The 46,888-nt window shown below is 74.1% G+C and carries 41 protein-coding genes; 20 read left to right on the forward strand and 21 right to left on the reverse strand.

The genetic code is table 11. The features are described from left to right. Positions 1-167: 167 nt before the first annotated feature. Positions 168-2,471 (reverse strand): glycosyl hydrolase family 18 protein, encoded by a 2,304-nt coding sequence (locus ACFVHV_RS23215; protein WP_380353107.1) that lies wholly within the window; start codon positions 2,469-2,471, stop codon positions 168-170. Between the two features lie 209 nt (positions 2,472-2,680). Continuing rightward, entirely contained in the window at positions 2,681-3,670 is a 990-nt protein-coding gene (locus ACFVHV_RS23220) for an ArsR/SmtB family transcription factor (RefSeq protein WP_380353109.1), read from the reverse strand. A 105-nt stretch (positions 3,671-3,775) separates the two neighbouring features. On the opposite strand from ACFVHV_RS23220, the gene ACFVHV_RS23225 reads away from it, so the two are divergent. Beyond that, positions 3,776-5,233, forward strand: coding sequence for an MFS transporter (locus ACFVHV_RS23225; protein WP_380353110.1), 1,458 nt, complete (start codon positions 3,776-3,778; stop codon positions 5,231-5,233). 21 nt (positions 5,234-5,254) lie between these two features. On the opposite strand, the gene ACFVHV_RS23230 is transcribed toward ACFVHV_RS23225, so the two are convergent. Both ACFVHV_RS23230 and ACFVHV_RS23235 read right to left on the reverse strand, forming a co-directional pair. Next, positions 5,255-5,659 (reverse strand): RidA family protein, encoded by a 405-nt coding sequence (locus ACFVHV_RS23230; protein ID WP_359911862.1) that lies wholly within the window; start codon positions 5,657-5,659, stop codon positions 5,255-5,257. 63 nt (positions 5,660-5,722) lie between these two features. After that, complete coding sequence (locus ACFVHV_RS23235; RefSeq protein ID WP_380353112.1) at positions 5,723-6,553, reverse strand: ATP-grasp domain-containing protein; 831 nt, start codon at positions 6,551-6,553, stop codon at positions 5,723-5,725. A gap of 239 nt (positions 6,554-6,792) precedes the next feature. On the opposite strand from ACFVHV_RS23235, the gene ACFVHV_RS23240 reads away from it, so the two are divergent. Further along, positions 6,793-7,566: an enoyl-CoA hydratase family protein gene (locus tag ACFVHV_RS23240; protein WP_380353113.1), complete on the forward strand. Its 774-nt coding sequence runs from the start codon at positions 6,793-6,795 to the stop codon at positions 7,564-7,566. Positions 7,567-7,675: 109 nt separating this feature from the next. On the opposite strand, the gene ACFVHV_RS23245 is transcribed toward ACFVHV_RS23240, so the two are convergent. Next, positions 7,676-8,446 (reverse strand): maleylpyruvate isomerase family mycothiol-dependent enzyme, encoded by a 771-nt coding sequence (locus ACFVHV_RS23245; RefSeq protein ID WP_380353115.1) that lies wholly within the window; start codon positions 8,444-8,446, stop codon positions 7,676-7,678. Between the two features lie 106 nt (positions 8,447-8,552). Here ACFVHV_RS23245 and ACFVHV_RS23250 point away from each other — a divergent pair, with 106 nt between their 5' ends. Continuing rightward, the gene (locus ACFVHV_RS23250) at positions 8,553-9,308 is read left to right on the forward strand and encodes a DapH/DapD/GlmU-related protein (protein WP_359911850.1); all 756 of its coding nucleotides are present in this window, start codon (positions 8,553-8,555) and stop codon (positions 9,306-9,308) included. Between the two features lie 65 nt (positions 9,309-9,373). On the opposite strand, the gene ACFVHV_RS23255 is transcribed toward ACFVHV_RS23250, so the two are convergent. Beyond that, positions 9,374-10,687, reverse strand: coding sequence for a PucR family transcriptional regulator (locus ACFVHV_RS23255; protein WP_380353116.1), 1,314 nt, complete (start codon positions 10,685-10,687; stop codon positions 9,374-9,376). A gap of 284 nt (positions 10,688-10,971) precedes the next feature. On the opposite strand from ACFVHV_RS23255, the gene ACFVHV_RS23260 reads away from it, so the two are divergent. Then, the gene (locus ACFVHV_RS23260) at positions 10,972-11,814 is read left to right on the forward strand and encodes an esterase/lipase family protein (protein ID WP_380353150.1); all 843 of its coding nucleotides are present in this window, start codon (positions 10,972-10,974) and stop codon (positions 11,812-11,814) included. 197 nt (positions 11,815-12,011) lie between these two features. Here the strand turns inward: ACFVHV_RS23260 and ACFVHV_RS23265 are convergent, their stop codons facing one another. Together ACFVHV_RS23265 and ACFVHV_RS23270 are read right to left on the reverse strand one after the other, a co-directional pair. Further along, on the reverse strand, positions 12,012-12,584 hold the full coding sequence (locus ACFVHV_RS23265) for a HutD family protein (protein ID WP_380353118.1): 573 nt from the start codon (positions 12,582-12,584) through the stop codon (positions 12,012-12,014). 94 nt (positions 12,585-12,678) lie between these two features. Then, positions 12,679-13,962 (reverse strand): MFS transporter, encoded by a 1,284-nt coding sequence (locus ACFVHV_RS23270; RefSeq protein ID WP_380353120.1) that lies wholly within the window; start codon positions 13,960-13,962, stop codon positions 12,679-12,681. A gap of 17 nt (positions 13,963-13,979) precedes the next feature. Between ACFVHV_RS23270 and ACFVHV_RS23275 the strand changes: the two genes are divergently transcribed. Next, positions 13,980-15,260, forward strand: coding sequence for an ROK family protein (locus ACFVHV_RS23275; RefSeq protein WP_380353122.1), 1,281 nt, complete (start codon positions 13,980-13,982; stop codon positions 15,258-15,260). A gap of 148 nt (positions 15,261-15,408) precedes the next feature. Then, positions 15,409-16,563, forward strand: a complete 1,155-nt coding sequence (locus tag ACFVHV_RS23280) for a PLP-dependent cysteine synthase family protein (protein WP_359911838.1) — start codon at positions 15,409-15,411, stop codon at positions 16,561-16,563. Between the two features lie 142 nt (positions 16,564-16,705). On the opposite strand, the gene ACFVHV_RS23285 is transcribed toward ACFVHV_RS23280, so the two are convergent. The 5 genes from ACFVHV_RS23285 to mscL form a co-directional block, all read right to left on the reverse strand. After that, complete coding sequence (locus tag ACFVHV_RS23285; protein ID WP_359911835.1) at positions 16,706-17,005, reverse strand: DUF6191 domain-containing protein; 300 nt, start codon at positions 17,003-17,005, stop codon at positions 16,706-16,708. 108 nt (positions 17,006-17,113) lie between these two features. Then, positions 17,114-19,621 (reverse strand): right-handed parallel beta-helix repeat-containing protein, encoded by a 2,508-nt coding sequence (locus ACFVHV_RS23290; protein WP_380353124.1) that lies wholly within the window; start codon positions 19,619-19,621, stop codon positions 17,114-17,116. Positions 19,622-19,983: 362 nt separating this feature from the next. Then, positions 19,984-20,859, reverse strand: coding sequence for an MOSC domain-containing protein (locus ACFVHV_RS23295; RefSeq protein ID WP_380353126.1), 876 nt, complete (start codon positions 20,857-20,859; stop codon positions 19,984-19,986). A 196-nt stretch (positions 20,860-21,055) separates the two neighbouring features. After that, positions 21,056-21,835, reverse strand: a complete 780-nt coding sequence (locus ACFVHV_RS23300; RefSeq protein ID WP_380353128.1) for a DUF6643 family protein — start codon at positions 21,833-21,835, stop codon at positions 21,056-21,058. Between the two features lie 460 nt (positions 21,836-22,295). Next, positions 22,296-22,742, reverse strand: coding sequence for a large conductance mechanosensitive channel protein MscL (gene mscL / locus ACFVHV_RS23305; RefSeq protein WP_380353130.1), 447 nt, complete (start codon positions 22,740-22,742; stop codon positions 22,296-22,298). Positions 22,743-23,188: 446 nt separating this feature from the next. On the opposite strand from mscL, the gene ACFVHV_RS23310 reads away from it, so the two are divergent. The 3 genes from ACFVHV_RS23310 to ACFVHV_RS23320 all read left to right on the forward strand — a co-directional run bounded on the left by ACFVHV_RS23310 (position 23,189) and on the right by ACFVHV_RS23320 (position 26,306). After that, positions 23,189-24,463: a glycosyltransferase family 4 protein gene (locus ACFVHV_RS23310; protein WP_359911824.1), complete on the forward strand. Its 1,275-nt coding sequence runs from the start codon at positions 23,189-23,191 to the stop codon at positions 24,461-24,463. A 174-nt stretch (positions 24,464-24,637) separates the two neighbouring features. Continuing rightward, entirely contained in the window at positions 24,638-25,312 is a 675-nt protein-coding gene (locus tag ACFVHV_RS23315) for a thiol:disulfide interchange protein DsbA/DsbL (protein WP_380353132.1), read from the forward strand. A 118-nt stretch (positions 25,313-25,430) separates the two neighbouring features. After that, complete coding sequence (locus ACFVHV_RS23320; protein ID WP_380353134.1) at positions 25,431-26,306, forward strand: alpha/beta fold hydrolase; 876 nt, start codon at positions 25,431-25,433, stop codon at positions 26,304-26,306. 110 nt (positions 26,307-26,416) lie between these two features. Here the strand turns inward: ACFVHV_RS23320 and ACFVHV_RS23325 are convergent, their stop codons facing one another. Further along, on the reverse strand, positions 26,417-27,163 hold the full coding sequence (locus ACFVHV_RS23325; protein WP_380353136.1) for an SAM-dependent methyltransferase: 747 nt from the start codon (positions 27,161-27,163) through the stop codon (positions 26,417-26,419). Positions 27,164-27,220: 57 nt separating this feature from the next. Continuing rightward, positions 27,221-28,408, reverse strand: a complete 1,188-nt coding sequence (locus ACFVHV_RS23330; RefSeq protein WP_359911812.1) for a glycosyltransferase — start codon at positions 28,406-28,408, stop codon at positions 27,221-27,223. A gap of 18 nt (positions 28,409-28,426) precedes the next feature. On the opposite strand from ACFVHV_RS23330, the gene ACFVHV_RS23335 reads away from it, so the two are divergent. After that, positions 28,427-29,197 carry a glutamate racemase gene (locus tag ACFVHV_RS23335; protein WP_380353138.1) on the forward strand — a complete coding sequence of 257 codons (771 nt, stop codon included), beginning with the start codon at positions 28,427-28,429 and terminating at the stop codon, positions 29,195-29,197. A gap of 1,497 nt (positions 29,198-30,694) precedes the next feature. Here ACFVHV_RS23335 and ACFVHV_RS23340 read toward each other — a convergent pair. Continuing rightward, on the reverse strand, positions 30,695-31,990 hold the full coding sequence (locus tag ACFVHV_RS23340) for a polysaccharide deacetylase family protein (RefSeq protein WP_380353140.1): 1,296 nt from the start codon (positions 31,988-31,990) through the stop codon (positions 30,695-30,697). Between the two features lie 417 nt (positions 31,991-32,407). On the opposite strand from ACFVHV_RS23340, the gene ACFVHV_RS23345 reads away from it, so the two are divergent. The 3 genes from ACFVHV_RS23345 (at position 32,408) to ACFVHV_RS23355 (ending at position 33,967) form a co-directional block, all read left to right on the forward strand. Next, complete coding sequence (locus tag ACFVHV_RS23345; RefSeq protein WP_359914598.1) at positions 32,408-32,632, forward strand: hypothetical protein; 225 nt, start codon at positions 32,408-32,410, stop codon at positions 32,630-32,632. Between the two features lie 284 nt (positions 32,633-32,916). Continuing rightward, positions 32,917-33,468 carry a sugar transferase gene (locus ACFVHV_RS23350; RefSeq protein ID WP_380353142.1) on the forward strand — a complete coding sequence of 184 codons (552 nt, stop codon included), beginning with the start codon at positions 32,917-32,919 and terminating at the stop codon, positions 33,466-33,468. Between the two features lie 10 nt (positions 33,469-33,478). Further along, positions 33,479-33,967 (forward strand): NUDIX domain-containing protein, encoded by a 489-nt coding sequence (locus ACFVHV_RS23355; protein ID WP_380353144.1) that lies wholly within the window; start codon positions 33,479-33,481, stop codon positions 33,965-33,967. 184 nt (positions 33,968-34,151) lie between these two features. Here the strand turns inward: ACFVHV_RS23355 and ACFVHV_RS23360 are convergent, their stop codons facing one another. Beyond that, entirely contained in the window at positions 34,152-34,691 is a 540-nt protein-coding gene (locus ACFVHV_RS23360) for a PTS fructose transporter subunit IIA (protein ID WP_359914607.1), read from the reverse strand. A 375-nt stretch (positions 34,692-35,066) separates the two neighbouring features. On the opposite strand from ACFVHV_RS23360, the gene ACFVHV_RS23365 reads away from it, so the two are divergent. The 4 genes from ACFVHV_RS23365 to ACFVHV_RS23380 all read left to right on the forward strand — a co-directional run bounded on the left by ACFVHV_RS23365 (position 35,067) and on the right by ACFVHV_RS23380 (position 38,287). Beyond that, complete coding sequence (locus ACFVHV_RS23365; RefSeq protein WP_359914630.1) at positions 35,067-35,294, forward strand: DUF397 domain-containing protein; 228 nt, start codon at positions 35,067-35,069, stop codon at positions 35,292-35,294. A 734-nt stretch (positions 35,295-36,028) separates the two neighbouring features. Then, positions 36,029-36,523 (forward strand): hypothetical protein, encoded by a 495-nt coding sequence (locus ACFVHV_RS23370; protein WP_030058989.1) that lies wholly within the window; start codon positions 36,029-36,031, stop codon positions 36,521-36,523. 80 nt (positions 36,524-36,603) lie between these two features. Next, the gene (locus tag ACFVHV_RS23375) at positions 36,604-36,687 is read left to right on the forward strand and encodes a putative leader peptide (RefSeq protein ID WP_350526312.1); all 84 of its coding nucleotides are present in this window, start codon (positions 36,604-36,606) and stop codon (positions 36,685-36,687) included. 430 nt (positions 36,688-37,117) lie between these two features. Beyond that, positions 37,118-38,287 (forward strand): acyl-CoA dehydrogenase family protein, encoded by a 1,170-nt coding sequence (locus ACFVHV_RS23380; RefSeq protein WP_380353145.1) that lies wholly within the window; start codon positions 37,118-37,120, stop codon positions 38,285-38,287. 183 nt (positions 38,288-38,470) lie between these two features. Here the strand turns inward: ACFVHV_RS23380 and ACFVHV_RS23385 are convergent, their stop codons facing one another. Further along, positions 38,471-39,532 carry an aminoglycoside phosphotransferase family protein gene (locus ACFVHV_RS23385; protein ID WP_380353152.1) on the reverse strand — a complete coding sequence of 354 codons (1,062 nt, stop codon included), beginning with the start codon at positions 39,530-39,532 and terminating at the stop codon, positions 38,471-38,473. A 690-nt stretch (positions 39,533-40,222) separates the two neighbouring features. On the opposite strand from ACFVHV_RS23385, the gene ACFVHV_RS23390 reads away from it, so the two are divergent. Next, positions 40,223-41,704, forward strand: a complete 1,482-nt coding sequence (locus ACFVHV_RS23390) for a hypothetical protein (RefSeq protein ID WP_380353147.1) — start codon at positions 40,223-40,225, stop codon at positions 41,702-41,704. Positions 41,705-41,765: 61 nt separating this feature from the next. On the opposite strand, the gene ACFVHV_RS23395 is transcribed toward ACFVHV_RS23390, so the two are convergent. After that, positions 41,766-42,335 (reverse strand): hypothetical protein, encoded by a 570-nt coding sequence (locus tag ACFVHV_RS23395; RefSeq protein WP_359914615.1) that lies wholly within the window; start codon positions 42,333-42,335, stop codon positions 41,766-41,768. 288 nt (positions 42,336-42,623) lie between these two features. Between ACFVHV_RS23395 and ACFVHV_RS23400 the strand changes: the two genes are divergently transcribed. Continuing rightward, complete coding sequence (locus ACFVHV_RS23400) at positions 42,624-44,135, forward strand: HEAT repeat domain-containing protein (protein ID WP_359914618.1); 1,512 nt, start codon at positions 42,624-42,626, stop codon at positions 44,133-44,135. A gap of 89 nt (positions 44,136-44,224) precedes the next feature. Here ACFVHV_RS23400 and ACFVHV_RS23405 read toward each other — a convergent pair whose 3' ends face one another. Together ACFVHV_RS23405 and ACFVHV_RS23410 are read right to left on the reverse strand one after the other, a co-directional pair. After that, complete coding sequence (locus ACFVHV_RS23405; RefSeq protein ID WP_380353153.1) at positions 44,225-45,067, reverse strand: undecaprenyl-diphosphate phosphatase; 843 nt, start codon at positions 45,065-45,067, stop codon at positions 44,225-44,227. A 253-nt stretch (positions 45,068-45,320) separates the two neighbouring features. Then, the gene (locus ACFVHV_RS23410; protein ID WP_359914624.1) at positions 45,321-46,016 is read right to left on the reverse strand and encodes a class I SAM-dependent methyltransferase; all 696 of its coding nucleotides are present in this window, start codon (positions 46,014-46,016) and stop codon (positions 45,321-45,323) included. A 144-nt stretch (positions 46,017-46,160) separates the two neighbouring features. Here ACFVHV_RS23410 and ACFVHV_RS23415 point away from each other — a divergent pair, with 144 nt between their 5' ends. Then, positions 46,161-46,736, forward strand: coding sequence for a DUF4396 domain-containing protein (locus tag ACFVHV_RS23415; protein ID WP_380353149.1), 576 nt, complete (start codon positions 46,161-46,163; stop codon positions 46,734-46,736). Positions 46,737-46,888: the final 152 nt, after the last annotated feature.

Raw genomic sequence — 46,888 nt, forward strand, 5'->3', positions numbered from 1 at the left:
GGCGGCGGCTGCCTGCGGTGTCGCGGGTTGGGGCGGCCGGGGGTCGGGGGGCCGGTCCCCCCCCCGCGGGGGGGGTCGCCGCCCGGGCCCCGTCCTGCCTGCGGCGCGGGCTGTGCGGGCCCGGGTCGCGGCGGGCGTGTGCGTGGGCCCGGGCGGCCTCGGGCGGACTACTTGAGGCCGGTGTCCAGCGCGGACATCAGGGTGCCGGACGGGGTGTCGCCGGACATCTCCCAGATCATGCCGCCGAGCAGGTTCTTCGACTTGAGGTAGGCGGTCTTCTGCGCGATCGACCACGCGTCGTCGAAGGTCCACCACTGGCCGCCGGCGCCCGTGTAGCCGTACGTCGCGACGGACTTGGGGTCGTGGTAGACCTTGAGGCCGGAGAGGCTGGTGATCAGGTTGTTGTACCCGCGGGTACCGGCCTCGTCGGAGAACTGGCCCGGTGCGGCGCCGTTCGCCGACTGCCAGGCGCCGTTCGCGCCGCCGTCCGCGACGCTCTGCCAGCCGCGCCCGTAGAACGGGAAGCCGATGGTCAGCTTGCGCGGGTTGACCCCGGCGTTCAGGTACGTCTGGACGGCCGTGTCCACGCTGAAGTGGGTGGTGTACGGGTCGTTCGGGTCCTGGTAGAGGTTGGAGGCGTGGCCGGTGCGGTTCGGCTCCCAGGAGTTGTCGCTGCCCGAGCCGTGGAAGTCGTAGCCCTGGACGTTGGCGATGTCCAGCGAGCCGAAGATCTTCGAGAGGTCCCAGCCGGCGGCGACCTTCGCCGGGTCGGCCGGGGTGAAGGCGGTGAGCAGCTTGTGCGAGCCGCCCAACGCGTCCAGCTGCTTGCGGAATTCGGCCAGCAGCAGGGTCAGGTTGCCCTTGTCGTTGGCGCTCCAGTGGTTGCCCGGGTGGCCGTCGCCGGAGCCGGGCCACTCCCAGTCGAGGTCGATGCCGTCGAAGATGCCGGCGGCCACGCCGTCGCCGCCGGCGCCGTTGTAGGCCGGCAGGTTGCCCTTGATCCAGGTGTCGATGCAGGACTTGACGAACTTCTGCCGGGACGCGTCGGTGGCGGCGGCGTCGGAGAAGTACTTGGAGTAGGTCCAGCCGCCGAGCGAGACGACCACCTTCAGGTTCGGGTACTTGGCCTTGAGCTTCTTCAACTGGTTGAAGTTGCCGCGGAGTTTGCCCCAGCCGTCGTCGGCCACGCCGTCCACCGACTGGTCGGCGCTCATCGCCCGGCCGTAGTCCGCGTCGGCGTCACCGGCGCCGGTGCCCTGGTCCGGGTCCTCCGGGTTGCCGCTGGTGCCCTTGGTGACGCCCGCCATGCAGGTCAGGTTGACCGGATCGATGTTCTCGAAGGCGTAGTTGATGACGTCGAGCTTGGCGGCGGCGCCCGAGGTGTCCAGGTTCTTGACGAAGTACTGGCGGCCGTAGATGCCCCACTGGACGAAGTAGCCGACCCGGGCGTACTTTCCGGCGCCGACCAGGTCCGAGGTGGTCACGGAGAGCGGGGCGGACGCGGGTGAGGCGTTGTCGGCGGGGTCCCGGGCCTTCACGGTGAAGGTGTAGGCGGTGGACGGCGACAGGCTGCCGACGGTCGCGCCGAGCGTGCTGCCGGTGACCGTGGCCGCCAGGGTGCTGCCCTGGTAGACGTCGTACGCGGCGACCCGGACGTTGTCGGTGGCGGCGTTCCAGGCGAGCTTCACGTCCGTCGAACTGACCGCCGTCGCCCGGAGGTTGGTCGGTGCGGTGGGCGGCGAGGTGTCGGTGGACGGGTCGAAGGTGGACGCGGTGACGGACGGGCTGAGCGGGCCGGTGTTGCCGCGGCTGTCCTTGGCCCGGACGGTCAGGGTGTACGAGGTGGCCGGGGTGAGGCCGGTGACCAGGACGCCGGTGGACGGGCCGGAGGCGAGCACGGTGCCGCCGCTCAGCACGTCGTAGCCGACGACCGGGAAGTCCCCGCCGGTGGCGGCCGGCCAGCTCAGCGCGAGCGTGTGCGCGGTGGACTCGGTCACCGTCGGGGTGCCCGGCGCGGAAGGCGGGACGTCCGCGGAGCCGTCGCACTTGTCGCCGTTGATACGGCAGTTGAGCGGGGTGGAGACCGGCCCGTTGCCCACGAACCAGAAGCTGTACGGCTCGGTGGTGCCGTGGGCGTTGACGGTGGAGTTGTAGAACGCCGCCGTGGCGGTGACGTGCCGGCCGTTGACGGTGGCGGTGCCGTTGTAGCTGTTGCCGATGGTGACGCCGGCCGGGAGGTCGAACTCCAGGGTCCAGCCGCTCACCGCGGTGGCGTTGTCGTTGTGGACGATGTAGGTGCCCTGCCACCAGGAGCCGTTGTCGGCGGTGGTGAAGGTGGCGGTGAGCTTTCCGGCGGCGTTCGCCGGGGCGGCCAGCGCGGTGAGCGCGGCGAGGGGAAGGAGCAGGACGGAGAGCAGTGCCAGCAGTCTGCTGCGCACGCGCGGGCGCCCGGCCCGGGATCGAGCGGACATGGTTCTCCCTGTGGCTGTGGGGGTTGAACAGGGTGACGTAGAACCTGGGTTGATCCATTGATCCGTGTGCGATCGATGCCTGTGCCGTGGGGAGGCGAAGGCATGGGAACTGTAGGAGGACTGGACCAATGCGTCAACAGGTCTGTACCACTGATGGGCTTCCCGTCCCCGGCTTCGCCCCAGCCTCCGTCAGTTCGGTCCCGCCTCCGTCAGTTCGCCCCCGCCCCCGTCAGCTCGTCCCCGAGCGGGCTGCGCCGGTACAGCACCGAGCGGCCGTGCCGCGCCCGGGTGACCAGGCCGGTGGCGGCGAGGACGGAAAGGTGCTGGCTGACCGCGCCCGGGGTGACGCCGAGGCGGAAGGCGAGGTCGGTCGTGGAGGCGGGCTCGGCGAGCAGCGCGAGCAGCCGAGCCTTCGGCGCGCCGACCAGCGCTGCCACGGCCTGCGGCGGCACCGGCGTGCCCCGGCCGGCCAGCCCGGCCTGTCCGCGTGCCGGGTAACTGATCTGCGGCGCACGGTCATTGCTGATCATCGTGATCGCGCCGCGGACGAAGAAGGTCGGACAGAGCACCAGGCCGCGCCCGTCCACGGGCGTCTCCACGTCCCCGTCCGTCCAGTTCCGGCTGATCGACAGGACGCCGTTCTCCCAGTGGAGCCGGTGGTCCAGGTCGGCGAAGAGGGCCGCCGCGCCGTGTTGGGCGAGCAGCCGGGCGCGGTAGACCAGGTCGGCCTCCAGAACGGCGCGGGCCTGCGGCCACCAGGAGGGGGCGAGGCACACCTCCCAGTATTCCTCCAGCGTGTCGGCGATCCGCGCCAACAGCCGTTCCGGGCGGGCGAGTCCGGCGGCGAGTGCGGCGGGCAGCGGTTGGCCGTGCGAGAGGAACGTCTGCTCCAGTTCGGCGCGCAACTGCTCCGGCGGGAACGCCCGGACGGTCGCGATCTCGGAGCGGAACTCGGGGGAGGGGGAGGTGGGGCGCGGCGTCAGGAAGTCGGGGACGAAGCGGTTCTCGGCGACGAGCGAGAGCAGAAGACGGGAGTCCAGCCGTTCGAAGGCGGGCCTGAGCTGCTCGAAGGCCCTGGTCTGGAGGTGGTAGACGCCCGGGTGGGTCCACATCCGCAGGCTGAGCGCCGCCTCGTGGATCGGGGAGACGGCGAACCAGGTGGTGGCGAGGTCGGCCAGGCGGAGCGTGAACCGGTGCACGGGGCATCCTTCTGCGGGGATCGGCCGGGGCAGGCAGTCCGGCTTCGGATTCAGCCAGAGCCTAAAGGAGTACTGGTCCGCTCCGGCGCGCGGTGGGATCCATGCATGACCACCTCGACGGCGGAGTCCTCCGCACCTTCCCCTGCCGTGCCCGAAGACCGGGCTGCGCCTGCGACCCCCCGTGCCACCGGGGTCGTCGCCGCGCTGCGACGCCGGCTGCACCCCGACCCGACGGTCCGTCGGCTGGCGGGGATCACCCTGGTCAACACGGTGGGCAACGGCCTCTCCCTCTCCGTCGCGGTGCTGTTCTTCACCCGGGTGCTCGGCCTGAGCGCCGCCCAGCTGGGCCTCGGGATGACCGCCGCCGGACTGTGCGGGGTCGTCGCGAGCGTGCCGGCCGGCCGGGCCGCCGACCGCTGGGGTGCGCGGCGGGTGCTGGTGGTGCTGGTGTCGGTGCAGGCGATCGGCACCGCCGGGTACGCGCTGGTGCACAGCTACCCGGCGTTCGTCGCGCTGGCCTGCCTGGTCTCCGCCGTCGACCGCGGCTCCGCCGCCACCCGGAACGCGCTCTACGCCGAGGTGCTGCCCGCCGACCGCCGGGTGGCGGGCCGGGCCCACCTGCGGGTGGTGACCAACGTCGGGATCTGCCTGGGAACGGCCATCGGCGCGATCGCGCTCCAACTGGACACCCGGCCGGTGTACCTGACGGCGATCCTGGCCGACGCCGCCTCCTACGTGGCCGTCGCCGTGCTGTTCCACCGCCTCGACATCCCGCAGCGCCCGTCGGCGACCGGAGCCTCGGCGCCCGGAGCGGCAGTGCCGGAGCCCTCGGAGCCATCCGAGCCGTCCGAGCCGTCGGAGTCCGGGGCGGCAGTGTCCGAGCCGTCCGCGAAGACCGCAGTCGCGAACCCGTCGGACCCCTCGGGCCGGGGCGTCAAGCAGGGCCGGCGGCCGAACCCGGCGCTGCGGGACGGCCCGTTCCTGGCCGTGACGGTGCTGAACGCACTGCTCTGCCTGCAGTTCGCCGTCCTTGAGGTCGGCATACCGCTCTGGATCGTCCAGGAGACCGACGCGCCGCGGATCACCGTTGCGGGCACCCTGATCGTCAACACCCTGCTGGTGATCACCCTGCAGGTGCGGGCCACCCGGGGCACCGAGGAACGGACGGGGGCCGCCCGGGCCTGCGGGCGCGCCGGAGTGCTGCTGGCCGCCTCCTGCCTGGTCGTCTCGCTGGCGCACGGCCTGCCCGCGGGCTTCGCGGCCGTGGTGGTGCTCGGCGGGGTCGCGCTGCAGTCGCTCGGCGAGGTCGTCGCGCAGGCGGGCGGCTGGGCGCTCAGCTACGACCTCGCGGGCGAGCGCGATCACGGTGCCTACCAGGGCGTCTTCAACGCGGGGACGGCGGCGGCACTGATGGCCGGCCCGGCGCTGGTCGGCACCCTGGTCATCGGGTACGGCATGGTCGGTTGGGTCGTCCTGGGCACGGTGCTGGCCGCGGCGGGCCTGGCGATGCGCCCCGCCGTCCGGTGGGCCGGGCGGCGGGACGCGAGCCCCGGCGCGGTGTGAGACGCGCCGGCCGCGGGCCGGCTACTCGGGGACGATCGCCATCGCCTCGATCTCGATCAGCACCTCGGGCTTGAACAGGGCGGCCACCTGCATCGCGGAGGAGGCCGGCAGCGGAAGGGAGCCGAAGTGCTCGTCGCGGGCCTCGCGGACGGCCGAGAGGTGGGCGATGTCCGTCAGGAAGTAGGTGAGCTTCACGACGTGCTCGAACCCGGCCCCGGCGGCGGCCAGGCAACGCCGCAGGTTCTCGAAGACCTGCCGCGCCTGCGCCTTCGGATCGCCCTCGCCGACCAGGTTCCGCTGCTCGTCGAAGGCGACCTGGCCGGACACCTGGACCATCCGGCCGCTGCCGGTGACGACCTGGGTGTAGCCGGTGCCGGGCGCGACTCCGGGGGGCTCGGTGATGTGGGTGAGGTGAGAGGTGGTCATGGCGCGGATCCTGATCCACGATCCGCCGGAGTCGCAAGCCCCGGCCCCGACGGCCGACCGGCCTCAGCGCACCACATCGGGCAGTTCGCGCAGGAACGGGCGGTCGGTGGAGGGGAGTTGGGCGGCCGGTCCGCCCGAGCGCAGCACCACGTCGAGGACGGCGTCCGGATCGGCGGCGTAACCACCGCTGGCCCACGCCGCGTTGGCCTCCACCACGGCCCAACGGCCGTCCTCCGTACGCCCGACGTCCACCACGGTGGCACTGGGCAGCGGTGCGTCCGACGCCGACGCGGCCAGCACGTCGGCGGTGAAGGCGAGCACCTCGGCGGCCTCCCCGCCGGGTGCACCGTCGGGAGCCCCGGCGGTCTCCAGCGGCGCGACGGACAGGTGACCGTCCACGGCGTAGCGCGAGCCGGCCCGCACCGCGCCGTCCAGGACGAACAGCCGGTACTCGACGCCGAACCGAACGACCTCGCTCACCAGCACCGGCGTGTCACCGTCCAGCAGTTCGGGCCCCGGCAGCGTCCCGCCGTCGGGGTGGACCCGGGCGGCGAACAGCTTGTCCGCCGGCGGCTTGACGAAGGCCGGGCGGCGCAGCCGGCGCGCCTCGGCCAGGGTGCCGAAGGAGACCCGGCGTCCGGTCAGCGCGAGCGGCAGCCGGGTCAGCCAGTCGGCGGCGGGCTCCAGCAGGCCGAGGCCGAGCTCCCGTCCGACGGCGTCGCCGAACAGCGGTCCGCCGTACACGTGCACCGCCGAGCCGCGCAGCCCGGGCGGCGCCTGCCAGGACGTCGCGGTGCACGCCCGCAGGCCACGGCGTCCGGCGGCGGTGCGGAGCTGGAGGCCCGTCTCGTTGATGCGAGGCGCGAGCAGCAGGACGGGATCGGCGGTGGTCATGGCGACGATGCTGCCCCCGGTGCGGGGCCCGCCACCACCGGATTTCGGCGGGGAGGAGCGGCCGGGAGCCGGTACCGGCCGGCCGGTCCGCTCCGGCCGAGGGGCGGGTGGGCTCTGGCCGAGGGGCGGGTGGGCATGCCAGAGTCGTGCCGCGTCGTCCGGGGCACCTCCCGGACCGCACCCGCAGTTCCGACCCACCCGCAGTCCGACCCACCCTCAGCCGGAAAGCAGGCCCGCCGATGACCAGCGCAGCGCCCCTCGTCCACGTCAGCACCGCCGACGCCGTCACCACGCTCACCCTCGACTCGCCGCACAACCGCAACGCGCTCTCCACCCGGCTGATGGCCGAGCTGCACGCCGGGCTGGCCTCCGCCGCGGCCGACCCGGAGGTCCGCGCGGTGGTGCTCGGACACACCGGCAAGGTGTTCTGCGCGGGTGCCGACCTCTCCGAGGCGACCGGCGCGGACCCGACGGTCGGCCCGCGCGGACTGGTCGAGCTCCAGCGGGCGATCGTGGACTGCGCGAAGCCGGTGATCGCCGTCATCGACGGGCACGTCCGGGCCGGCGGGCTCGGTCTGGTCGGCGCGGCCGACCTCGCCGTCGCCGGACCGGCCTCGACCTTCGCCTTCACCGAGGTGCGACTCGGCCTCGCGCCCGCCGTCATCTCGCTGCCGCTGCGCCCGAAGCTGGAGCCGCGCGCCGCCTCCCGCTACTACCTCACCGGCGAGGTCTTCGACGCCGCCGAGGCCGCCCGGATCGGGCTGATCACCAGCGCCACCGACTCCGCCGAGTCCACCGGCGTGGTGCTGAAGGGCCTGCTGGACGCGCTGCGCCTGGGCTCCCCGCAGGGCCTGGCGGAGTCGAAGCGACTGGCCAACGCCGAGGTGGTGCGCTCCTTCGAGCGGGACTCGGACGAGCTGGTGGAGCTGTCGGCGCGGCTCTTCGGCTCGGAGGAGGCGCAGGAGGGGATGCGGTCGTTCCTGGAGAAGCGGCCCGCGCGCTGGGTGCGCTGACGGCGGGGTTCCCCGGGCGACGGGCCCGCTCGCCCGGGGACACCGGCACACGCGACCGCCCGGGGGCGGTGCCGCCCCCGGGCGTCGCGAACGCCCGCGCGCGGCGGCGTCACGACCAGCGGACCGCCGCCGCGTCGCTCCACAGGGCGAGCAGGTCCTGATCGCCGATCGCCTTGGTCTCCGTGGCCTGCTCGGCGGACAGCCGGTTCCACAGCAGCGGGTAGAGCTCGTGGGCAGGGCCGGTGAGGGTCAGGTCGGCCGGCTCGGAGCTCTCGCCGGTGGTGACGACCGGCGGCTCCTGGGTGATGGTCAGTCGCCAGGAGCCGGCCCCGTCGGTGGCCCGGACCTGGAGGGTGCGCGGCCGGTCGCTGCGCAGCGCGGAGCGGCTGCGGGTCATGAAGCCGCTGACGAGTTCGTCGATGCCGTCCAGGGCGAGGGCGGTGTCCACGACCTGACCGGGCGTCCCGGCGGCGGAGTCGGCGTCATGGCGGTGGATGGAGGTCTCGTGCGCCTGGCGCCGGGCCCAGAACGCCAGCGGGCGGGACGAGGGCAGGAAGGTCCAGCACTCCAGGTCGGCGGGCGCGGCGGTGAGCACGTCCACCAGGGCGGCGTGGCCCTCGCGGTACCAGTCGAGCAGTGCGGCGTCCGAGGGCATCGGCCCGACGGTGGCCTGCGCGTCCGCCTCGTCCGGCCGGGCCCGCAGGCCCTGGGAGGGAATGGCGGCGGCCCAGCGGTGGACGGAGCCGATGTGCCGCAGCAGGTCCGTCAGCCGCCACTCCGGGCAGGTCGGTACGGGGGCGGACAGCTCGGTGCGGGCTGCGGCCTCGGCGAGCCGGGTGCCTTCGAGGCGCAGCGCGTCGATGTGCTCGGTGATCTCCATGGGACGGAGTCTTCCACCGCGATCGGCCGCCGGTCGCGGACTTCGGACATTTCCTCGGACGCCTCCCGGCGATCGGGCGGACGCTACGGGCCGGTAACGTGAGCGCATGCCGATAACCCGTTCCCTCGTCTCAGCCGTCCGGACCGGTGGCCGCCGCGCCGCCGGACGCCTGGTCCACCGGGGCTGGCGCTGGGTGCAGCGGACCGGCGCGGTCACCAACCGCAACCCCGGCCCGTACCGGTTCGGCGAGCTGGGGGACGGCACGACGCTCAGCTTCCCGCTCGGGGCGGTGTTCAACGAGCAGTGGATCACCATCGGGCCGTTCTCGATCATCGGCGAGCGGGTCACCATCAGCGCCGGGTTCCTGCCCGGGCTCGACCTCGGGCCGGAGCCGATCGTGCGGATCGGCGGGGGCTGTGTGATCGGCCGGGACAGCCACATCGTCGGCCACCAGTCGATCGTCATCGGCGACGACGTGTGGACCGGGCCGGGCGTGTACATCAGCGACCAGGCGCACGAGTACCGGGACACCGAGCTGCCGATCGGCAAGCAGTGGCCGCGCAACGAACCGGTGGAGATCGGCGCGGGCAGCTGGATCGGCACCGGTTCGGTGATCCTGCCGGGGGCGCGGATCGGCCGCAACGTGGTGGTCGCGGCGGGGGCCGTGGTGCGTGGCGAGGTGCCCGACCACAGCGTGGTCGCCGGGGCGCCGGCCAAGGTGGTGCGCCGCTGGACCGAGGACGAGGGCTGGCAGCCGCCGCTGCGCCACGACGCTCCGCAGCCGGTGCCGGACGGCGTGACCGCGGAGCAGCTGCGCGCTCTGGTCGGCTGGGACCTGCGACTGCCGGGGGAGTCAGGCTGACGTCGCCCGCGAAGGGGCCGGCGCCCTTCGCCGGTGCGGCGCCTTGAACTCGCGAGCAGCGTGAACTACCCCGCGAGGGAGGCCTGTTCGGCGGTGCGGGCGGCGATGGCGGCGGTGATCCGCGGGACGTCGGCGGGGCGCGTCGGATCCAGACCGGTCAGCGCGGCGATCCGGCGCAGCCGGTAGTCGACGGTGTTCGGGTGCAGGTGCAGGGCGCTCGCGGTGTGCCGGCGGTTCAGGCCCCCGGCCAGGTGGGTGCGCAGGGTGATGAGCAACTCCCCGCTGTCGGCCAGCGGTTCGAGCAGTGCGGCGAGCCGGGAGCGGGCCTGGCCGGGCCGGGTGAGCTGGTACTCCAGCAGGACGTCGTCCAACCGGTGCAGGCCCGGAGGCCGGCCGAACGCCCGGGCCACGTCCAGGACTTCGTGGGCGAGGGCGGCCGCGCCGGGCACCTCGGCGGGGGCCGCGGAGACCGCCCCGGCCAGTACCGGGGCGTCGGCCGCGCGGGCCGCCGCGGCGAGGGTGGCGGCGAGCAGCGGCCAGGGTGCCTCGTCGGGATCGTCCCCGTCCGGACCGGGTGACGGCCCGAACGGGACGAGCACCAGGCCGCCCGTGGGGGTGAGTGCGGTGAGTGCCGACTGCCGGGTGCGGTGGTCCAGTTCGGCCTCGAAGCGGCGGAGTTTGCGGCGGGCGGCGATGCCCGGGTCGATGCCGGGGGAGTGTTCGTCGGGGTGGTCGGCGACGGACAGGCAGAGCACGGCGTACCCCGTGGGCAGCCGGAGCCCGGCGCGGTCGGCGGCCCCGTCGGCGGGGGTGCCCGCGAGGAGCGCACCGAGCAGGGAGTGCCGGGTGGCGCCGCGCCGGTCGGTGGTCGGGTGCCGTCCGTCGAGGTAGCCCGCCCCGGCGGCGGTGGCGGCCCGGCGGAGCTGGTCGAGCAGCAGCCGGTTGAGAACGAGCAGGTCGCCGGCGTCGCCGTCCCGGGCGTGCCGGGTCACGAACTCCCAGCAGACCTCCAGGCCGAGGTGGTGGGCGAGCAGCACGGCGTCCAGCGGCAGGCCTTCCTCGGCGCGCCGGGCGGCGGCCTCCCGGACGGCGGTGAACTCCTCGGCGGGGGCGGGGGCCCCGGTCCGTACGGTGTGGGCGAGGGCGCGGATGCGGCGTTCGGTGTCCCGGGTCAGCTCGCCGGTGAGTTGCTCGCGGGGCATCCGGCGGTAGGCCGGCACCCGCTCCACCAGGGCGGCGACCACGGTCTCGGCCAGCTCCCGCGCGCCGCCGAGTAGTCGCTGGTCGGCCGGGAGCCCGCCGATCGCCGGGACGCGCCAGTCCGGCGGCCGGTCGGAGGTGTTCGGGGGCGGGCAGTGGGGTGCGTTGTGACCGGTCACAGAGAACACCGTCCAGGTCTGGGGAACGCCCAAGGGCCGGGCCGGAGGGGCGACCGCATGATGGAGCCCTCGGGTTACCTGTTGGTAACAAACTTCCGCCGTGGAGGCAACAGTTGAGAACCCCACTTCTCCGCTTCCCCGCAACTCCCCTGCGCGGCAGGGCCGGTGGCGCGCTGGGCGTCCTGCTGCTGGCGGGGGCGCTGCTGGTCGGGGCGACGGCGTCGCCGGCGGGCGCCGCCACGTCCCCTTCGGCGCCGGCTGCTGCCGCCACGTCGCCTTCGGCGCTGGCTGCCGCCGCCGTGACCGCTACGCCTGACGGCTCCGCCGAACTGCCGCCCGACGGTGACACGGTGGCCTCACCGCCCGGCGCCAACGACTGGACCTGCCGGCCGAGCACCGCGCACCCCGACCCGGTCGTCCTGGTGCACGGCACCTTCGCCAACCGCTACGAGAACTGGCTGGCGCTCTCCCCGCTGCTGAAGAGCCTCGGGTACTGCGTCTTCGCCCTCGACTACGGGACCATCCCCGGCATCACCTCCAGCGGCAGCGGCCTGCTGCTGCCGATCGGCGGCCTCGGGCCGGTCCCGGAGTCGGCGGCCCAACTCGCCCGGTTCGTGGACCTGGTGCGGAACGCGACCGGTGCCGCCAAGGTCGACATCGTCGGGCACTCCCAGGGCGGCATGATGCCGAACTACTACCTCAAGTTCCTCGGCGGCGCGTCCAAGGTCGGCAGGATGGTCGGGCTGGCACCGTCCAACCACGGCACGACGCTCGACGGGATCACCAACCTGGTGCCGTACTTCCCGGGCGTCGCGGACCTGATCTTCACGGTCTGCCAGGCCTGCCGGGACCAGGCGGTGGGTTCCGACTTCAACAAGGTGATGGCCACCCGGCCGGACACCGTGCCGGGAGTGAGCTACACCGTGGTCTCGACGGTCCTCGACGAGGTCGTCACCCCGTGGCGGACCCAGTTCCTGAGCGGCCCGGGCGTCGACAACGAGGTGGTGCAGGGGCACTGCCCGGTCTCGCTGGTGGAACACGTCGGGATCGCGTTCTCGCCGACGGCGCTGCACCTGGTGACCAACGCCCTGGACCCGGCGCACGCCACGCCGGTGTTCTGCGGGTGAGTCCGACGGCGGGCCGGTGACGGCGCTCCTGCCTCCGGGTGTTCCGGGCGGCGGGAGCGCCGTTCCGTGTGGGTGTGTGGGTGCGCCGGTGCGCCGGTGTGCGGGTGCGGGGGGTGCGGGGGGTGCGGGGCTGCGGGGGTGCGCGGGTACGGCGGCTGCCGGCGTGTCGGCCCGTCCGCCCGCCGGCCTGCCCGCTGTCAGGGCGTGGTGCGGAAGCCGACGACGGCGGTGGTGCCGTTCGGGTGCAGCGCGTACGTGCCCGGGGCGTGGAGCAACACGGCGTCGTAGCGGGTGAGTTCGACACCGTCGACGGCGGCCGTGCCGGCGAGGCAGACCAGGAGGCCGGTGCCTGCGACCGGGACGTCGACCGAGGAGGCCGTGGTGGCCAGCTCCACCGTGGCCTCGACCCGCCCGCGGCGCGTCATCACGTTGAAGTCCACCACCGGGCCGGCCAGCAGGCGGCAGTCGGTGGTGGCGTCGCCGGAGAAGGCGAACGGCCGGAACGGCGCGTCGACCAGCCGCTCGGTGCCGTCGACGGTGAGTGCCATGCCGGGGCCCTCGACCAGGGTGATCACCCGGTCGATCCCGGGGAACGGGGAGAACGGCCCGGCCGAGGCGACGTCCGCGAGGCTGACCCGCCAGTCGAAGGCGTCCAGCCCGGCGCCGGCGGGGAACCCGGCGACCTCCCTGGTCACGCCGCCGCCGTTGAGCCACGTCGTCGCCGGGCGCTCGCTCGCCCGCAGTACCTGGAAGCCTTCGCTGCTCGTCATGGGCCCGCATCCTGTCACATGGCGGACAGCGGGTGACGGATGACAGATTTCATCATCTGTCATCTGTCATCTGTCATCCGTCAGCTGTCGGTTGTCACCTGTCGGCTGTCACCCGCCGCCCGACCGACAGCGGCAGGAGTGCCGCCACCGTGGCCGCGAGCGTCACGGTGGTGAGGGCCAGCGGCAGTCCGGCGGCGTCGGCGAGGAAACCGATCACCACCGGGCCGATCAGCATCCCTCCGTAGCCGAGCGAGGAGGCGAACGCGACGCCCTGCGGCCCACCGGCCTCGCCGGCCCGGGCGATGGCGAGCGGGAAGAGGTTGGCCAGGCCGAGGCCGACCAGGACGAACCCGCAGATCGCGACCGGCACCACCGGTGCCAGGGCGGCGATCAGCATGCCGCCGGCCGCCGTCAGCCCACCGAGCAGCATCAGCCGGTTCTGGCCGAGCCTGATGGACAGCCAGGTGCCGCCGACGCGCCCGCCGGCCATCGCGAACGCGTACGCGCCGTAGCCGGTGGCGGCCACCACGGAGCTCGCACGGATGTCGTCGGTGAGGTGGAGCGTGGCCCAGTCGGCGACCGCGCCCTCGCCGTACGCGGTGCAGAGCGCGGTGAGGCCGAGCAGCAGGACGAGCAGCCGGGTGCGGGCGCGGGCCGAGCCGGCATCCGCCGTCGCGGTGCCGGACGACTCCGCGGCACGGCCCGCACGGCCCGCACGATTCGGTGCGACGGCTGCCGCCGCCGGGCTGCGCAGCAGGACGATTCCCGCGCCGACCGTGACGGCCATGCCCAGCGCGGCGCTGAGGGCGAGCGCCCACGCGGTGCTCAGCGGGCCGGCGAGCAGTCCGCTGACCCCGGTGCCGGCCAGCCCGCCGAAGCTGTACCCGGCGTGGAAGCTGGGCATCACGGGCCGCCGCAGCTGCGCGACCAGGTCGACGGCGGCGCTGTTCATCGCGACGTTGGCCCCGCCGTACCCCGCGCCGAACAGCAGCAGCACCCCGCCGAGCGCGGTGACCGAGTGGGCGTGGGCGGGCAGCAGGACGGCGAGGCTGAGCAGGGCGAGCGAGCCGACGGTGACCGGGCGCGAGCCGTACCGCAGGCAGAGCCGGCCGATCATCGGCATGGTGAGGACGGCGCCGATGGAGAGGCAGAGCAGGGCGAGCCCGAGTGCGCTGTGGGAGGCGCCGACCTGCCTGCGGATGTCGGGGATGCGGACGACCCAGGCGGCGAAGAGGAAGCCGTCGATGGCGAAGAACGCGGTGAGGGCGACACGTCCGGCCCCCCAGGGGCTGTCGGCCGCCGGGGGTGTGCTGCGAGACTGGGAGGAGGGATGATGGTTCGGGCGCGCGAGTGGACCGATTTTGTTTCGAAGCGACACAAAGTCACAATAGGGGCGTGCAGCTCTCACCATCAAGCCCGAGGCCCGGTACCGGAACCGACTCCGACGCGCAGCGCGACAGTCACCGCCGCGCCGCGCCCGACCGGGGCCGGACGCTGCTGGGTCCTGCGCTCTCCCTGATCCACACCGGCCAGACGCCGACCCGCTCGGCGCTCACCCGGGCGCTGGACGTCACCCGGGCCACGGCCGGCGCGGTCACCGCCGAACTGGAGGCGCTCGGCCTGATCACCGTCGACTCGCGCCCGGCGGGCGGCGGCCGCGGCCGCCCCTCGCACCGGCTCGCGATCGACCCGCAGGGCCCGGTCGTGGTCGCCGGGCAGATCCACGCCGACGGACTGAGCGTCACCCTGGCCGGCCTCGGCGGACTGCTCGACCCGCCCGTCCACCTGCCGCTGCCCGCCGCCACCGACCCGGTCCGGATGCTGCGCGCCGTCGCCGTGGCGGGCGCCGAGCTGGCCCGCGCGACCGACCGTCGCTGCCTGGGTGCCGCCCTCGCGCTGCCCAACCCGGTCACCGAGCCGGACGGCGCCGCCCTCGCCGCGCTGCACTTCGCCTGGCCCAGTGGCACCCCGGTCGCCGACCTGTACGACGTCGAGGTCGGACGCGCCGACCACGGTCCCAGGGCGATGCGCCCGCTGCCCACGGCGATCGCCAACGACGCCAACCTGGCCGCGCTCGCCGAGTACCGGCACGGTGCCGGCCGAGGCGCCCGCCACCTGCTCTTCGTCACGTCCGGCCACCGCGGCGTCGGTGGTGCGCTGGTCATCGACGGCCACCTGCACACCGGCAGCGCCGGCCTGGCCCTGGAGGTCGGCCACCTCACCGTCGACCCGCAGGGCCGACCGTGCAAGTGCGGCAACCGGGGCTGCCTCAACTCCGAGACCGACCCCGACGCACTGTTCGCCGCCGCCGGACTCACCCCGGAGCCGGGGCGCCCGCTGCTCGACCAGGCGCGCGAGCTGTGCCGGGCGGCCGCGACGGACGACCGTGCGCGGGCGGCGGTGGAACACGTCATCGACCGGCTCGGGCTCGGCCTGGCGGGCGTCGCCAACATCCTCAACCCCGACCGGGTGGTCCTCAGCGGGCTGCACCTCCACCTGCTGGACGCCGCGCCCGACCGGCTGCGGTCGGTGGTCGCCGAGCGCAGCCTGTGGGGGCGCAGCGGCCGGGTGCCGATCGTCGGCGCGGAGCTGGCGCACGGCGCGCTCGCGGGCGCGGCCGAGCTGGGCTGGGGGCCGTACCTGGCGGATCCGCAGTCGGTGCCGGTTCTGCCCTGACGGCGATCGAGGGCAGTAGAGGGCAATAGAGGGCGACAGGGCGATCAAGGCGATAAGCGGAAGCTGGGACTGCGAAAACGGTCACTTATCGTGACTCTCATACACTCGTAGTGAGCAGTGGGGGGTCACTACGAGGGAGACAGCGACCATGAGCAGCCAGCGCGGCACCCACCCCCGCATCGAGCCCGGCGTCCAGCCCGGCATCGAGCCGACCGTCGACGTCGACCGCTCCGACCCGGAGTACCGCGCCTGGCTCAAGGAGGCGGTGCGCAAGGTCCAGGCCGACGCCAACCGCTCCGCCGACACCCACTTGCTGCGCTTCCCGTTGCCCGCGGAGTGGGGGATCGACCTCTACCTCAAGGACGAGTCCACCCACCCGACCGGCTCGCTCAAGCACCGCCTGGCCCGCTCGCTCTTCCTCTACGGGCTCTGCAACGGCTGGATCCGGCCCGGAAAGCCGGTGATCGAGGCCTCCAGCGGCTCCACCGCCGTCTCCGAGGCGTACTTCGCCCAGCTCATCGGCGTGCCGTTCATCGCCGTGATGGCCAAGAGCACCAGCCAGGCCAAGATCGACCTGATCCAGTTCCACGGCGGCGAGTGTCACCTGGTCGAGCGCTCGGACGAGGTGTACGAGGCCTCCGCCCGGCTCGCCGAAGAGACCGGCGGGCACTACATGGACCAGTTCACCTATGCCGAGCGGGCCACCGACTGGCGCGGCAACAACAACATCGCCGAGTCGGTCTTCGCCCAGCTGCGCCTGGAGCCGCACCCCGAGCCGGCCTGGATCGTGGCCACCGCCGGTACCGGCGGCACCTCGGCGACCATCGCCCGGTTCGTCCACTACATGCAGTACGACACCCGGATCTGCGTCGCGGACCCGGAGAACTCCTGCTTCTTCGACGGCTGGGTGCACCACGACCCGGACGCCGTCTGCGAGAGCGGCTCGCGGATCGAGGGCATCGGACGGCCGCGGATGGAGCCGAGCTTCGTCCCGGGGGCGATCGACCGGATGATGAGGGTGCCGGACGCCGCGTCGATCGCCGCCGTACGGGTGCTGGAGCGGGTGCTCGGCAAGAAGGCGGGTGCCTCCACCGGGACGGGCCTGTGGAGTGCGCTGCGGATCGTCGCCGAGATGCGCGCGGACGGGCGGACGGGCAGCGTGGTCGGCCTGATCTGCGACCCGGGGGACCGCTACCTGGACAAGTACTACTCCGACGATTGGCTGGCGGGCGAGCGGATCGACATCGCGCCGTACCGGGCGGCGCTGGAGTCCTTCCTCGCGGGCGGCGCCTGGGTGGGCTGAGCCCGGCGGGCGGACAGTCGAGGGCCGACGGATGACAACTGTCAGCTGACAGATTTCATCATCTGTTATCTGACATCTGTTGTCTGTCGCCTGTTCGCCCTCGCCGGTTCGCCCTCGGCTGTCAACCCGAGACCCGGGGCCGTCACCGCCGGATGACCGCCCGGCCGCCTGCGAGGTCGATCCCCGTACGCTTCGGTGCGCCGTCGTGCTCGTCGTCCCGCAGTACCAGTTCGACCCGCCGCTGCTCCAACTGCACCCGCTTGCCCGGGTAGAGCAGCGCGTGCAGCTCCTCCGTCGCGGTCGCACCCGCACCGCGTCCGCCGCCCGCTTCCGCCGTCGGGCGGGCGCGCAGTCGCCGCACCACCGCGCCCAGGAAGAACACCACGACCAGTCCGGCCGGCAGCAGCAACCCGCCCGCCGCGCCCGTCAGCAGCACACCCATGTTCGCCTCAACGGCCCGGTACGGCCGACGAGTTCCCCTGTCGCGACGCGCCTGCCTGCTCCCTGTCCCAGCCCCAGCCCCAGCCCCAGGCTCCTGCCCCAGCCGCCGCTACGGAAGCGGAGCCGTCGGCAGGTCGGCCGGGACGAGCAGCTGGAGTTCCTCCGTGGACGGGTTCGCGAGATGGGCGATCCGCACCGCGTGCCGCTCGACCATGGTCTCGAAGACCTGTCGTGCGGTGCGCCCGTTGCCGAAGTTGGGCCCGCGCTCCAGCCCGCCGAAGTGTTCCAGCAGCGACTTCTCCGTGTCCTCGGAGAGCGCGTACTCGTGTTCGGCGCACTGCGCCCTGGCGATCTCCAGCAGTTCGTCCGCCGTGTAGTCGGGGAAACCGATGGTGCGGGAGAAGCGGGAGGAGACACCGGGGTTGGCGGAGAGGAAGCGCTCCATCTCGGCGGTGTAGCCCGCCACGATGACGACCACCTCGTCCCGGTGGTCCTCCATCAGCTTGACCAGGGTGTCGATCGCCTCGCGCCCGAAGTCCCGTGCCCCGTCCTCGGGTGCGAGCGCGTACGCCTCGTCGATGAAGAGCACCCCGCCGCGTGCCCGGTCGAAGGCGGCCGCGGTGCGGATCGCGGTGGAGCCGATGTGCTCGCCGACCAGGTCCACCCGGGCCACCTCGACCAGGTGCCCGCGCTGGAGCACCCCGAGCGAGGCGAGGATCTCGCCGTAGAGCCGGGCGACGGTGGTCTTGCCGGTGCCCGGTGCCCCGGTGAAGACCAGGTGCCGGCGCAGCGAGGGCGCCTTGAGTCCGGCCTGGCGGCGGCGACGGCCGACCGAGATCAGGTCGATCAGCGTGCGCACCTCCTGCTTGACCGTGGCCAGTCCGACCAGGGAGTCCAGCTCGGCGAGCGCTTCCTCGGCCGGCCGGCAGTCCGGGATCGGCGAGATGGTCGCCGAGCCGCCCGCGGGCGGTGCCAGCACCGGTGCCACCGAGGCCAGTTGGGCCGTGCGCGGCGCCGGTACGTCGGGTGGTCCGAAGGACGAGCCCAGCCCCGGCCCGCGCCCGGACGCCGGTCCGGACCCGCGCCCGGGCCCCGGTCCCGCACCGCCACCGGGGGCGGCGGGGGCGGCCGGCGCCGGAGCGGCCGCGACGTCGTCCGAGATGCACCCCTCCGTGACCGGCCCCGGTTCGGAGAACTCGAACCCGGTCCGCTGGTTGTGCTCGGCCCGGCACCGGATGAGCTGGGTCCGGCAGCCGTCGATGATGTGGAAGCCGAAGCCCTTGCCCTGGGAGACCCGGCAGTCCTCGAAGGTGCCCCGCCCCTGCGCCGAGACGTACACCCCGGCGTCCGTGCTGGCCCGTACGGTGCAGTCGCGCAGCACCGGGTCGGCGCCCTTGGTGACGATCACGCCGGTGGCCACGTCGGAGATCTCGCAGTCGGTGAGGAGTCCGCCGCTGCCGTGGTCGCGGAACCAGAGCCCGGTGCCCGCCTCCTGCACCCGGCAGGAGGCGAGGGAGACGGTGGCCCCGCCGCTGACCGAGACCGCCGAACTGCGGATCCGGCTGAACGAGCAGCCCTCGGCGGTGGCGGCGGAGTCCCGGTCGAGGACGAACAGGGCGTCCGGCAGGTCGTGCAGCGAGCAGTCGGTGAGGGTCAGCCGGGCGCCGTCGCTGACCCACAGTGCCGGGTACTCGCCGGTCGAGCTGTGGATCTGGCAGGACTCGGCGACGGCCTCGGTGCCCTGGTCCCAGACCGACAGCGCTCCGCGCCCGAAGTCCCGGACGGTGCTGTTCGCGAGGCTCAGCCGGGCGCGTCCGCGCAGGTCGGCGCCGTTCTCCGGCAGGTCGTGCACCCGGCAGCCGGTGAGCACCAGCTCGGCCTCGCCGTCCAGGGTCAGGCCGTTGCCGGTGACCCGGTGGATCTCGCAGTCGACCAGCCGCCCGCCCGCCTGCGCCTCGGCCTGCACACCGCTGCCGCGGATCTCGTAGATCTCGCAGCCGGTCAGCTCGGCCGCGCTGCCGGGGTCGGAGAGCAGGACGCCGGCGCCGGAGGCGTGGTGGACACGGCAGCGGTCCAGGGCCGCGGTGGCGCCGCCGAGGACCGCCAGTCCGGCCTGGCCGGCGGCGGCGACCTCGCAGTCCTCGAAGGCGGCGGCGGTGTTCGCGCCGCGCAGCCGCAGCCCGAGTCCGCCCGGGTTGGTGACCACGCAGCCGCGCAGGGTCGGCCGGGCGCCGTCGGTGATCTCGATCCCGGTGGCCGAGCGGGTCTCGATCCGGCAGCCGCTGAAGGAGGGTGTCGCCTCCGGTCCGGTGACCAGGACGGCGGGGGTGGAGCTGTCGCCGCCCTCGACGACCAGGTCGCGTACGGTTGCGGCGGCGGTCACGGTGAGCGCCACGCCGGAGGGCGGGTCGATCCGGACCGTCCCCGGGCCCTGGGCCGGGACGAGCGTCACGGGCTTGTCCAGGAGCACGTTCTCCCGGAAGGTGCCCGGACGGACGGTCACGGTGTCGCCGGGTTCGGCGGCGGCGAGGGCCTCCGCGAGTGTGTCGTACTCTCCCGCGCGGCGACGCCAGCGGGATGCGCTGTCCTGGGTGACTCGGACCCTGTGCTCAGCCATGACGGTCTGTCGTCCCCACCTTCGTCGAGCCGGCGATCAACGGGCCGTACGCGCGGGGGTGCGCGGGCCGTCCGCCCACCGTAGCGCGCCCACGTGGGTGGTCCGGCCGCCCGCGGTCGCGCGGACACCGGTAGCGTTCAGCGCCGCCACAGGTTCCGACCACTTGTTTCAACGAGCGCGCACAGAGGTGGTTCCGCTCGGGTCGGCTCGCGAAGTCGCACGGGAGGTTGGAACGGCAGGTCGGAACGGGAGGTCGGAACGGCGGCCGGCGCGGGCAGTCGGCGCGGGCGGTCGGCACGGCCCGCCCCGCGGAATCCCGGTGCCGCCCGCCCACCCGCCCACTCGCCCACTCGCCCGCGCGCTCAGCGCCCGTCGGCAGGCCAGTGCGCCCCGTCCTCCAGCACCTCGACCTCGTCGCCCAGCCGCAGCGTGCCGAGCGCGTCGCCCTCGACGCCGGCCGGCCGCTCGGGGATCAGGTTCTGCCCGAACGCGGCCTTGCGCAGCAGCCGGTGGTGCCGGGCCAGGGTGCGCAGCGGTTCCTTGCCGCGCCGCTCGCCGGTCTCCTGGTCGGTGGTGGTGATCACGCAGCGGCCGCAGGGCTTGACCACCTTGAAGGTGACCGAGCCGATCCGGATCCGGCTCCAGGTGTCCTCGGCCCACGGTTCGGCACCGCCGACCACCACGTTCGGGCGGAAACGTTCCATCGGCAGGGTCTCGTGGCCGTCCGGGTTCTCGGTGGCGATCAGCTCGTTGAGCCGGTCCAGGGAGGCGGTGGTGGTGAGCAGCAGCGGGAAGCCGTCGGCCATCGAGACGTTGTCGTCGGGCCGGCCGTACTCCGGGTCGACCGGCCGGGCGCGCGGGTCGTCCAGGTGCACCAGGCGGTAGTCGCCGAGGTGCTCGGCGATCCACTGGTGCGTCTCCTTGTCGGCCTCGGCGGCGGGGAATCGAGTGCCCCAGACCTCGACGTCGGCGAGCGGGTCGCCGGCCGCGACGGCGGGGGCGATGACCTCGATCCGGGAGCCGTCCGGGGCGGTCAGGCCGAGGGCCCCTTCGGGCAGCAGTTCGGCGCGGACCTGCCCGAGGGCCGCGTTCTCGCGCTGGCTGACGAACCGTCCGGTCGCGTCGGCGAGCATCCAGCGACGGTCTCCGGCCAGGCCCCACGGTTGGACCACGGCGGTGTCCGGGCTCAGGCGGTACATCGACTTGACGGGGTAGACGTGGAGTCCGGTGAGCTGCATTCCCCCATCCTGCCAGCCGGTCCCGGCCCGGAGGGAAGGACCCCGGACGCGCACGGACCGCCCGGACGCCGTGGGGGCGTGCCGGGCGGTCCGTGGATGACCCGTTTCTCCGTTCGCCCGGCGCACGGGGCGCCGGGTGGTGCTCAGGTGGTGCGGGTTCGGGCCGTGTGGGGGACGGCCTCGGGGCGGCAGTGGCTCAGTAGCCCTGGCCCTGCGGCTGGTAGCCGCCCTGGAACTGGCCGGGCTCGCCGTACTGGCCCGGGCGCTGCGGCTGCATCGGGCGGACCGGCGCGACCGGCGCCATGGCCGGGCGCAGCTGGGCGCCGCCGAAGGACTGCTCGCCGCCCTGACCCTGGAGGCCGGGGCCGCCGGCGCCCGGCCCGCCGAAGGACTGCTGGCCGCCGAAGCTCTGCGGACCGGCGGGCTGGCCCTGGCCGAAACCGCCCTGGCCGCCGGGCTGCTGCGCGCCGAAGGTCTGCTGGCCGCCCTGGGCGCCGATGAAGGTGTTCTGGCCGCCGAAGCTCTGGCCGCCGGTCGGCTGGTAGCCGCCGCCGGTGGCCTGGGCGAAGGCGGGGGCGCCGGGCTGCGGTCGCTGGTACGGCTGGGGGGCGCCGTAGCCGGGGACCGGAGGCTGGGGAGCGGCGTACGCCGGCGCGGGCTGCGCGGGGATGTACGCCGTGGCGGGGCCGGCGGAGGGACCGCTGCTCGGGCCGGGGCCCAGGGCGAGGCGGGCGGGCGGCAGCGCGGGGAGGTTGCTGCCGGCGTTCTCGTACCCGTTGCCGTAGCGGTTCTCGTAGGACTGGCCGGGGCCGGATCCGTAACCGGACGACAGTGCAGGCGGCAGGGCGGCCGGCACGTTGATGGGCGCGATCTGGGGGACGCCGCGCTCAGCCACGAGGCTGTCGTAGATCGGCGTGCCGGAGGAGAAGGACGGAGAGGGGTAGCCGACTCCGTCGTAGGAGCGGGGCGAGGTCATGGGCCATACGGTAAGCCCACAACGCGCCTGCTGAGGAGAGCGGGAGGGGGAGCAGTTCGAGTGTTTACACAGTCTTCGCTCGCACAAAGGTTTCGAAAGTAGTAAAGGCGGACATTCCGGCGTCCGGTTCCGGACAACCTTGGCGCCCCGTCAGTGGTCGAACGGTCGCCGGACGGATTCGCCGGAAGGCCTTGTGGTGACCGGCCGGTGGACGGTCGGGGGTCCTGCGGAGAAACTTTTTCCGGACGGGGCGTGCGCGGGCGCATTCGAGCCCCCGCCGTGGGGGCGGCGGAGGCTCGTGAATGTTTCGGGAATAAAATTCCCGTCAGTTCTCCGGGCGTTCGATTCAGGCCTGCGACCTGCCCGTGACCTGCGCCGTTGGCCCGTGACCTGCGCCGGCGGCCAGGGGCCGCCCGGGTTCCGGCCCGGTGCCGGACGGATGCCGGCCCGGCCCCGGCGGTCAGTGCGACTGCAGCGCCTGGGCCTGCGCGGGCAGAGCCGGCTTGCCGACCTCGGAGGTGCAGAAGGAGCACCGGGTCGCGGCGGCCGGGATCGGGCTCAGGCACTCCGGGCAGTCCACCTTCGAGGCCGGCGCGGGCTTGGCCGATTCGAAGCGGGCCTGGAGCTTGCCGACCGGCAGCACCACGGCGAAGTAGATGACGGCCGCGGTCAGCACGAAGCCGATGACCGCGTTGACGAAGAGGCCGTACGGGAACCGGGTGCCGGCCACGTCGAAGGTCTTCTGGGTGAAGTCGCCGACGGCACCGGACGCGACGCCGACCAGCGGGGTGAGGAAGGCGCTGACGAACCCGGTGACGACCGCGGTGAAGGCCGCGCCGATCACGATGCCGACCGCGAGGTCCACCACGTTTCCGCGCAGCAGGAAGCTGCGGAATCCCTTGAACACCGGGTGACTCCAAATCCGTACGAGGAAGGGGGAGATGGGGCGGCACGGCGGGTGCCGCCCCCGGCCGGACATCCTGCCGAGCGGCCCGGGTCGAGGTCCAACCGCGTTCACCCGAATCGGGTAACCGCCGCGGCGCCCGGCCCCGACCGGCCGGGCGGGGCGGGGGCGCTCCGCGTACCGGCCATTCGGCGGTCGAACACCCGGCTCGACCGCGCTGTGCGAAAGCGCATGTGACACCGGCACGCGCCGACCCGGGACGGCGCCGACCCGGCGCGACGGGGTGAACCGGAGCGCGGCAGGGGGCGAGGCGGGGCGCACAGTGGTCGCATCCGGCGCACGACGGCGGCCCCGTGGCGCACATCGGGTGTACAAGTGCGGGCGGATGGGCCACCATCAGGTTGCGCGAAGGGGATGTACCGGACGGAGCACTGTGCCAAGGTCGGTCCATGCCCGACCATTTGTCGGCCGATCCGGCCGGAAACCGTCCGCGTGTCCTGCATCTGATCAGCGACTCACGCCGTGGCGGCGCACAGAACTTCGCCCGCGACCTCCACCGGGAACTGGGCCGTCGGGGGCAGTCCTCCGCGCTGTGCGCCCTCGCCCCGCATCCGGCCGTCCACCCCGGCCCCGTCGAGTCGAGGCGGGACTGCGCGGACCCGGGTCCCGACTCCGGCTCCGGGGACGGGGGTTCCGATTCCGCGGGCCGGTCCCCCGATTCCACCGACCGGGGCCCCGACTCCGCCGGCCGGGCCGCCGTGGACTGCTCCGCCGCCTCCGGGCTGCGCTCCGCCGCCGTGCTGGGCCCCGGGCGGCTGCACCCGAGCACCCTGCGGGCGCTGCGCGCCGCCTCGCGCGCCGCCGACGTGGTGCTCGCCCACGGCTCGGACACCCTGGCCGCCTGCGCCCTCGCCCTGGCCGGGACCCGTACGCCCTTCGTCTACGTCTCGGTCGGCCACCCGCGCTACTGGACCGCCAACCGGCTGCGCCGGGTGCGCGGCGGCGCGCTGATGCACCGCGCGGCCGCCGTCACCACCCTCACCGACGAGGCGCGCGTCGTTCTGGAGGAGCAGTTCCGGCTGCCCGAGGGCAAGGTCCACGTGATCCCCAACTCCCGTGCCGCGGAGAGTTATCCGCCCGCCGACGGCCGGGACGACCGGAGGGCCGCGCGGCACGCGCTGGGCCTGCCGGCCGACGTGCTGCTGGTCGCCTGGATCGGGGCGATAGCTCCCGAGAAGCGGCTCGACCTCGCCCTCGACGTGCTCGACCGACTGCCCGACGTCCGGCTCGCCGTCGCCGGGGACGGGCCGCTGCGCGAGACCCTGGCCCGCCACCCGGCCGCCGCCCGCGCCCACTTCCTCGGCCCGCTGTCCGACCCGGCCCCGCTCTACCGCGCCGCCGACGCGCTGCTGCTGACCAGTGACAGCGAGGGCGTGCCCGGCGCGCTGATCGAGGCGGCGCTCGCCGGGGTGCCCGCCGTGGCCACTGACGTCGGCTGGGTGCGCGAGGTGGTCCGGGACGGTGCGACCGGCGCGCTGGTCGCCCCCGGGGACCCGCTCGCCCTCGCCGAGGCGCTGGGCAAGGTGCTGGCGGTCAACCGGGCGGGCCTGGGTGCGGCGGCCCGGGCGCACGCGCTGGAGCACTTCGAGCTGGGTGCCGTCGTGGACGCCTGGCAGCACCTGGTCGCCGAGGTGTGGACGGCGGGCCCGGAGGCCGCCGGCTGACCCGCCGCGCACCCCGGTCCCGTGGGCCCGCCGAGCACGTCGGTTCTGTTGGCCCTGTCGGGTGGTCCGTCCCGTCAACGGGCGCGGGCCCTGGTACGCCGATCGAGCGAATCCGGCCCTGCTCGCGCCGCAGCAACCGGTCGGTAGCGAACCGTCGCCAGCACACTGCCCGGTGTGAACTCGAAGTCGCTGCTGCGGTCCACCGTCCTGCTCGCCGTCGCCGTCGGGATTGCCGCGTCCCCCGTCCAGGCCGGCGCGATGTCCCACCAACCCCCCGCCGAGGGTGCCAAGTTCGTCGAGCTCGACCACCCGCAACCGGTGCGCGTGAGCGCCCGGACCGAGGCGGTCGAATTCTTCTGGTACGACTGCGGCCACTCCCAGGCGCTCGAACAGCCTTTGCAGGTCTGGGCGGAGAAGCACCGCGCCGATGTCGTGCTGCGCCGCGTCCCGGCCGTCTGGCCCGGCAGTCAGGACGAGGCCGTGCAACGCGGCCACGCCCGGCTGTACTACGCGCTGGACCGGTTGGGCCTGGTCGGCCGCCTCCAGGCGGGCGTGTTCCGCGCCGTGCACAACGAGGGGCTCGACCTCACCACCGAGGCCACCGCCACCGACTGGGCCGTGCGCAACGGCGTCGACGCCCAGGCGTTCGGCCGGGCCTACCGCTCGGCCGCGGTGGGCCGGTCGGTCGACGAGGCCGCCGCCGCCTTCACCCGCTACGGCATCAACGAGCTGCCGACGGTCGTCGTCCAGGGCGAGTACCGCACCTCGCCGACCCAGGCCGGCGGGGTCGAGGCGATGCCCGAGGTGCTCGACCACCTGGTGCAGCAGGAGCGGCAGCACCACTACTGAGCCGGCCCTCCCGGCCACGTCGGTGACATCGGATCAGCTCGCACATGTTCCTTGTCCGGCAAGCGGTTTGCCGGACAAGGACCTTGCCTAACCATTCAAATGCTGTTTAATGGTTAGCATGAGCGAGCTGACGATCCCGCACATCCACCACCGCCACGTCGACGTCGACGGCCTGCGCGTCTTCTACCGCGAAACCGGCCCGGCCGACGCGCCCGTTCTCCTGCTGCTGCACGGCTTCCCGTCGTCCTCCCACCAGTACGCCCGGCTGCTCGACGCGCTCGGCACCCGCTACCGCCTGATAGCCCCCGACTACCCCGGCTTCGGCCACAGCGACAGCCCCGCGCCCGGCACCTTCACGTACCGCTTCGACAGCCTCGCCGAGGTGATCGAGGGGTTCTGCCTCGCCCTCGGCCTGGACCGCTTCGCGCTGTACGTCTTCGACTTCGGCGCCCCCGTCGGCCTGCGCCTGGCCACCCGGCACCCGGAGTGGATCACCGGACTGGTGGTCCAGAACGGCAACGCCTACGAGGAGGGACTCTCCGACCAGGCGCGGGAGTTCATCGCCAACAAGCGCGGCGTGCCGGGTGCCGAGCAGGCCGCCCGCTCGATCCTCACCCCGGACGTCACCCGCGACCAGTACGAGGGCGGCACGGGCGACCCGAGCCTGATCGCCCCCGACGGCTGGACGCTCGACCAGCACTTCCTCGACCTGCCCGGCCGCAAGGACATCCAGGTCGAACTCGCCCTCGACTACTTCTCCAACGTCGAGCTCTACCCCGACTGGCAGGCCTGGCTGCGCGCCGACCAGCCGCCCGCTCTGGTGCTCTGGGGCCTGGGCGACCCGTTCTTCACCGAAGCCGGAGCCCGCGCCTACCTGCGCGACCTGCCCGGGGCCGAGCTGCACCTGTTCGACACCGGGCACTTCGCCCTGGAGGAGAAGCTGCCCGAAATCGCCCCGCTGATCGACGACTTCCTCGCGCGGATCCCGAAGTAGCCGATCGCCGGGGCGGCGGGAACCCGGCCGCTCCAACGGGGCCGGACGACTGCCGCGGCTTCGGCCGTCGCGGTCGCTCCGGTCACCTCAGTCGCGGCAGTCGTCCGTCGTCAGTCGCGGCGCAGCAGGTACGTGACGAAGCCGAGCGTCCCCCGGTAGCCGTGCAGCCACTCGGTGCGGTGCCGGTCCGCGGCCTCGCGGGCGGCCGCCGCGTCCGGGTGGCCCGGGTGATCCATTGCCCACTCGGCCAGCGAGCCCGTCCAGGAGAACTCGTAGTCGTCCCACTCCTGTTCGGAGCTGACGTGACCGAACACCGGCGTCCAGCCGTCCGCGAGGACCCGGTCGGTGGTCGTCGCCAGATCCGCGAAGTCCTCCCGGACGGCGCCCAGCCCGTCCAGCGCCGGCTGCGACGGCTCGCACTGCCAGAACCCTTCGCCGACCAGCAACCGGCCGCCCGGGGCCAGGAGTTCGCGGGCCGCGGCGAGCGTCGGCAGCAGACCGCCGAACGCGTGGGTGGCGCCGACGCACAGCACCACGTCGAACGGCTCCAGCGAGCTGAACTCCCGTACGTCCACGTGGTGCAGGCCGATCCGGCGAACCACGCCGAGCGCGGTCGCGGTCTCCCGGGCCCGGGTCAGCGCGGCCGCGTCCAGGTCCACGCCCACCGCCCGCCAGTCCGGACGGGCGGCCAGCGTCCGGAGCAGCCAGGCGCCCTCACCACAGCCCAGGTCCAGGGCCCGGCCCCGCTCCGTCCCGGCCGTCGCGCGGTCCAGCAACCGGGCCACCGACTCGTCCGCCAGCGGGGCCGCGACCGGGTGGCGGGCATGGGCGAGGCGGGAGATCTGCTGACGGTCCATCCGAGCAGTATGGAACGGGTCGGCCCACCGCGCAGCGGGTTCGGCACAGGGGACTTCTCAGGCCCGGGAGTACGTCCGGCCCTTCCACGCGGCGCCCCGGCCGCGCCAGTGCTGCACCGCCGAGTCCAGCGTCATCAGCAGGTACAGCCCCGCGGTGAACGGCAACAGCAGCACGGCCGCGGCCGGCTGCCCGTAGTACCGGACCATCGGCAGGTACGTGCCCGCCATCAGCGCCCACGCCGCCCCGCCCGCGGCCGCCACCGCCGGCACCCCGCCCACCAGCCCGGCCACCGTCGCCACCGGAGGCACCAGATAGACCAGCGCCAGCCCCAGCACCGTCCCGAGAAGCAGCACGGGCGAGTGCCTGAGCTGGGCGTAGGCGCTGCGCGAGACCATCCGCCACAGCTGCTCCAGCCGCGGGTACGGGCGCACGCTGTCCACGTCGTCGGCCAGGCCCAGCCAGGTCCGGCCGCCGGCGGACTTCACCGCCCGGGCCAGCGACACGTCGTCGATCACCGCGCCCCGGATCGCCGCCACCCCGCCCGCCCGCTCCAGCGCCTCGCGCCGCACCAGCGAGCAGCCGCCGGCCGCGGCCGCCGTCCGGGCACCGGGACGGTTGCTCCGGCGGAACGGGTACAGCTGGGCGAAGAAGTACACGAAGGCCGGCACGATCAGCCGCTCCCAGCCGGTCTCCACCCGCAGCCGGGCCATCTGCGACACCAGGTCCAGCCCGTTGCTCTCGGCGGCGGCCACCAGCTCGGCCAGCGAATCCGGACCGTGCGCGATGTCGGCGTCCGTCAGCAGCAGGTACTCGACGTCCGGCCCGGCCAGCGCCACGCCGTGCCGCAGCGCCCACAGCTTGCCGGTCCAGCCCGGCGGCAGCGGGGGAGGGGTGGTGACGGTCAGCTCCAGCCCGTCGATCGTCCGCAGCTCCGCCGCCAGGGCACCGGTTCCGTCCGAACTGTGGTCGTCCACCAGGAACACCCGGGCCCGCCCCGGATACTTCTGCGCGAGCAGCGTCGGCAGGCTCGCCGGGAGCACCAGGGCCTCGTCCCGGGCCGGCACCACGACCGCCACCTGCGGCCAGCGGACCGGCGGGCGACGCGGCGGCAGCCGTACGTCCGTGCGCCAGAACGAACCGTGGCAGCACGCCAGCCAGAGCCAGACCAGCAGGGAGAACGCGGCGATCCACAGCAGGACGGTCACCCCGGCAGTCTGCCGCAGAACCGGGCCGGACGGGCGCATCGACTAAAGTCTTGACCCGTGAAGATCGCACTGATGGACTCCGGAATCGGCCTGCTGGCCGCCGCCGCCGCCCTTCGGAAGCTGCGCCCGGACGTGGATCTGGTGCTCTCTTCCAACCCGGCCTCGATGCCGTGGGGGCCGCGTACGCCGGAAGAGGTCACGGAGCTGGCCCTCGGCTGCTGCCGGGCCGCCGCCGCGCTCGAACCCGACGCGCTGGTGATCGCCTGCAACACCGCCTCCGTGCACGCGCTCGCCACCCTGCGGGCCGAGCTGGAGCCCGGGCTTCCGGTGATCGGCACCGTCCCGGCGATCAAGCCCGCCGCCGCGCAGGGCGGCCGGGTCGCCATCTGGGCCACCCCGGCCACCACCGGCAGCGACTACCAGCGCGGGCTGATCCGCGACTTCGGCGGTTCGGCGGACGTCACCGAGGTCGCCTGCCCGGGCCTCGCGGACGCGGTCGAGCACGGCGACGACGAGGCCATCACCGCCGCCATCGCCGACGCCGCCGCCCGGACACCGGTCGGGACCGACGTCATCGTGCTCGGCTGCACCCACTACGAACTCGTCGACGACCGCATCCGCGCCGCCGTCGCCCCGACCGCCTCGCCGGGGCTCACCCTGCACGGCTCCGCCGACGCCGTGGCCGCCCAGGCCCTCCGCCGCGTCGCCGACCCCACCAGGACGGGCGGCGGCACCCTCACCGTCCTCCACGCCGGCGCCCCCGCCAACCTCCCCCCGGTCGCCGCCCTCTACCCCCAGGGCAACGCCCTCGCCACCCTCATCGGCTGACCCCGAGCGGCCGACCGACGCAGCGCGCGCGGGAAGTCGATCCGGTCGACTTCCCGCTCCGCGCTCGGGCGCCACGGCTCCGCCGCCCCGAGGCCTGCTGATCGCCCACCCGAGCGCGCCCGGTGCGTGAGAAGTCGACCGGGCCGACTTCTCACGCACGACCGCCTCGCACCGCGCCCCGCCGGCGCACCGAAAGTCGACCCCTCCGACTTCTCGCGCAGTGGTGCCCGCCTCGCACCTACATGGATCTACGCGCATAGAGTCGGCTTCTCCCGATTCCTGGCGCGTGGGAGGTCGATCCGGTCGACTTCCAGCTCCGTGTCCGGGCGCCACGGCTCCGCCGCCCCGAGGCCTGCTGATCGCCCACCCGAGCGCGCCCGGTGCGTGAGAAGTCGACCGGGCCGACTTCTCACGCGGCGTTCGCTCGGGTGGGCTTCACCTCTCCCGGCATGGCCGGCCGCAGGCCGGAGGACTTTGGTGCGTGGATCTCCCGTGCGCAGGAAGTCAGCCTGGCCGACTTCTCATGCCGGGCTCGCTTCATCTGCCGCGTTGAAAGGGTGGTCCTCCGGCTCCTGTGGGCACGGCCGGCGCGCGAGAGGTCGATCTGGTCGACTTTCTGCGTCGTGTTCGGGGCGCTATGGCTCCGCCGCCTCGTAGTCGTGCGGCCTGCTGGTTGCACGACCGGGGCCCCTGGTGCGCAGGAAGTCGACTCGGCCGACTTCTCGCGCGGCGCCTGCTTCGCTGAGGCTTCGCCTCTCTCGGTGGCGAGGCGGGCCGCAGGATCGGGATGCGTGGATCTGCCGCGTGCGGGCTCTCTCGGTGGCGGCGCAGCGCGAGAAGTCGACCGGGCCGACTTCCTGTGCTGCGCCGCGCCGCGCTGCGGTGGCTGCGGCTCCGCTGCCGGGCGGCTTGCGGGCTTCCGATCGCCAGCCCAGGCCCTCCCCGTGCGCAGGAAGTCGGCCAGGCCGACTTCTCATGCCGAGCTGCTGTGCGCGGGGGCGGCTTCGAGTGGCCTCTACGCGCATAGATTCGGTCGTGGAGTGTGGGGGAGTCGGGCTGGCCGGATTTTGGCGCGGGGCCAACTTTGGGCGTGCGGGAAGTCGGCGGGGTCGGCATTCCTGGGGGCGCGCGGCTTCGGCGGGGTGAGTGCGTGAGAAGTCGATCTGGTCGACTTCTCACGCGGGGGTGATGGCTCGGACCGGCTCGTCGCTCACATGATCTTGGAATCGAAAAGTCGGCGCGGCCGATTTTCCGGTGCGTGGATTGCGGGAGGCCGGGCGGGGTGCGGCGGCCGTGCCTGGGCGGCACCTCCGGTGCCTGAGGGGCGAGCGGACCGGTAGTGGTGCGCGCGCAGGAAGTCGGCGGGGCCGGGGTTATTCGGCGCGGGGGGGGGGGGGGGGGCCGCGGTAGGTGGTCCGCCGTCAGGGGCCAGCGGGGGGGGGGGGGGAGGAGGCCGAGCCGACTTCCTGCGCGCAGGTGGGGGCCTGCTGCCCCCCGTTAGGCGACGGCCTGACGGCGCCAGCGGCGGTAGGCGGGTTCCAGGCCGGACAGGATGGTGTCGAAGCGGCGGGTGCTGGTGGTGGAGTCGACCTGGAGGCGGCTGATCTGGAGGGGATGGGAGGGGAGCCGGGGGCCCAGGCGGTGGTCGGAGAGGAAGCCGAGGCGGTAGCCGAGCTCCTGCAGAACGGTTTCAGCACGGACGTCGTGGCCGCCGTCCGGGTAGGCGAAGGCGATCGGTGGTTCGCCCAGCCAGTGGGTGAGGGCCTCGTGGGCACCGGTGATCTCGGTGCGCACGGTGTCGTCGTCGCAGCGCCCGAGGCACGGGTGCCCCTGGGTGTGGTTGCCGATGGCGACGCCCCCGTCCCGCAGGGCGAGCAGGTCGGCCGGGGTCAGCTGCTCCTGGCGGGGCGGCCGGCGGTCGGCGCTGACCCGCAGCTCGTGCAGGCTGCGCCGGCGGTCCGGGTCCGGCATGGCCTTGAGTCGCCGGAGCAGTTGGGACGGGTGTCCGCAGTCGAGCGAGCGGGCCCGGCCCCCGTGCCGGGCCAGGAAGTCGGCCTCGTGCCACCAGAACGGCCGCTCGGTGCCGATGAGCTCCGAGATGACGAACGCGGTGGCCGGAATGCCCCGGGCGTCGAGGGCCGGCAGGGCGTGGGTGAGCACGCTCCGGTCGGCGTCGTCGAAGGTGACCAGGACGCTCCTGGGCGGCAGCGGCCGCCGCTCGGTGACGGCCTGGAGGACCGCGCCGAGCGAGACGGGTGTCGCGAGCCGCTGGAGCCGGTCGAGCTGGGCGCCGAAGGAGTGGTGGTCGGTCACCCCGTGGTAGGCGAGCACGGCGAGTCGCTGGGCGGCCAGGGCCCGGAACAGCGGCTGGACGGGGGCGAACCGCAGCCATTCGCCCCGAGCGTCCTGCTGTTCCGTGCCGCCGGCCGCCCGGTGACGGCCCCCGCCGTCCCGGTGCCCGCCGTGACGGCCCCCGCCGTCCCGGTGCCCGGCATCCCGGTGTCCGACATCCCGGTGTCCGCCGGGCCGAGGCTCGCGATGCCGAGGCTCGCCGTGTCGATGGTCGTCGTGAAGAAGCTCACTGCGCAGAAGCTCACTGCGCAGGAGTTCGTCGTGCAGGAGTTCGCCGTGGAGCAGCCCGCCGTGCAGGCGGTCGGCGGCCGGGCGGTCGGTGGGCCGGCCGATGTCGCGCCGGTCGGCGGGCCGTCCGGTGGGCGGGGGCAGCGCGCGCAGGCCGGGTGCCGGCCGGGCGCGGGCCATGGAGATCGATGTACTGGACTGGGACTGCGGCACGGTTCCCCCTCGTTCGCCGAGCGGCGTGGCGGTACCGCCGGAGGACGGAGCCCGGCCTCCGACTCCAGGGGCGGCGGCTCCGCTCCTGGATATTCCTGTTCTCGGTGGGGGTTCACGCCCACCCTCGAACGGCTCCTGGATCACTCAATGCCATTGAGACCGCTGTACCGGACCGATGGTTGTACCGGGGGGACGAGGATTTTTCGTGGACTGATTGTGGAGCCGGAATGCCCGCGCCGACGTCTCGGACACACCTCGCGGCGATCTCGGTGGGCCCCTGACCAGCCCGGATTCTCCGGTCGCAGAGGGTGTTCGACCCTTCACTCCCTGCGGGCTGCCGCTCGCCCCGCCCCGGGGTACCTTGGGCTCATGGCAGATGCGGACCGTGACCCCTTCCATCTCCACGGGGCCTCCCGAATGGCTCGCGCGTGCAGTGGCGGAGCGCTGGTCACCCACCAGCTCCCGCTGGCCGTGGTGGGCCTGGCCTGCCTGGTGCTCGGCATCGCCGTGGCCGTGTTCGTGCCGGACAGTGACGGGCCGGCCTGGGCGATGGCGGTGGCCGGCTGTCTGGCCGCCGGCGTCCTGCTGCTGGGCCGGATCGCGTTCGGCGTGTTCCGCGACCGCCGCCGCGCCGTGCTCTGACGGCTCCCGGCCGGGGTGCCGGTCGTACGGCAGGCGGGTTCCGTCCGGGCGTCGCCCCCACCCGTTATGTCGATCGCTCTCGGCATTTCGAAACGACCGATCGAGCGAAATTGGTCAGACCGACTGAATATCGTCCAGTCTGACAATCTTGGGCCCTCTTCTTTCACCATTCCCGGACAACGGCTTCATCCCGCCTCTACTGTGAATGCGTTCTTCCGACTCGACTCGAAGCGCCGCGGAGGGGGAGCGATGGGCGCCAGACCGGATCGTGCCGTGGCCGCCTCATGAGACGCGCCGGCGACCTCGCCGTCGCCGCCCTGGCCGCGATCGTCGCGCTGCCGCTGGCCCTGCTGATCGCCGTCCTGCTCCGCTGCTCCGCCGGCGGCCCGGTGCTCCAGCGGCAGACGCGGACCGGACGGCACGGCCGCGAGTTCCAGATCCTGCGCTTCCGGACCGGCGGGGACGGTCGGCTCACCACCCTGTTGCGCCGCACCGGCCTGGACGAGCTGCCCCGGCTGTGGAACGTGGTGCGCGGCGAGATGGGGGTGATCGGTCCCCGGCCGGCCAGCCCCGTCCAGGTCGTGGGCTACTCCCGGCGAGAGCGCGGCCGACTCGTGGTGCGGCCCGGCCTCACCGGCTGGGCCCAGCTGCACGCCCTGGACCGCGGCCGGACGCCCCGCCCGCTCAGCCGTCCCGAGTGGGCCGAACTCGACCTCTGGTACGTCGAGCACCGCTCGCTCGGGCTCGACCTGCACATCCTCGGGCTCACCGTGCTCGCCCTGCTGCGGCCCGACACCGGCCGGGCGCACCGGGTCGGCCCGGAACCGCCCCGATAGGCTGCGGTTCATGGCCATTCCCCCTTTCCTCGCCGAACTCCGCGCCATCGTGGGTACCCGTCCGCTCTGGCTCAGCGCCGTCGTCGCCGTCGTGCTGGACGAACGCGACCGGGTGCTGCTGGCTCGCCGGGCCGACGACGGCCGGTGGGCGCCGGTCGGCGGCATCCTCGACCCGGGCGAGCAGCCGGCAGACGGCGTGGTGCGCGAGTGCGAGGAGGAGACCGGGGTGGTGGTCGTGCCCGAGCTGCTCGCCTCCGTCACGGTCTCGCCGCAGGTCACGTACCCGAACGGCGATGTGACGCAGTACCTGGTGCTGACCTTCCGCTGCCGCGCGGTCGGCGGCGAGGCGCGGGTGAACGACGACGAGTCGCTGGACGTCGGCTGGTTCGGGCTGGACGAGCTGCCGCCGATGATCGAGACCGAGCACGAACGGCTGCGCCACGCGCTGGAGTGCGAGGGGCCGGCGGTCTTCACCTGGGAGGGCAAGGAACGCCCCTGAGCCCGAGCGGCCCACCGGCCGTGCCCGTCGCGGCCGCCGCACCAGGGGCGCCCGCCGGGCGAGCCGCGTCCGCCGCACCCGCCGAGCCTGCCGCACCCGCCGAGCCTGCCGCACCCGCCGAGCCTGCCGCACCCGCCGAGGCTGCACGCGCCCGCCCGACCCACCGGGCCCCGCCCGGGCGAGGTCAGCCCTTGTACTGCCGGTAGGCCTCCTCCGCCGCGTCCAATACCGCGGCCAGGTCCCCGCCCGCCGTGGCGGTCGCGGTGGCGGCCACCGCGCCCTCGACGAACGGGGCGTTGGCGAACCTGACGGGGAACGGCAGTCCGTGCTCGTCCGCGTCGGACAGCAGCGCGCGGACGGTGGTGACCGCCCCGCCCAGGTCGGCGAGCACCACCACGCCGTGGCCCTGGTCCACCCGTCGGGTCGCGGCGGCCACCAGGACGGCGCTGATGCCCGGTCCGTCAGACGGGTCGCCCCCGGTGGCGGCGACCGGTGCGGGGGAGTCGGATCCGGTCAACGCGAGCGCGAGGGAACGCACGGCGGTGGCCAGTTCCTGGCTGTGCGAGACCAGGACGATCCCGACCCGCCCGTGCACGGCGGGCCGGGCGGGGGTCGGCCGGGGCAACGAGGTGGGCGAGGGGGGCGTACGGGGTGCCGGGGGGTGGGCCGAAGGGGCGTCGGAGATGGGGATGACGTCGGCGCGGGTGCCGTCCCGGCGGCTCATCGGCTGCTCCCTTGAGCGGATCGTTGGGTGGACCGGTGGATGGATCGTTGGGCGGGTCAGTGGGCGGGTCGTCGGGCGGACCGGTGGGCGGGGCCGGTGAACGGATCGGCGTCCGGACCGGTGGCCGAATCGTTCGAGTGGCGCGGGCCGGCAGGGCGGTCGGGCGGCGCCCTGGCAGCACTCTGGCAGCTGCCCGCCGCCCCCGCCGGTCGGGACACGCCTCGACCCGTCCTCCGGCGGTGTCCGTCCCCGCCCGGAGGAGTCCTCGTCAACCCGCTGACCGGGGCCGGGCGGTGTGGCTAGGCTGGTTCCGGAACGCCGTCGGGAGGAGATCGGTCAGTGGGATCCAGCAGCGGGACGAATACGGAGGCCGGCGTGGCGCGGCCGGAGTTGGCGCCGAACGGGAAGCCCAGGGTGGACTTCACCGGGGCGGAGTGGCTGTGCAGCAGTCAGGGCGTCGGGGACGTGCAGATCGCCTTCGTGGACGGCTACATCGGGATGCGGGACGGCCGTCAGGAGGACGGGCCGGTCCTGGTCTTCACGCCGGGCGAGTGGCGGGCCTTCGTGCTCGGCGCCCGGGACGGCGAGTTCGACCTCACCTGAGGCGGCGCGCCGGGCGGTTCACAGCGGGAGCGGACCCCCGATCGACGGGGGTCCGCTCCGCAGACGATCTTTCGGGTCCGAACATCACAAGTGATGATCCATTGAGCGTGCCCCGTCAGAATTTCTGTTGACTGTTAGACAAACGCAGCTCAGAGTATGAGCACGGGCAGACGCCGTGCCCACCGCCCCCACGCGGCCAGACACGGCGCCTGCTGTGCGGCCCGGCACTACTGCCAGGCCATCCTCCCAGTCATCCCCTGCGCACCGGGGTGCGTCGGCCGGTCCCGGCCCCATGAGGGGCCGGCAGTCGCCGGGAGGTTGGCGCCGACGCCGAGAGCGACTCGGATGACGGCACCGATGCTCGGGACCCGCACGCCCCCACGCGGCGGCGTCCCGAGCAGATCCACGGGAGCGACGGGCCGGGGCCCCGCGGATCTGGCTTGTGATGCATGGAACTGTTGGCTTGTGTGTTCGTGCAGTGTGCGACGACGAAGCTGGGTGCTCGGCGGTTCGGCACGACAAGTGCACAGTGAGGGAAACGCGTGTAGGGCCGCGTTGCGACATGCCGTCCCCCCGAAGGGTGAAACCCAGAACGGCTGTCGTGCTGAACCGAACGTAGCCCGGACGGTTGCTCAGAGTCAACATTGGTCTCTGAGCGTCGATCTCCCGCTCGTCCCCCGGCGGCGCCCCACCCACCTCGCGAGCGTGGTCTGCCGGACACGTACGATGTTCCCATGTCTTTTCTCCGCCGTCGCTCCGGACAGCCCGCCGGCCCGGACTTCGACGTGCTCGCGATGGACCCGGGTGACTGGCCCGGTGACTTCGGTGCGGCCATGATGACCGGCCCGGACGGCTCCTGCCAGGGGATTTTCCTGCGCTACGACCTGTTCGGCGGCAGAGGCCCGGCGATGTTCATCGGCAACCTCCCCGAGGGTTCGCCCGCCCGGGAGACCGGCGACGACGTGCCCTTCGAGGTGCGGCAGCTGCTCGCGGCGCTGGAGAACGACGAGCCGGTCGAGTTCGTCTCGGCCGAGGACTTCCCGGTGATGCTCGGGGACGACCTGCTGATCGTGAAGAAGGTCAAGGTCAGCGAGGAACGCGTGTTCTGCGCCCAGTTCGGCCGCAGCGACGGCGTCCTGGTCACCATCGCGTCCTGGGACCGACCGATTTCGGACGACCTGTATCAGCTGCTGAAGCCGCTCCCCGCGGACATGTTCCAGCAGGGCTGATCCCGGCGGGGCCGGCCGGTCCCGCCCGGGGGGCGGACGCTGCTTGACGGTATCGATCAACGGTTCGTACAGTCGCGAACATGCCGTGCCGTCTCCCGCTGCTGACCCGTCGCAGGCATCTGGACCTGCGGCGCACCGCCAGCGCGGCGTGTCCGGGCCGCTGAGGGGGGATTCGTCCCCCGGCGGCGGGCGGTCGACCGGGTGCCCGGTCGGCGCCGACACCAGGGGGCGGGCCGTGAGCCGGCCTCCGGGGCCGCCAGTCGGTACCGCGCGCCCGTACGGCGTGCCGCCCGCATTCGCCGAGCCCACGCTGCCGCCCGGAGGCACCGCATCATGACGACCCGCACCGTCAACCGTTCGACCGTCGATCGTGCGTCCGAGGACGCTCCCGCCGGACGCCGTTCCCGGACCGCCCCGCGAACGGCGGATTCCGACCGGTCCGATTCCGGCCATCTCGAATCCACCGGTTCCACGCCCACCGGTTCCACACCCACCGGTTCCGCCGGCCCGGCGCGTTCCGCCTCCGCCACCGCGCCCGCCGCTTCCGCGTCCGCCACCGCGCCCGCCGCTTCCGCGTCCGCCTCCACCGACCCCGTGCCCGACCGCACCGGGATCGAGGCCGCTCTCGCCGGGCTGCCCCGGGTGGTCGACCTGCTGGCCGCCCGCGCCGAGGAGCACGACCGCGACGCGACCTTCCCCTACCAGGGGATCGAGGCGGTCCACGAGGCCGGGCTGCTCACCCTCACCGTCTCCGCGCGGTACGGCGGTCCGGGCGGAACGCTCGCCGACACCGTCCGGGTGCTGTCCCAACTCGGCCGCGGCGACGCCTCGGTGGCCGTGGTCACCGCCTTCACCCTGCTCCGGCACGCCGAGCAGGCCCGCCGCGCCGACTGGCCGACGGCCGGCTACCGGCGGCTGCTCACCGAGTCCCGGCGCGGCCCGGTACTGATCAACACCCTGCGGGCGGAGCCCGGGGCCGTCGTGGGCGAGCTGCCCGCCACGGTCGCCCGACGGGACGGCGACGGCTGGCTGCTGACGGGCCGGAAGACGTACTGCACCGGCGCCGAGGCGCTCGCCTGGATGGCGGTCACCGCGCGGACCGACGAGGAGGAGCCGAGGGTCGGCACCTTCCTGGTCCGCGGCGAGAGCGAGGGCCTGGAGATCGACCCGACCTGGGACCAGCTCGGCCTGCGGGCCAGCGCCAGCCACGATGTCGTACTGGACGGGGTCCGGGTGCCGGCCGACCTCGCGCTCGGCCTGACCGTCGGCCGCCGGACGGCCCGTCAGGACGTCGACGCCGGGGCCGAACTCTCCCTGGCCTGGCACGACCTGGCCCTCTCGGCGGTGGCGATCGGTGTCGCCCGGGCCGCCGAGGCCTGGCTGATCCGTTTCCTCAACCAGCGCACTCCGGCCAACCTGACCGAGCCGCTCGGCACCCTGCCGCGCTACCGGACCGCCCTCGGCGAGATCGAGGCCCAGCTGATCGGTGCCGAGGAGCTGGTCGAGGGGCTGGCCGCCCGGGTGGACCGGGGCGAGCCGGAGGCGGTCGCCCGGACCGGTCCGGCCCACCTGCTGGCGACCCGGGCCGCGACGGCGGTGGTCCAGCAGGCCGTCGCCCTCACCGGCAACCCCGGCCTGAGCCGGCGTCACCCGCTGGAGCGCTACCTGCGGGACGTGCTCAGCAGCCGGGTGCACCTGGCCGCCGACGAGACCGTCCTGGAGGCCGTCGGACGGGCCGCGCTGGAACGGGGCACCCGGCCGTAGCGCCCGGGCCCGGCGGTCGTTCCCGGGGCCACGACGGGCCCCCCGGCCCGGCGGCCGGGAGAGGCCCCCGACCTCCGCCCGGCGATGCCCGGACCCCACCGCCAAGCCCCGCCCGCGCCGACCAGCGGGGCGAGCAGGGCGAGCAGGGCAGGGCTTGGCGGTGGGGCGTCGGACCCCCGCGGCTCAGCGGGTCCCGACCGCGGCGCGGACGGCGCGGCGGGCGAGCGCCGCGTCGTCGTAGAGCCGGCGGATCATGATCCGCTGCTCCTCGCCGGCGCCCGGCACGTCGTACAGCCGGATCTCCCGCATGAGCACCAGCACCAGGTTCACCAGGAACGCGTCCCGGGCCATCGTGCCGCCGTTCTGGGCGAGTTGGCTGATCTGGCGGCGTGCCGCGGTGTCCCCGGACAGGACGCTCCAGAGCACCGCCAGGTCGTAGCCGGGCAGGTACCAGCCGGCCTGCTCCCAGTCGACCAGCACCGGGCCGGACGGCGCCAGCAGCATGTTGCTGAGCAGGGCGTCGCCGTGGCAGAGCTGGAGCGGGGTGTGGCCGAGGCCGTGCAGCAGGCCGCGCAGGTCGCCGGCGTCCCGGTCGGTGAGCTGGCCCACCGAGTGGTAGCGGGCGATCTCCAACTGGTAGTCCAGGCGCGGCTGGAAGACGTCGGTCGGCGGCCGCCACAGGTTCAGCGTGCGGACCGCGGTGAGCAGCGCCCGCACCTCGCCCGGGGTGGGCGCGTTGACCGGGTGGCGCTCGCGGGCGGCCGGGCGCCCGGGGACGCGCTCCATGACCAGCACGCACCGGTCGTGGTCGGCCGCCACCAGCCGGGGCAGCCGCACCGGCGGGCGGTGCCGGACGAACGCCCGGTAGACCGCGACCTCGTGGTGGAAGTCGGCCACCAGCTGCTCGAAGTACTCACTCCGCACCGCCTGCGGCGCCAGGCACTTGGCGACCACCGGAGCCCGCCCGATGGTGCCCGCCACCAGGATGTGGCGGCTGCCCTCGCGCAGGACCTGGCGCGGAGTGAACGCGGGACATATCCGCGCGACACTGGCGAGCGCCGCCCGGACCGCCGGGGTCTGGAGCGCCGAGGGATCGATCCGCTCGGGGCCGCCGCCGGGCTGGCCGGGCCGCCGGGCCCGCAGCACCTGGCCGTCGGCCTGCCGGGCCAGCGGCATCCGGCCACCGGCCGGCATGGCGGCCTCGGGGGCGCGCAGCCCCAGCGCGGTACGGCCGGTGGGGCCCATCGCCGTGCGGCCGGTCGGGACGACCCGGGTGTCCGTGGCCCGGCCCTCCGCGCCGCGCGGGGCCGCCGGACGGCTCGCCGGGGGCACCGCCCTCGGGCCGGTGCGGCCGGCGGCTGCGGCGGGGGGGCGCAGCGCGGGGCGGGTCGCGGTGGGCGTGGGGGTCGTCGCTGAGGAGTACATGGGCTGAGGGTGGTCCCTTCCGGTCCGTCGGCGGGTGTTGCCCCGCGGGGGCGGGGGAGGGCGGGTGCCGTGTGCTTCCTGGCGCGACGGCGGCCCTGCGGGTGGTTCGGTACGTCGGGTGGTGCGGTACGTCGTGCCGTGCGGGGGGTGGTGCGCGGGCGCCGGGCACGGACGCGGGGTCGGGAACCCCTGTTCGGCGGTGCTCCGGCCGTCCGCACCCTGGGGAATGCGGTCGGCCGGACTGCCGTGGCCGTGCCCGGCGCTCCCGCGCCACCCGGCCGCGCCACCCCCTCGGGTGAGGACCGGGAGCGCCCCGCGCCACCGTCGGGGGACAGCCCCGACGCTGGTGGGACGCCGCCCGACCCGGGGGGCGAGGTGGCGCACCCCTACAACACACCCGTCGGGCACTGGCTTAGTAGTCTGGCGGGCCCTGGCGAACGGTGGCGAATGCTCGCCCGGCACTTGCCCGAGCCTCTAGCCTCGGATCAGCCGAGGAACCTGGGGGCTTCATTGAGCAGGGAACCCAACACCCGACTGGCCGATCTGTTCGTCCTGACCGGATGGTCGAAGGGCGAGCTGGCGCGGCTGGTCAACCGTCGGGGTGCCGCGATGGGTCAGCTGCAGCTGTCCACCGACACGTCGAGGGTACGGCGTTGGATCGAGCAGGGGGAGATCCCGCGCGATCCGGTGCCGAGGGTGCTGGCGGCCGTGTTCACGGAGCGGCTCGGCCGTGTCGTCACCACTGAGGACCTCGGTCTGGAACGACACCGGCCCACCAGGTCCGGAGCGGACACGTCCGGAGCAGTCCCGTGGTCGCCGGATCGAACAGCCGCGGTCCTCACCGAGTTCACGGGAATGGACCTCATGCTGAACCGACGTGGATTGGTGGGCGCCGGAGCCGCGCTCACGGCCGGGGCGGTCATCGCCGACTCGCTGAAGGGCTGGCTGGGAGGGGAAGCGGTCGCGTACGCGGCGTCCGTCCCCGGGCCGCGACAGGTGGTCACCGGGAGCGGAGCGCACCCGGTGGTGGACGTGTACGACGCGGGCCCGGTCGGGTTCGACGAGGTGGAGTCGCTGGAGCACTCGGTGCAGGTGTTCCGGGCCTGGGACGCCGCCCGCGGCGGCGGCTTGCAGCGCAAGGCGGTGGTCGGCCAACTGAACGAGGTCGGCGGGCTGTTGACGCACCGGCACGCACCGGCGGTCGAGCAGCGGCTGTGGCTGGTCGCGGCCAACCTGGCGGTGCTGGCGGGCTGGATGTCGCACGACGTGGGCCTGGAGCCCACCGCCCAGAAGTACTTCATGATGGCGGCGGACGCGGCCAAGGAGGCCGGCGACCGGCCGCGGGCGGGTGAGGCGATCTCCCGGGCCGCACGGCAGATGGTGCACCTGGGCCGGGCCGACGACGCGCTCGACCTGATGGCGGCGGCCAAGGCGGGCGGCGGGCGGCTGCTGCCCAGAACGCGCGCCATGCTCAATACCGTCGAGGCGTGGGCGCACGCGTCGATCGGGCACTCCCAGGACACCTACCGGCTGCTGGGGGAGGCCGAGGACCTGTTCGGCGAGGAGGCGTCGGAGCCGCCGCCCTCGTGGATGCAGGTGTTCGACGAAGCCGAACTGCGCGGTATGCAGGCCCTGGTGCTGCGCACGCTGTCGGAGCACGTCCCGGCGGCGGCCGCCGAGGCCCGTCGGCACGCGGAGCGGGTGATCACGCTGCGGGAGGGCACCGGACAGCTGCGTTCGGCGTTGTTCGACCGGATCACCCTGGCGTCGGTGCACCTGATCACCGGGGAGCCGGACGCGGCACAGTTCCAGGCCAAGATGGTGCTGAACCTGATCGGCCAGAACTCCTCGCACCGGACCTGGGACCGGCTGCGGGAGATGTACCGGCTGACCGCGCAGTACCGGGGGCTGGCGGTGGTGGACGAGTTGCGGGAGGAACTGGGCCGGGAGCTGCGGGCGGCGGACGCCAAGAACCGGCGGCGGCTGACCTGACGGGCTCCCGGGTGGCCTCCGGCGGGTGCGCCCCGGGGGCGCGGGCGCCCGTCCGTCGGAGTCAGAGCGGCGGGGCCGGGCGGAGCAGCATGTGCAGGGCGACCACGGTGCCGTCCGTGCCGAGGACGGGCTCGCTCGCGCACTCGACGCCGTCGTGCCGTCCGCAGGGGCGGCGGACCCGCAGGGTGCCGGCGGCGTTGCGGCCGTGCACCAGGGCGTCGGTCATCATCCGCCGCAGCAGTGGCCGGTCCGCTTCGGGGAGGCGGTCGGGCAGCCGGTCGAGGCTGAGCGGGCCGTGGTCCGGGTCGCAGCCGAGGAGGAGGTAGGTCTCCGGGCTCCAGTGGATCCCGTCGGTGAGCAGGTCCCATGCGGCGGAGCCGAGCGGACCGTCGTCGATCGCGCCGTGGCCGCCGCCGTTGTCCAGGTAGCGGCCGGACGGCTCCTGCGCGGTGCCGTCCACTCTGCCGTCCGTTCCGCTGCCGGCGTCGCCCGTGCCGTCGCCGGCACCGTTTCCGCCCGCGGTGCCGGGAACGTCCGCCGCGGTGCCGTGCACCGTGCCGCTCCCGCCCGTCGGGGCGCCGTCCACCGCGGCGGCTCCCGGCGGGCGGGTGGCGCCTAAGGGCATGTTCATGGCGAACCCATCGCTCGGGTACGGCCCGTGGGGTGCGGGCCGTTCGGACAGTGAGAAGACTGTCGCACAGCGTCGTCACCCTTGCGGGCGATTTGGACAGAACGCAGGCAAAATTCCTCTGGCATATGCCACTGTGGCCGGAGCCTTCGTCGCCCTGTGTGCGGACCGGGGCCCGAGGCGGTAACCTTCGGTGATTCCGGCGCCCGGGCGCCCACCGCAGTACCGACCAGAGACCCCGGCGACGGAAATCCCGTTGCCACTCCGACCGCCGCAACGGATGCTGACCTCATGTTCGAGCCAGTGATAGCACCCAGTGCCAGCCTCCTAGGCCTCCTTCAGCGAGGCCGTGGTGACGGGCAGCTCCACGCGCTGGCCGCCGACCGTGCCGAGGCCATCGCCGCGCTGGAGGAGTGCGTCACCAGGGACCCGCGAGCCGACTGGCAGGTCGAGAGCCGCTCCCTCTACTACGCCCGCATCTACATGGACCTGGAAGCCCCCCTCGAAGGCATCGAGGACCACCTCCACTCCGCCGAGGACCTGGTCACCGACGACGAGAGCCGCACCGGCCTCGCCCTTTCCGTCCTGGGCCACCTCGCCGCGTACGGCCGGCGCGACGCGCTGCTGATGCTGCGCGAGTACGCCGCCACCGGTGCCAACTGGTCCTGGGCCCTCGACGAGCTCGCCCTGCGGGACGACGACCGCGGCCTGCTGCTGCTCGGCACCGCCGTCCTGGACCACTTCGCGCCGGGCCCCGAGGGCGACGCCGAGCTGCGCGAGTTCATCCGCAACGCGTACGAGCCCCGGCCCTGGCGGCTGTGGGCGGCCTACCACCCCAGAGTGGCCGCGGCCAGCGAGCAGTCACCCTTCGACCTGTGGCAGCGACAGATCAACCGCAGCGGCGTCACCCCCGGCTGGTCCACCGCCGACGTGCTGGCCTGGGCCGACCAGGGCGAGCTCGGCGGCCTCGGGGTCGGTGCCTTCCTCGGCCGCCCCGACGGCCGTGGGGAGCCCGCACGCGGCAGCGACGCACCGTCCGGCCCCGACGCGGTGGACCGCCGCGCCGCCGCCGCCGCCCGCTGCCTGACCGCCGTGGTCCGGCCCGAGGACCGCCCGCTGCTGCTGGAAGCGGCGCGCGACGGCCTGCCCGGCGCGCGCCGGGCCGCCCTGCGCCACCTGGTCGAGCAGCGCGACCCGGCCGCCGTCGGGCTCATCGAGGCCGCCGCCGCGGACGTGGACGACCGGATCGTCCGGGCCGCGCTGGAACTGCTCGGCCGGATGCGCGGCCCCGACGTGCTGGCCCACGCCCGCCGCTGGGCCGACCCGGCCAGCGGCGGTGCCGACAGCGCGCTCGGCGAGGCCGCCGTCCAGCTGCTCGCCGACGCCGGGGAGCCGGCCGACGCGCCGCTGGTGGTGGCCGGGCTGCGCCACTGGATCTCCGTGCGCGGGGTCAGCGGTACCGGGCTCGGGTCGCTGGTGGACGGTGCGGGGCGGCTGGCCGCCGCCGACGCCGTGCCGGTCCTGCGCCACATCTACGGCGAGGCCGCCTCCTCCGAGCTGCGCGGACGCGCCGCCCAGGCGCTGGCCGCGACCGACGTGCACTTCCCCGAGGGGCCCGCCGTCGAGTGCCTCTGGGACTGCGAGGAGTCCACGCGCGAGCTCGCCGCGCGCCACGTCGCCACCACGGGCGACGCGCGTGTGCTGGAGCGGTTGCGCAGGCTCGCCGCCGACCCGGCCGAGGAGGCCGAGGTCCACGCCGCCGTGCGCGGCCGACTGACCGCCGCCCGGGAGTTCGGGCGTTAGGGTCGGGCCCACAACGTTCAGTGGGCCGGGACACCGACACGGTGTCCCGGCCCACTCGTTTCCGCGGGTCCTCGCACTGAAATCCGGTTCTACTTCACGGCGCCCGCGTCCGGGGTCAGCACGCCTCCGATGACCAGTCCGATGATCAGGACGCCGAGCAGGACCCGGTAGACCACGAACGGCATGAAGCTGTGGCTGGAGATGTACTTCAGGAACCAGGCGATCGCCGCGTAGCCGACCACGAAGGCGATCACGGTCGCCAGGATGGTCGGCCCCCAGGCCGGCGCCGGACCCTCACCGATCTTGAACAGCTCCAGCGCCCCGGAGGCGAGCACCGCCGGGATGGCGAGCAGGAACGAGTAGCGGGCGGCCGCCTCCCGGCTGTAGCCGAGCAGCAGGCCCGCGCTGATCGTGCCGCCGGAGCGGGACACGCCCGGGATCAGCGCCAGCGCCTGGGCGAAGCCGTAGATGCCCGCGTGCGGCAGCGTGAGGTCGGTGATCGGACGGGCGTGGCGGACGGCCCGGGTGCGGTCGGCGAAGGCCAGGACCAGGCCGAAGACGATCAGGGTGGTGCCGATGATCCGCAGGTCGCGCAGGTGGGTCTCGATGGTGTCCTGGAACAGCTTGCCCAGGATGCCGATCGGCAGGGTGCCGATGATCACGAACCAGCCCATCCGCGCATCCGGGTCCGAGCGCAGCGCCGGCCGGAACAGGGACAGCGACCAGGTCTTGATGATCGAGGCGATGTCCCGGCGGAAGTAGATCAGCACCGCCGTCTCGGTGCCGAGCTGGGTGACGGCCGTGAAGGCCGCGCCCGGGTCGTCCCAGCCCAACAGGGCGGAGAAGACCCGCAGGTGGGCACTGGAGGAGATCGGCAGGAACTCGGTGAGCCCCTGGATCAGGCCGAGGACGGCCCCGTGGAACCAGTCGATCACCGGGCACCCGCCGGGGATATCCGTCGGGCGTGGGACAGGGGCGGCATGGGCGGGTCCTTGCGGGTCGGAAGGGCATGCGGGGCCGCCGTGCCCCGCCCGGCCCGCGGGCCGCGCGCGAGCCCGGCGCGCGGCTGATGGTACGGGGTGAAGGTGACGGTTCTTTGTTCACCCTTTGTCGCTGCTTTGCGCACAAGCCCGCCGCCGCTCCGGAACCCGCCCGGAGTTGGGTCCAGGGCGTGTCTGACGCGTCCTAGAGCACCGGCCGGGCCCGGACCCAGGTGCGGTCCGCGGTCAGGTAGCGCTCGACCACCAGGTCGGCCTCCGCGAGCGCCCGCTCGAACGCCTCCGTGTCGAGCGGGCGGGACAGGAAGGTCTGCGTCCAGGTGCCGTCCGGGAAAACGTACTCGAAGCGCACGGAGTTGACGCCGTCGCCGACCGGTGTGGCCGAGACCAGCCGGGCCCGGGCGTCCGGGCCGATGGCGCTCTCCCGCGGCACGTTCCGGTGCCAGTCCTCGCCCTCGCGCTGCACCAGTACGCAGCCGTCCTCGGTGACGTGGCGGCGGCAGGTCTCCAGCAGGCCCCGGCGGACCGTCACGTCACCTGCGTGCACCAGGAAGGAGGCGAGCACGACGACGTCGAAGCGCTCGCCGAGGTCCAGCTCCTCGATCCGGCTGCGCACCGTGCGGACGTCCGCACGGACCCGGGCCAGCATGTCGGGGGACTCGTCCACGGCCGTCACGGCGAAGCCGCGATCGGTCAGCGGGTGCGTCATCCGGCCGACGCCGCAACCGAGTTCGAGGATGCGCGCGCCGGGCGGCACCGCGGCCTCGATCACGTCCGGGGCGTCGCCCGCGGGGAGCCGGCTCCACACCTCGACGGCGCAGCCGTCCCGGCTGATCGCGCCCTCACCCGTTCCGTCGTAACCCGCGCGTCGTTCGTCTGCCATGCCCTTCATCGGAACACGGACGGGTGCACAGGGGAAGAGGGCGTCGGAACGGGATTGTCAGATACCCCAGGGGGGTATATGTTCGACAGCGACGGAGCGAGGGAAGCGGCGCCGAACGGGGCGCCGGGGCGCGTGGAGGACGACATGGCACACCCCGAGCAGCACGAGCACCAGGAGCGGGCCGACCGGCAGCACGCCGCTCACGAGCGGCACGAGCACCACGGACACCATGGGCGCGACCATGCCGGCCACCACGGCCACCAGGCCCACGGCGGTGGCGGAGCCGGCTGGCGGACGGCCGCGCAGGCGACCCTGCACTGCCTCACCGGGTGCGCCATCGGCGAGATCCTGGGCATGGTGCTCGGCACCGCCTTCGGCCTGCACAACGGCGCGACCGTGGTGCTCTCGATCCTGCTGGCCTTCGTCTTCGGTTACGCGCTGACCATGCGCGGCGTGCTGAAGGCCGGCCTCGACGTCGGCGCCGCGGTCAAGGTCGCGCTGGCCGCCGACACCGTCTCGATCCTGGTGATGGAGCTGATCGACAACACCGTGATGGTCACCGTCCCGGGGGCGATGGACGCGGGCCTCGGTGACCTGTTGTTCTGGGTGGCGCTGGCGGGTTCGCTGGCCCTGGCGTTCGCGCTGACCGTCCCGGTCAACAAGTGGATGATCGGCCGGGGGCGCGGCCACGCCGTGGTGCACGCCCACCACGGGCACTGATACCACCCCAGGGTATCGAAGCCTCTCGCCCGCGGCCCCGGGCGGCCCGGGGAACGGGGGGGGGGGGGCCCGGGGGGGGGGGGGCCGCGGCGCCCGGGGCCGGGGGGGGGGGGGGGCCCCGCCGGGCGCCCGCGGCGGGGGGGGGGGGGCCC

This window comes from Kitasatospora sp. NPDC127116, from assembly GCF_042677365.1.
GTDB lineage: Bacteria > Actinomycetota > Actinomycetes > Streptomycetales > Streptomycetaceae > Kitasatospora > Kitasatospora lactacystinica.

What these genes read in the sequence shown, in the direction of transcription:
- ACFVHV_RS23235 (WP_380353112.1), bottom strand. Translation starts at nt 6,553, where the DNA reads ATGACCACCGCCGATCCCGTCCTGCTGCTCGCGCCTCGCATCAACGAG.
- ACFVHV_RS23395 (WP_359914615.1), bottom strand. Translation starts at nt 42,335, where the DNA reads ATGAACATGCCCTTAGGCGCCACCCGCCCGCCGGGAGCCGCCGCGGTG.
- ACFVHV_RS23290 (WP_380353124.1), bottom strand. Translation starts at nt 19,621, where the DNA reads ATGGCTGAGCACAGGGTCCGAGTCACCCAGGACAGCGCATCCCGCTGG.
- ACFVHV_RS23325 (WP_380353136.1), bottom strand. Translation starts at nt 27,163, where the DNA reads ATGGACCGTCAGCAGATCTCCCGCCTCGCCCATGCCCGCCACCCGGTC.
- ACFVHV_RS23300 (WP_380353128.1), bottom strand. Translation starts at nt 21,835, where the DNA reads ATGACCTCGCCCCGCTCCTACGACGGAGTCGGCTACCCCTCTCCGTCC.
- ACFVHV_RS23240 (WP_380353113.1), top strand. Translation starts at nt 6,793, where the DNA reads ATGACCAGCGCAGCGCCCCTCGTCCACGTCAGCACCGCCGACGCCGTC.
- ACFVHV_RS23285 (WP_359911835.1), bottom strand. Translation starts at nt 17,005, where the DNA reads ATGGGTGTGCTGCTGACGGGCGCGGCGGGCGGGTTGCTGCTGCCGGCC.
- ACFVHV_RS23370 (WP_030058989.1), top strand. Translation starts at nt 36,029, where the DNA reads ATGTCTTTTCTCCGCCGTCGCTCCGGACAGCCCGCCGGCCCGGACTTC.
- ACFVHV_RS23225 (WP_380353110.1), top strand. Translation starts at nt 3,776, where the DNA reads ATGACCACCTCGACGGCGGAGTCCTCCGCACCTTCCCCTGCCGTGCCC.
- ACFVHV_RS23330 (WP_359911812.1), bottom strand. Translation starts at nt 28,408, where the DNA reads ATGCGCCCGTCCGGCCCGGTTCTGCGGCAGACTGCCGGGGTGACCGTC.
- ACFVHV_RS23375 (WP_350526312.1), top strand. Translation starts at nt 36,604, where the DNA reads ATGCCGTGCCGTCTCCCGCTGCTGACCCGTCGCAGGCATCTGGACCTG.
- ACFVHV_RS23345 (WP_359914598.1), top strand. Translation starts at nt 32,408, where the DNA reads ATGGCTCGCGCGTGCAGTGGCGGAGCGCTGGTCACCCACCAGCTCCCG.
- ACFVHV_RS23385 (WP_380353152.1), bottom strand. Translation starts at nt 39,532, where the DNA reads ATGGGCCCCACCGGCCGTACCGCGCTGGGGCTGCGCGCCCCCGAGGCC.
- ACFVHV_RS23280 (WP_359911838.1), top strand. Translation starts at nt 15,409, where the DNA reads ATGAGCAGCCAGCGCGGCACCCACCCCCGCATCGAGCCCGGCGTCCAG.
- ACFVHV_RS23230 (WP_359911862.1), bottom strand. Translation starts at nt 5,659, where the DNA reads ATGACCACCTCTCACCTCACCCACATCACCGAGCCCCCCGGAGTCGCG.
- ACFVHV_RS23215 (WP_380353107.1), bottom strand. Translation starts at nt 2,471, where the DNA reads ATGTCCGCTCGATCCCGGGCCGGGCGCCCGCGCGTGCGCAGCAGACTG.
- ACFVHV_RS23310 (WP_359911824.1), top strand. Translation starts at nt 23,189, where the DNA reads ATGCCCGACCATTTGTCGGCCGATCCGGCCGGAAACCGTCCGCGTGTC.
- ACFVHV_RS23320 (WP_380353134.1), top strand. Translation starts at nt 25,431, where the DNA reads ATGAGCGAGCTGACGATCCCGCACATCCACCACCGCCACGTCGACGTC.
- ACFVHV_RS23360 (WP_359914607.1), bottom strand. Translation starts at nt 34,691, where the DNA reads ATGAGCCGCCGGGACGGCACCCGCGCCGACGTCATCCCCATCTCCGAC.
- ACFVHV_RS23265 (WP_380353118.1), bottom strand. Translation starts at nt 12,584, where the DNA reads ATGACGAGCAGCGAAGGCTTCCAGGTACTGCGGGCGAGCGAGCGCCCG.
- ACFVHV_RS23245 (WP_380353115.1), bottom strand. Translation starts at nt 8,446, where the DNA reads ATGGAGATCACCGAGCACATCGACGCGCTGCGCCTCGAAGGCACCCGG.
- ACFVHV_RS23415 (WP_380353149.1), top strand. Translation starts at nt 46,161, where the DNA reads ATGGCACACCCCGAGCAGCACGAGCACCAGGAGCGGGCCGACCGGCAG.
- ACFVHV_RS23350 (WP_380353142.1), top strand. Translation starts at nt 32,917, where the DNA reads ATGAGACGCGCCGGCGACCTCGCCGTCGCCGCCCTGGCCGCGATCGTC.
- ACFVHV_RS23400 (WP_359914618.1), top strand. Translation starts at nt 42,624, where the DNA reads ATGTTCGAGCCAGTGATAGCACCCAGTGCCAGCCTCCTAGGCCTCCTT.
- ACFVHV_RS23250 (WP_359911850.1), top strand. Translation starts at nt 8,553, where the DNA reads ATGCCGATAACCCGTTCCCTCGTCTCAGCCGTCCGGACCGGTGGCCGC.
- ACFVHV_RS23295 (WP_380353126.1), bottom strand. Translation starts at nt 20,859, where the DNA reads ATGCAGCTCACCGGACTCCACGTCTACCCCGTCAAGTCGATGTACCGC.
- ACFVHV_RS23410 (WP_359914624.1), bottom strand. Translation starts at nt 46,016, where the DNA reads ATGGCAGACGAACGACGCGCGGGTTACGACGGAACGGGTGAGGGCGCG.
- ACFVHV_RS23355 (WP_380353144.1), top strand. Translation starts at nt 33,479, where the DNA reads ATGGCCATTCCCCCTTTCCTCGCCGAACTCCGCGCCATCGTGGGTACC.